The organism is Pseudaquabacterium rugosum (assembly GCF_038066575.1).
Classification (GTDB): Bacteria; Pseudomonadota; Gammaproteobacteria; order Burkholderiales; family Burkholderiaceae_C; genus Pseudaquabacterium; species Pseudaquabacterium rugosum.
Genome location: NZ_JBBUTF010000014.1, coordinates 1 through 56,807, shown reverse-complemented (window position 1 = coordinate 56,807; position 56,807 = coordinate 1). Strand labels below are relative to the sequence as shown.

Annotated in this window: 46 protein-coding genes and 1 pseudogene (1 of these 47 running past the window's edge); 19 read left to right on the top strand and 28 right to left on the bottom strand. The window is 70.0% G+C overall.

Annotation, left to right across the window (positions count from 1 at the left end; all coding sequences use genetic code 11):
- The 4 genes from AACH11_RS15620 to AACH11_RS15605 all read right to left on the bottom strand — a co-directional run.
- Positions 1-248, bottom strand: partial view of a hypothetical protein gene (locus AACH11_RS15620; RefSeq protein WP_341375175.1) — the 5' portion only. It extends 106 nt beyond the left edge of the window; the window shows 248 of its 354 coding nt (coding positions 1-248); the start codon lies at positions 246-248; the stop codon falls past the left edge of the window.
- A 319-nt stretch (positions 249-567) separates the two neighbouring features.
- Positions 568-1,464, bottom strand: coding sequence for a helix-turn-helix domain-containing protein (locus AACH11_RS15615; protein ID WP_341375174.1), 897 nt, complete (start codon positions 1,462-1,464; stop codon positions 568-570).
- A gap of 137 nt (positions 1,465-1,601) precedes the next feature.
- Positions 1,602-2,480, bottom strand: coding sequence for a helix-turn-helix transcriptional regulator (locus AACH11_RS15610; RefSeq protein ID WP_341375173.1), 879 nt, complete (start codon positions 2,478-2,480; stop codon positions 1,602-1,604).
- Between the two features lie 251 nt (positions 2,481-2,731).
- Complete coding sequence (locus AACH11_RS15605) at positions 2,732-3,619, bottom strand: winged helix-turn-helix domain-containing protein (RefSeq protein WP_341375172.1); 888 nt, start codon at positions 3,617-3,619, stop codon at positions 2,732-2,734.
- 272 nt (positions 3,620-3,891) lie between these two features.
- On the opposite strand from AACH11_RS15605, the gene AACH11_RS15600 reads away from it, so the two are divergent.
- The gene (locus AACH11_RS15600; protein ID WP_423228758.1) at positions 3,892-4,974 is read left to right on the top strand and encodes a MerR family transcriptional regulator; all 1,083 of its coding nucleotides are present in this window, start codon (positions 3,892-3,894) and stop codon (positions 4,972-4,974) included.
- On the opposite strand, the gene AACH11_RS15595 is transcribed toward AACH11_RS15600, so the two are convergent.
- From AACH11_RS15595 to AACH11_RS15580, 4 genes are all read right to left on the bottom strand, one after another.
- Entirely contained in the window at positions 4,929-5,810 is an 882-nt protein-coding gene (locus AACH11_RS15595; RefSeq protein ID WP_341375285.1) for a MurR/RpiR family transcriptional regulator, read from the bottom strand. The genes AACH11_RS15600 and AACH11_RS15595 overlap by 46 nt on opposite strands.
- Before the next feature lie 253 nt (positions 5,811-6,063).
- Positions 6,064-7,089: an ABC transporter permease gene (locus AACH11_RS15590; RefSeq protein WP_341375170.1), complete on the bottom strand. Its 1,026-nt coding sequence runs from the start codon at positions 7,087-7,089 to the stop codon at positions 6,064-6,066.
- 66 nt (positions 7,090-7,155) lie between these two features.
- Positions 7,156-8,688: a sugar ABC transporter ATP-binding protein gene (locus AACH11_RS15585; protein ID WP_341375169.1), complete on the bottom strand. Its 1,533-nt coding sequence runs from the start codon at positions 8,686-8,688 to the stop codon at positions 7,156-7,158.
- Between the two features lie 68 nt (positions 8,689-8,756).
- A complete protein-coding gene (locus AACH11_RS15580) occupies positions 8,757-9,686 on the bottom strand; it encodes a sugar ABC transporter substrate-binding protein (RefSeq protein ID WP_341375168.1) in 930 nt (309 codons plus the stop codon).
- Between the two features lie 296 nt (positions 9,687-9,982).
- Between AACH11_RS15580 and AACH11_RS15575 the strand changes: the two genes are divergently transcribed.
- The 6 genes from AACH11_RS15575 to AACH11_RS15550 all read left to right on the top strand — a co-directional run bounded on the left by AACH11_RS15575 (position 9,983) and on the right by AACH11_RS15550 (position 19,375).
- Entirely contained in the window at positions 9,983-11,935 is a 1,953-nt protein-coding gene (locus tag AACH11_RS15575) for a bifunctional 5-dehydro-2-deoxygluconokinase/5-dehydro-2-deoxyphosphogluconate aldolase (RefSeq protein ID WP_341375167.1), read from the top strand.
- Positions 11,936-11,961: 26 nt separating this feature from the next.
- Complete coding sequence (gene iolD / locus AACH11_RS15570) at positions 11,962-13,848, top strand: 3D-(3,5/4)-trihydroxycyclohexane-1,2-dione acylhydrolase (decyclizing) (protein ID WP_341375166.1); 1,887 nt, start codon at positions 11,962-11,964, stop codon at positions 13,846-13,848.
- 110 nt (positions 13,849-13,958) lie between these two features.
- The gene (iolE, locus tag AACH11_RS15565) at positions 13,959-14,885 is read left to right on the top strand and encodes a myo-inosose-2 dehydratase (protein ID WP_341375165.1); all 927 of its coding nucleotides are present in this window, start codon (positions 13,959-13,961) and stop codon (positions 14,883-14,885) included.
- 63 nt (positions 14,886-14,948) lie between these two features.
- Positions 14,949-15,803 carry a 5-deoxy-glucuronate isomerase gene (gene iolB, locus AACH11_RS15560; RefSeq protein WP_341375164.1) on the top strand — a complete coding sequence of 285 codons (855 nt, stop codon included), beginning with the start codon at positions 14,949-14,951 and terminating at the stop codon, positions 15,801-15,803.
- Between the two features lie 306 nt (positions 15,804-16,109).
- Entirely contained in the window at positions 16,110-16,352 is a 243-nt protein-coding gene (locus AACH11_RS15555; protein ID WP_341375163.1) for a hypothetical protein, read from the top strand.
- A gap of 302 nt (positions 16,353-16,654) precedes the next feature.
- Complete coding sequence (locus tag AACH11_RS15550) at positions 16,655-19,375, top strand: heavy metal translocating P-type ATPase (protein ID WP_341375162.1); 2,721 nt, start codon at positions 16,655-16,657, stop codon at positions 19,373-19,375.
- Here the strand turns inward: AACH11_RS15550 and AACH11_RS15545 are convergent.
- Positions 19,284-20,258, bottom strand: coding sequence for a LysR family transcriptional regulator (locus tag AACH11_RS15545; RefSeq protein ID WP_341375161.1), 975 nt, complete (start codon positions 20,256-20,258; stop codon positions 19,284-19,286). The genes AACH11_RS15550 and AACH11_RS15545 overlap by 92 nt on opposite strands.
- 202 nt (positions 20,259-20,460) lie before the next feature.
- Here AACH11_RS15545 and AACH11_RS15540 point away from each other — a divergent pair, with 202 nt between their 5' ends.
- Entirely contained in the window at positions 20,461-21,996 is a 1,536-nt protein-coding gene (locus AACH11_RS15540) for an amidase (protein ID WP_341375160.1), read from the top strand.
- Between the two features lie 118 nt (positions 21,997-22,114).
- Entirely contained in the window at positions 22,115-23,113 is a 999-nt protein-coding gene (locus AACH11_RS15535) for a Bug family tripartite tricarboxylate transporter substrate binding protein (protein WP_341375159.1), read from the top strand.
- A 56-nt stretch (positions 23,114-23,169) separates the two neighbouring features.
- Here the strand turns inward: AACH11_RS15535 and queE are convergent, their stop codons facing one another.
- Positions 23,170-23,817, bottom strand: a complete 648-nt coding sequence (gene queE / locus AACH11_RS15530) for a 7-carboxy-7-deazaguanine synthase (RefSeq protein WP_341375158.1) — start codon at positions 23,815-23,817, stop codon at positions 23,170-23,172.
- Between the two features lie 37 nt (positions 23,818-23,854).
- Positions 23,855-24,991, bottom strand: a complete 1,137-nt coding sequence (locus tag AACH11_RS24895) for a 6-pyruvoyl trahydropterin synthase family protein (protein ID WP_341375157.1) — start codon at positions 24,989-24,991, stop codon at positions 23,855-23,857.
- 169 nt (positions 24,992-25,160) lie between these two features.
- Between AACH11_RS24895 and AACH11_RS15520 the strand changes: the two genes are divergently transcribed.
- Entirely contained in the window at positions 25,161-26,843 is a 1,683-nt protein-coding gene (locus AACH11_RS15520) for a Na/Pi cotransporter family protein (protein WP_341375156.1), read from the top strand.
- Positions 26,844-26,865: 22 nt separating this feature from the next.
- On the opposite strand, the gene AACH11_RS15515 is transcribed toward AACH11_RS15520, so the two are convergent.
- Positions 26,866-27,723 (bottom strand): phosphodiesterase, encoded by an 858-nt coding sequence (locus tag AACH11_RS15515; protein WP_341375155.1) that lies wholly within the window; start codon positions 27,721-27,723, stop codon positions 26,866-26,868.
- A gap of 137 nt (positions 27,724-27,860) precedes the next feature.
- Between AACH11_RS15515 and AACH11_RS15510 the strand changes: the two genes are divergently transcribed.
- The gene (locus tag AACH11_RS15510; RefSeq protein WP_341375154.1) at positions 27,861-28,235 is read left to right on the top strand and encodes a translation initiation factor Sui1; all 375 of its coding nucleotides are present in this window, start codon (positions 27,861-27,863) and stop codon (positions 28,233-28,235) included.
- Positions 28,236-28,362: 127 nt separating this feature from the next.
- Positions 28,363-30,186, top strand: coding sequence for a DEAD/DEAH box helicase (locus AACH11_RS15505; RefSeq protein ID WP_341375153.1), 1,824 nt, complete (start codon positions 28,363-28,365; stop codon positions 30,184-30,186).
- A gap of 54 nt (positions 30,187-30,240) precedes the next feature.
- Here AACH11_RS15505 and AACH11_RS15500 read toward each other — a convergent pair whose 3' ends face one another.
- The 4 genes from AACH11_RS15500 to dnaA all read right to left on the bottom strand — a co-directional run bounded on the left by AACH11_RS15500 (position 30,241) and on the right by dnaA (position 38,528).
- Complete coding sequence (locus AACH11_RS15500) at positions 30,241-31,701, bottom strand: ATP-binding protein (protein WP_341375152.1); 1,461 nt, start codon at positions 31,699-31,701, stop codon at positions 30,241-30,243.
- Between the two features lie 128 nt (positions 31,702-31,829).
- On the bottom strand, positions 31,830-34,355 hold the full coding sequence (gene gyrB / locus AACH11_RS15495; protein WP_341375151.1) for a DNA topoisomerase (ATP-hydrolyzing) subunit B: 2,526 nt from the start codon (positions 34,353-34,355) through the stop codon (positions 31,830-31,832).
- Positions 34,356-34,486: 131 nt separating this feature from the next.
- Positions 34,487-35,674 (bottom strand): DNA polymerase III subunit beta, encoded by a 1,188-nt coding sequence (gene dnaN, locus AACH11_RS15490; RefSeq protein WP_341375150.1) that lies wholly within the window; start codon positions 35,672-35,674, stop codon positions 34,487-34,489.
- A 1,267-nt stretch (positions 35,675-36,941) separates the two neighbouring features.
- On the bottom strand, positions 36,942-38,528 hold the full coding sequence (gene dnaA, locus AACH11_RS15485) for a chromosomal replication initiator protein DnaA (RefSeq protein ID WP_341375149.1): 1,587 nt from the start codon (positions 38,526-38,528) through the stop codon (positions 36,942-36,944).
- 494 nt (positions 38,529-39,022) lie between these two features.
- On the opposite strand from dnaA, the gene rpmH reads away from it, so the two are divergent.
- The 5 genes from rpmH to mnmE all read left to right on the top strand — a co-directional run bounded on the left by rpmH (position 39,023) and on the right by mnmE (position 43,305).
- Entirely contained in the window at positions 39,023-39,160 is a 138-nt protein-coding gene (gene rpmH, locus AACH11_RS15480) for a 50S ribosomal protein L34 (protein WP_341375148.1), read from the top strand.
- Positions 39,161-39,201: 41 nt separating this feature from the next.
- Positions 39,202-39,852: a ribonuclease P protein component gene (locus AACH11_RS15475; RefSeq protein ID WP_341375147.1), complete on the top strand. Its 651-nt coding sequence runs from the start codon at positions 39,202-39,204 to the stop codon at positions 39,850-39,852.
- A gap of 113 nt (positions 39,853-39,965) precedes the next feature.
- A complete protein-coding gene (gene yidD, locus AACH11_RS15470) occupies positions 39,966-40,214 on the top strand; it encodes a membrane protein insertion efficiency factor YidD (protein ID WP_341375284.1) in 249 nt (82 codons plus the stop codon).
- A complete protein-coding gene (gene yidC, locus AACH11_RS15465) occupies positions 40,211-41,887 on the top strand; it encodes a membrane protein insertase YidC (protein WP_341375146.1) in 1,677 nt (558 codons plus the stop codon). Before yidD ends, yidC begins: the two co-directional genes overlap by 4 nt.
- A 5-nt stretch (positions 41,888-41,892) precedes the next feature.
- Positions 41,893-43,305 carry a tRNA uridine-5-carboxymethylaminomethyl(34) synthesis GTPase MnmE gene (gene mnmE, locus AACH11_RS15460; RefSeq protein WP_341375145.1) on the top strand — a complete coding sequence of 471 codons (1,413 nt, stop codon included), beginning with the start codon at positions 41,893-41,895 and terminating at the stop codon, positions 43,303-43,305.
- Positions 43,306-43,433: 128 nt separating this feature from the next.
- On the opposite strand, the gene AACH11_RS15455 is transcribed toward mnmE, so the two are convergent.
- Entirely contained in the window at positions 43,434-43,793 is a 360-nt protein-coding gene (locus tag AACH11_RS15455) for an SWIB/MDM2 domain-containing protein (protein WP_341375144.1), read from the bottom strand.
- A gap of 251 nt (positions 43,794-44,044) precedes the next feature.
- Between AACH11_RS15455 and AACH11_RS15450 the strand changes: the two genes are divergently transcribed.
- The gene (locus AACH11_RS15450; RefSeq protein ID WP_341375143.1) at positions 44,045-44,413 is read left to right on the top strand and encodes a phage holin family protein; all 369 of its coding nucleotides are present in this window, start codon (positions 44,045-44,047) and stop codon (positions 44,411-44,413) included.
- Between the two features lie 36 nt (positions 44,414-44,449).
- Here AACH11_RS15450 and AACH11_RS15445 read toward each other — a convergent pair whose 3' ends face one another.
- Positions 44,450-46,171 carry a M48 family metalloprotease gene (locus AACH11_RS15445; protein WP_341375142.1) on the bottom strand — a complete coding sequence of 574 codons (1,722 nt, stop codon included), beginning with the start codon at positions 46,169-46,171 and terminating at the stop codon, positions 44,450-44,452.
- A gap of 106 nt (positions 46,172-46,277) precedes the next feature.
- On the opposite strand from AACH11_RS15445, the gene moaC reads away from it, so the two are divergent.
- Positions 46,278-46,772, top strand: a complete 495-nt coding sequence (moaC, locus tag AACH11_RS15440) for a cyclic pyranopterin monophosphate synthase MoaC (protein ID WP_341375141.1) — start codon at positions 46,278-46,280, stop codon at positions 46,770-46,772.
- 66 nt (positions 46,773-46,838) lie between these two features.
- Here the strand turns inward: moaC and AACH11_RS15435 are convergent, their stop codons facing one another.
- The 10 genes and pseudogenes from AACH11_RS15435 to sucC form a co-directional block, all read right to left on the bottom strand.
- On the bottom strand, positions 46,839-48,605 hold the full coding sequence (locus AACH11_RS15435) for a PglL family O-oligosaccharyltransferase (RefSeq protein WP_341375140.1): 1,767 nt from the start codon (positions 48,603-48,605) through the stop codon (positions 46,839-46,841).
- A 298-nt stretch (positions 48,606-48,903) separates the two neighbouring features.
- A complete protein-coding gene (locus AACH11_RS15430) occupies positions 48,904-49,365 on the bottom strand; it encodes a pilin (RefSeq protein WP_341375139.1) in 462 nt (153 codons plus the stop codon).
- A 252-nt stretch (positions 49,366-49,617) separates the two neighbouring features.
- A complete protein-coding gene (locus tag AACH11_RS15425; RefSeq protein ID WP_341375138.1) occupies positions 49,618-50,388 on the bottom strand; it encodes an MBL fold metallo-hydrolase in 771 nt (256 codons plus the stop codon).
- Positions 50,389-50,643: 255 nt separating this feature from the next.
- Complete coding sequence (locus AACH11_RS15420) at positions 50,644-51,351, bottom strand: FHA domain-containing protein (protein WP_341375137.1); 708 nt, start codon at positions 51,349-51,351, stop codon at positions 50,644-50,646.
- Positions 51,352-51,433: 82 nt separating this feature from the next.
- A complete protein-coding gene (locus AACH11_RS15415; RefSeq protein WP_341375136.1) occupies positions 51,434-52,219 on the bottom strand; it encodes a Stp1/IreP family PP2C-type Ser/Thr phosphatase in 786 nt (261 codons plus the stop codon).
- A 79-nt stretch (positions 52,220-52,298) separates the two neighbouring features.
- Positions 52,299-53,231 carry a serine/threonine-protein kinase gene (locus AACH11_RS15410; RefSeq protein WP_341375135.1) on the bottom strand — a complete coding sequence of 311 codons (933 nt, stop codon included), beginning with the start codon at positions 53,229-53,231 and terminating at the stop codon, positions 52,299-52,301.
- A 135-nt stretch (positions 53,232-53,366) separates the two neighbouring features.
- Positions 53,367-54,074: a TerC family protein gene (locus tag AACH11_RS15405; RefSeq protein WP_341375134.1), complete on the bottom strand. Its 708-nt coding sequence runs from the start codon at positions 54,072-54,074 to the stop codon at positions 53,367-53,369.
- Between the two features lie 380 nt (positions 54,075-54,454).
- Positions 54,455-55,147: a TerC family protein gene (locus AACH11_RS15400; protein ID WP_341375133.1), complete on the bottom strand. Its 693-nt coding sequence runs from the start codon at positions 55,145-55,147 to the stop codon at positions 54,455-54,457.
- Between the two features lie 151 nt (positions 55,148-55,298).
- A complete protein-coding gene (gene sucD, locus AACH11_RS15395) occupies positions 55,299-56,192 on the bottom strand; it encodes a succinate--CoA ligase subunit alpha (RefSeq protein WP_341375132.1) in 894 nt (297 codons plus the stop codon).
- A 24-nt stretch (positions 56,193-56,216) separates the two neighbouring features.
- A pseudogene (sucC, locus tag AACH11_RS15390) lies at positions 56,217-56,807 on the bottom strand (succinate--CoA ligase subunit beta); the annotation flags it as partial.

The window sequence follows — 56,807 nt, the reverse complement described above, 5'->3', positions numbered from 1 at the left end:
CGGCGGCGAGCCCGCAGCGCAAGCCAGTAGCAGCGGCGCGTCTCGCGCCAGCGGTCCTCGCGGCGGTCGCGCAGGTCATCCAGGGCCTGGCGCAGACGGCCGATCCAGGCCCCCCACAGCGCACGTTGCCAGTCGCACCAACCGCGCAGCGCACGCACCATCGGGCCACGACGCACCAGCCGTGCGTCCTGCGCCGGGCCGGGCAGCGGAAAGGGCGGGAAGCCGGGGGGGCAGGCGGTCTGGAACATGGCAGGACTCCGGCAGGAAGGCGCAGGGCGCGGGCCCCGGCGGCAAGCGGACCATTGACGACAGCCAGCGCCAGCCGGGCCGACCGGAGCCGGTGGCCTGTCCGCCAGCCACCGCTCTGGACACCATCGTGCCGGGGTCGGCCGGGCGGGCCCATCACCCGGAAGCAGCATCCGACGGGGGATGCGGCGCTCGCGAACGCGACCCACCGTCGGGGGGGTGGTGCAGACCGCACAACCGGGCGCACAACCGGGCACGCCACATGGCCGTCCGGACCCGGCCGGTGCCGAAGCCCGGTACGGCGGTCCGCGCGTCCGTCGCTCAGGCCGCAGGCCCGAGCACCCAGAGCAGCTCGGCAGGCCGGGCGCTGGTGCTCCAGCAGCGGTGGCCGACGCCGGCGGCCAGATAGACCGACTGGCCCTGGGCCAGCGGCCAGCGGGCACCGTCATCGAGCGACAGCAGCACCGCCCCGCCCAGCACATGCAGCAGGCACTGGCCGTCGTGGTGTTGCCAGGGGCCGATCGGACCCGGATCCCCGTCCGTCCCCCGTGCCAGCACCACCTGATGGAAAGGGCGCATCACCGCACCACCGAAGCCAGCGGCCAGCTCGCGCCACAGGCCGGCCGCCGCGGGAGCGGGCTGCGCGCCGTCGTCACCGCTGCCGCTGCTGCCGCCGCCGCTGTCCGCCGACGCCAGGGCCACGGGCGGCGCGCGCAGACGCGGCGCATCCTCGAGCCGGCTGCGGACCGCGCGCGGGCCTGCGGGCGCCGTGGCCGTCCGCACATCGGGGGCGGGCGGCGGCCTGGTCGATCGATCCGCCGTGGACCCCACCGCGGAAGATCCCCCCGGTACGGCCACGATGCCCGTCGACGTGCCGGGCAGGGCCTCGCGCCCGCTTGCCGTCGCCACCCCGCCCTGCGGCGCCATCGCGGCCGCGGCGTCCGCCCCCGTCGGCCACAGCAGCGGCAGGCCCGGGCCGAGCGCACAGGCCAGGGCCACCAGCTTCTCATGGCTGGCCGCATGGCGGCCGAGCTCGATCTTGGAGACCGTCGACAGGGGCACGCCGCTGCGCTGCGCCAGCGCCGCCAGCGTCAGGCCGGCCGTCTGACGGGCACGCCGCAGGCGCCGGCCGATGGCTTCGCGCCGCTGGGCCGCGCCCCCGTCGGGATCGAGCTCGTCGACGAAGGGGTCTGCAGGAGATGACAGGCGCGCAGGCATCGCGCGATTGTCATTCATGAGAATTCGTCGTCTCTTGGCAGGACCGGGGGCCGCCCCGTCACCGTGGCGGTCGCGTCAGCCCGCGTCCGTCACGGGCCCGCGAGGACCGACGCGGCGCGAGGACCGCGCGGTCGGGCTCAGTCGTGCAGATCGCCGCGGGGCGCCATCGGCAGCGTGGCACTGCCCATGCCGCCACCGCCGCACAGCAGCGCACCGCCCGACAGGGACCGTTGCGGCAGCGTGCCTCCGGCATGCAAGGGCGGACTGCGCAGCACACCCATGATCGGCGGCAGCTCGCCGACGATGCGCAGCAGATCCTCGATGCGGCTGGCCCCCATCTTGGCGCGCAGCGAGGCGACCTGGGTGCGCAAGGTCGAGACCTTGACACCCCGCTCCACGGCGAGGGCCTCGATCCGGCGCCCGCCCAGCAGGCCATCGAGCACCTGCTGCTCGGCCGCGGTCAGGCCATAGAGCCCGCCGATCATCTGCACCGCCAGCGCCGGATCGGACTGCCGGCGACCGAGCAGCAGAAGCACCGCCGGGACGCTGGGCAGGCCGATCGCCGAGGCCATCAGCGGCCGGCCGTCACGTTCACGCAGCTGCAGCAGCTGGCGACGGCGCCCGGCCTGCGCGGCGGCCAGCGCCTGCAGCCAGGACTCCCGCAGATCATCGTGGCCGGGCAGCAGCCGGCCATCGGCCAGCAGATGCAGTGCGGCCCCCCGGTGCAACTGGCGCCTGGCGGCATCGTTGGCCAGCAACAGCGTGCCGTCGGCCTGACAGACCAGGATCCCGCCGTCGAGCTCGTCGAGCAGCGCCTGCAGCCCGTCGCTGCCGAGCTGAGCGACGATCAGCGAACCGATGGCCCGCCAGTCTTCCCGCGGCCGGATCGCGGCATCGGACCAGCGGATCGGATCGGCCGGCCGCTCATGGCCCAGCGGGCAGAACCCCGCAGCCTCGCGTCCGCCCACGCGGCTGAACGCCACCCCCGACACGGAAGGACGACTGTCCTGCGTCATGTTCTCGCTCCGATCCTTCGATGATCACGGGCGACCACTCCGTCCGGTCCCTGGGTGTCCGAGCTCCCGATCTCGGCCCCGTGGAGCACGGCCCCCGCCGTGCCCCACCCTGCACCCGACGCAGAGCGTCGGTGCGCGAACGGGTGGTGGTTTTGCTTCGACTGTCGACCAGTGCCCCGGAATCGCACCAGTGCATGGGTGCTAACGGGGCGCTAAAAACCGCTAAACGGTGTCGTCAGCCCCCTAAGTTGTCAGAAGAGCGTTGGCGACTCGACGCGCCGCACGCGGAAGGCCACCTCGCTGCGCGCGCCCGAACGCTCTCCACGCCAGGGCCGTCCGTCGAAGAGCAGATCCGTGCGCCCGGCCAGCAGCCCGTGGGCCAGGCCGTCGACCAGCAGCTCACCGGGCGCGGCCGCACGCAGCAGCTGCGGCATCGTCAGCAGCGCGGTCCCCGCCATCAGACCGGCCTCGTCGATGACGAGCTCGTCGACGCTGAGCGCCAGCCGCAGGGCGAAGGCACGCCCCGGCTCACGGGTGTGTCGCCGCTGGCCGACCGCGGCCTGGACCTGCAGCGCGCAATCGAGCGCGGCCTGCAGGCTGTCGAAGCAGCACAGCAGATGCTGCGGTGCGGTCTCGAGGGGCCGGCCACGCCAACGGGCCCAGGCCGGCTCGATGATGTGCTCACGCATGTGCGACCAGCGCTGCAGCGCACAGACCGCATCGCGCTCGACCAGCCGCGGCCAGACCGGGCCGTCACCGCCGAGCACCGCGCACAGGCGCCGCCGCGCAGCCCCGGTCTCGAGCGCATGGCGGACGAACGGCTCGACGTCGTCGTGCAGCGCCGTCAACGGCCAGTTCCAGCGGTAGCCCCGACCGGTGACGGTGGCGATGGCACGCGGGCCGAGCAATTTGCGCAGTGCGGTGATCTGCACCGTCAGGTTGTTGTCCTCGACGACCACACCGGCCCAGACCCGTTCGAGCAGCTGGGGCTTGGAGACGACCGCGCCCTGCTGCTCGATCAGCGCGAGCAGCACGTCGAAGCCGCGGGCGCGCAGATGCAGGGGCTGTCCCTCGCGCAACAGCAGGCGCTCGGCGGGCCGCAGCTCATAGGGCCCGAAGCGATACCTGCTCGTCGACACCGTTGCATCCTCCTGAGACCGCTCCCGTCGCCTTCAAGACAGCGCCGTCACGCGTGGAGCGCCATCTTGCAGTGGAAATGCGCCAGCCGGTCCACCGCGGGGCTGGCATCGGCCAAATGGATGAACCGTGGATCGGGCTCCTTCGGCGCGGCCGGGTGTCCGAGGCGACATCAGACCGAATCGATTTCGACGCGGAAAGCCTGATTTCTGATCTGGATGAAACGGATCAGACGCACACTCACGCGCTCAAAGTCTCGTCAAACAGGTGATCCATGACGTCGAATGTGCAGGCCGGACCGGACATTGACCCGCACACACCCCGTTTTCGCAGCGGCGCCGTGGCCCGGCTGCTGAACATGCCGGTGTCGACGCTGCGCATCTGGGAGCGCCGCTACCGGGTCAGCGCCCCGCCGCAATCGCCCAGTGGCCATCGGCTGTATGCCCCGGCGGATGTCGAGCGCCTGCTGCTGCTGCGCGAGCTGGTCGACCAGGGACATGCCATCGGATCGGTCGCCCATCTGGAGATGCCCGCGCTGCTGGCCCTGTCCGAGACCCGGGCCCGGCTGCAGCCGGCGACGGCCCACGCCGCGCCGCGCCTGCGCACCGCGCTGCTCGGCCTGGGCCTGGGCCGGCGCCTGGCCGGCCGGCCGCTGCTGCGGGTCGTGCACTGGGCCGATCTGGCCAGTGCCCAGACCCAGCTCGAGATCGCCGAAGCCGCCTCGGCCGATCCGCAGGCCGCCGACGCCCCTGCCGTGCCGCAGGCCGCCCTGCTGATCGCCGAGATGCCGACCCTGCAGCCCGACAGCGCCCAGCGCCTGGTGCGCGTGATGAGGAGCATCGGTGCACGGCGCGGCATCGTCCTCTACGCCTTCGGCACCGAGGCCGCGGCCGATGTGCTGCGGGCGGCCGGCTGCCAGCTGCGCCGCACGCCGCTGCCCGATGCCGAACTGGCGGCGCTGATCGACGACAGCTCGCGCCTGCTGGCCGCGCCGATGCCGGTCGAGCCGCCCGCGCCGCTGGCCGAGGTGCCGCCACGGCTGTTCGACGATGAGGCCCTCAGCGCGCTGGCCACGCTGTCATCGACGGTGGCCTGCGAATGCCCGCGCCACCTGTCGGAGCTGGTGCGCCTGCTCGGCCATTTCGAGACCTACAGCAGCGAATGCAGCCACAGCAGCCCGCAGGACGCGGCGCTGCACGCCCATCTGCAGCAGGTCAGCGGCAGCGCCCGCGCGATGCTGGAGGCCGCCCTGCTGCGCGTCGCCGAGGCCGACGGCCTGAGCCTGCCGGCCGGCGTGGCCGTCGCCGCGGCTCAGCGCGGCGGCTTGTCGGCGGCCGCGGTGGTGGTCGGGCGGTAGGGCAGCTCCAGCCGGTAGGCCAGCGCGATGAACAGGCTCTGCGCCAGACCCATGGTCGAGGTCAGCGCGCGGAAGCCGAAGGTCGAGCCCTCGTGCGCCAACAGCGTGACGGCGGCGTCCCGCGCCAGCGGGCTCATCCGGCTGTCGGTGATGGCCAGCACCCGCGCGCCGCGGGCCCGCGCGGCCTCGACCACCTGCACCGTCTCGTCGGCATAAGGCGCGAACGAGATCGCGATCAGCACGTCATCGGGACGCACCGAGCGCATCTGGCCCTCGTGCATGCTGCCGAGCGCGGACACCAGGCCGATGCGCTTGTCGGTGTGCTGCAGCGCGTAGTCCAGATAGGTGGCCACCGGGAAGGAGCGCCGTGAACCGGCGATCCAGATCGCGTCGGCCTGGGCCAGCAGATCGACGGCCTGGCTCAGCAGGACCTTGTCGAGGCCGGCCTGCAGTTCCTGCATGGCGGCGATGCTGCCGGCCAGGAACTCCTGCGCGATGTCGCCGGTCGACAGCGCACCGACACCGTGCTCGATCACCTCGCGGATGCGCGCCTGGTAATTGCGGCCCGGAGCGATCTGGCGCGAGAGGCCCTCGCGGAAGATGCGCTGCAGATCGCTGTAGCCATTGAAGCCGAAGTGCTTGGCGAAGCGCACCACGGCCGAGGGCTGCACGCCACATTGCGCGGCCACGTCCTGGATACCTTCCAGACCGAGGTGATCGCGGTGCGCCTCGACATGGCGGGCGATCAGCTTGAGCTGGCGGCTCAGCCCGTCGTAGGCCTCGGAAACACGCTGCAGCAGCGCATCGACGGCCGAGCCGCCCTCCGTGACGGGCATGTCGTCCGTCGCGGCGGATGCCCGATCCATCGTGGCCACGGCCGGTCCCCCCGCGTCGGCAGCCGGATCCTGCGGGGCTCCGGCATTGCGCCGGCGTCGCGTGGGAGCATTCATCGCGCGTCGATTCCTGGTCTGTCTTGAAAATGGAAATCCCCGGGGCCTGGCCAGGCCACCGGGGATGGACGGCGGACCCGGCCGACCCCGCATCCTGACGTGCAGGCCAACTGCGGGAGTGCCGGGTCCGGTGACGGCCTCAACGGCCCCGCTTGCGCTGACGGTACTGGTCGGCCACCACCGCCGCGACGATGATCGCGCCCTTGACCATCTCCTGGTAATAGGCATCGATGCGGATGAAGGTGAAGCCCGAGGTCATCACGCCCAGGATCAGCACGCCGATGATGGTACCGGTGATGCGGCCCAGGCCACCCGACAGCGAGGTGCCGCCGATGACGACCGCGGCGATCGCGTCCAGCTCGTACATCACGCCCATGCCGGACTGACCGGAGATCGCACGGGCCGCGGTCAGCGTGCCGGCGATGCCCGACAGGCCGCCGGCGATGACGTAGATCCAGATCAGGTGACGGTGGACGTTGATGCCCGAGACGACGGCCGCCTGGCGGTTGGCGCCGATGGCATAGGTGAACTTGCCGAAGCGGGTGTGGCCCAGCAGCACATGGACGATGGCCGCGATGATCAGGAAGAAGAACACCGGCTGCATGCCCGCGCCGAACCAGGCGAAGTCATCGGTCAGCATCGACACCGGCATGCCGTTGGTGAACCACTTGGCGAAGCCACGGGCGGCCACCATCGTGCCCAGCGTGGCGATGAACGGCGGGATGCCGGTGTAGGCGATCAACGCCCCGTTGACCAGGCCGATGACCACGCCGACCAGCAGGCCGGAGAGCACCGGCCAGATCACCGGCAGATCGGTCAGCTGCGGGAAGACCGCCCGCGGAAAGTCGCTGACCTGCGCCAGGCTGGCCGAGACCACCGCCGCGGCCGCCACCACCGAGCCCGAGGACAGGTCGATGCCGCTGGTGATGATCACCAGGTTGACGCCGACGGCGATGATGCCGATGACGGCCATCTGCAGGATGATGATCTGCAGACGGTCGATGTTGAACAGGAAGCTCTGGTCGTTGACCCACCAGCCCAGGCCCTCGAACAGCAGGCAGATGCCGACGAGCACGAGGAAGATGCCCAGCTCGGCCGGCATCTTGCGCCGGGGTGGCTGGAAGGTCATGGACTGGGCGCCCAGGGTCTGGTTCAGCGGGGGCATGTCTGGCTCCGGATCGGGTCTGACGTTGGATATGAGGAGATGAAGCGAGGAGAGGCAGGACCGCGTTCAGCGCGAGGCCAGGTCCATGATGCGGACCTGGTCGGCATCCTTGCGATCGACGATGCCGGTCACACGGCCTTCGTGCATGACGACCACGCGGTCGCTCATGCCCAGCACCTCGGGCATCTCGGAAGAGATCATGATCACGGCCACGCCCTGCGCGGCCAGCTGCACCACCAGGCGGTGGATCTCGGCCTTGGCGCCGACGTCGATGCCGCGGGTCGGCTCGTCGAGGATCAGGATGCGCGGCTGCTTGAGCAGCCAGCGGCCGATCAGCACCTTCTGCTGGTTGCCGCCCGACAGGTTCTGGATCGTCTCCTGCAGGTTCGGCGTCTTCACGCGCAGGCGGCGGCTCATCTCCTCGCATTCGCGTTCGAGCGCGCGCTGCTGGACGAAGCCCCACTTGACGAAGCGGTCGTGCAGCACCGCGGTTTCCATGTTGGCCAGGATGTCGAGGATCAGGAAGCAGCCGGTGTCCTTGCGGTCCTCGGTGAGGAAGGCCATGCCGTGCTTCATTGCCGTGGCCGGCGAGTCGATCGTCAGGTGCTCGCCGCGGATGCGGATCTGGCCCGCGGTGGCCGGCACGACGCCGAACAGCGCCTCGGCCACGTTGCTGCGGCCCGAGCCCACCAGACCGGCCAGGCCGACGATCTCGCCGGCCCGCACGTCGAAGCTGACGCCGGAGAACACGCCCTCGACGGCCAGATCGTGCACCGACAGCACGACGTCGCCGATGGGCACCTCCTCCTTCGGGAACATCTGCGTGATCTCGCGGCCCACCATCATGCGGATGATGTCGTCGCGCGTCACGTCGGACGAGGCGTGGGTGCCGATGTACTTGCCGTCACGGAAGATCGAGACCTCGTCCGCGATCTCGAACAGCTCGTTCATCTTGTGCGTGATGTAGACGATGCCTTTGCCCTGCTTGCGCAGCTGCTTGATGATGCGGAACAGGTGGCCGACCTCGCGCTCGGTCAGCGCCGAGGTGGGCTCGTCCATGATCAGGACCTCGGAATCGAAGCTCACCGCCTTGGCGATCTCGACCATCTGGCGCGCCGCGATCGACAGCGTGCGCACCTCGGCATCGGGGTCGACCTCGATCTGCAGGCGGTCGAACAGCGCCTGCGTGCGGCGGCGCATCTCGCCGTGGTCGACGAGGCCGAAGCGGTTCTTCGGCTCGCGGCGGATCCAGATGTTCTCCGCCACGGTCATGTAGGGCATCAGGTTGAGTTCCTGATGGATCATCGCGATGCCGTTGTCCAGCGCGTCCAGCGGGCCGCGCAGCGTCAGGGCACGGCCCTTGACGCGCAGCTCGCCCTCGTCGGGGATGTAGACCCCGGCGATGATCTTCATCAGCGTGGACTTGCCGGCGCCGTTCTCGCCCATCAGCGCATGGACGGTGCCGGCCTTGAGCCGGAACTGCACGCCGTCGAGGGCCAGCACGCCCGGGAACGACTTGCGCACGCCGCTGATCTCCAGCAGCACCTGGTCCGCCGCGGAGGCGGTCTGCGGCCGTTCGGCCGTCGCGAGATCCGACATGACTTCCTACCTTGAAACACGAGCGCACGGGGCCGTCGGGCCCCGTGCGGCGGGCTGATCGCGAAGGATCAGTTCTTGCCGGTGTACTTCGACAGGTTGGCCGGCGTCACCAGCTCGAAGGGCACGTTGACGAAGCGGTCGACCTTCTGCTTCTTGGCCAGCTTGAGCGCGGCATCGACCGAGCCCGCGCCCTGACCGGCGGCGTTCTGGAACACCGTGACCTTCAGGTCACCGGCCTTCATCGAGGCCAGCGCGTCCGGCGTGGCGTCGATGCCGGCGACGATCGAGGCCGGCGTCCACTTCTTCGAGGCCTTCAGCGCGTTGATCGCGCCCAGCGCCATCTCGTCGTTGTTGGCGATGATGGCGTCGAACTTGGTGCCCGAGCTCAGCCAGTTGGTGGTGATGTCCTGGCCCTGCGTGCGGCTCCACTTGCCTTCACGCTTGTCGGCGATCTTCAGACCCGAGCATTCCTTGGTGGCGACGACTTCCTCGATGTCCTTGGTGCGGGTGCGGGCGGCCTCGTTGCTCAGCTCGCCCATCAGCACCAGCACATTGCCCTTGCCCTTGAGCAGGCGGCAGACTTCCTGGGTCTGCAGCGTGCCCGAGACCTTCTCGTCCGAGGCCACGAAGGCCACGCCCTCGGGCAGCTTGGCGAAGTCCACCGGCTTGCGGTTCACGTAGATCAGCGGGATCTTCGCGTCGGTCACCATCTTGGTGATCTTGGGCGTCGCGTCGGTGTCGACGGGGTTGACGATGATCGCGTCCACCTTCTGGGCGATCATGTTCTGGACCTGGCTGAGCTGGTTGCCGACGTCGTTCTTGGCGTCCTCGATCTGGGCGCTGGCACCCGCCTTCTTGGCCGCATCGGTGATGCCGTTGCGCAGGATGGTCAGAAAGGTGTCGTCGAACACGGCCATCGACACGCCGATCTTCTGCGCATGGGCCAGCGGGCTGGCGAGAGCGGCGGCGGCAGCAGCGGCCAGGAGCAGTTTCTTCATGGTCAGGTCTCCTCAGGCGGACGGGCGCATCCGACTCCATGTGGACGCGCCGTACAGGGGTTGGCATCACGGCCCGCAGGCCGCCTGCCAGCGCTTGTCACCAGCGGCGCCGGGGGAACCCACCCCGGTGCTCGTCGGCGTGGCGCCACTGTAGTTCTCTTCGTGTCAGAATTGAAAACGAATTTCTAAGTGGATTCCCTCAGCGAAGACGTTTTCGGTTTACGTAGACTGCGTTCACGCCTCGTCGTCCCCCCGCACCCGACACCCGTGCCCGCCGTGAGCGGGCACCACACACCATGACCGCATTGCGCTTTCCCACCGGCCGTCGCATCGACCTGGCCTGTCTCGGCCGCGTGGCCGTGGACCTCTACGCCCAGCAGTTCGGCAGCCGTCTGGAAGACGCGCGCAGCCTGCAGATGTACCTCGGCGGCTCGTCCGGCAATCTGGCCTTCGGGGTGGCCCGCCTGGGCCTGAAGAGCGCGATGATCTCGCGCGTCGGCCACGAGCAGATGGGCCAGTTCCTGCGCGAATCGCTGCAGCGCGAGGGCTGCGACGTCAGCCAGCTGCAGACCGATCCGCAGCGCCTGACCGCCCTCGTCCTGCTGGGCCTGAAGGACCGCGACACCTTCCCGCTGCTGTTCATGCGCGAGAACTGCGCGGACATGGCGGTCGACGCCTCGGCCATCTCGGAAGACTTCGTCGCCGGCTGCCGCGCGCTCGCCATCACCGGCACCCACCTGTCGACGCCGACCACCCGCGAGGCCGCGCTGACCGCGCTGACCTACGCCGGCCGCCACGGCGCCGTGCGCGTGCTCGACATCGACTACCGCCCGGTGCTGTGGGGCCTGACCAGCCGCGGCGCCGGCGACAACCGCTACGTGCCCGACGCGGCCGTCACCCGCCAGCTGCAGGAGATGCTGCCGCACTTCGAGCTGCTGGTCGGCACCGAGGAGGAGTTCCTGATCGCCGGCGGCGTGGCCCACGACATCATCGGCAGCCTGCGCGCGGTGCGCGCCGTCACGCCGGCGGTGATGGTCGTCAAGCGCGGCGCCAAGGGCTGCTGCGTGATCGAGGGCGCCGTGCCCGCCGATCTGGACGACGCCCCCAACTTCGCCGGTGAGCGGGTCGAGGTGCTGAACGTGCTGGGCGCCGGTGACGCCTTCCTGTCGGGCCTGATGACCGGCCTGCTGCAGGGCGAGGACTGGGCCGGCGCGACCCGCATCGCCAACGCCTGCGGCGCCATCGTCGTCTCGCGCCACGCGTGCTCGGCCGCGATGCCCACGCCCGACGAGCTGGCGCACTGGTTCAGCGGCAGCCGCAACCCGAAGGTCGATGCCGACGCCGACCTGGCCCATCTGCACCGTGTCAGCCCGAAGCGGGTCGACTGGAACGAGCTGTGCGTGATGGCCTTCGACCACCGCAGCCAGTTCCGCGACCTGGCGCGCGAGGCCGGCGTCAGCGAATCCCGCGTGCCCGTGCTCAAGCAGCTGATCCTGAAGGCGGCCGAGCAGGTCGAGGCCAGCCACGGCCTGCAGGGTCACCTGGGCGTGCTGATCGACGGCGGCGACTACGGCGCCGACGCGCTGGCCGCCGCCACCGGCCGCGGCTGGTGGGTGGGCCGCCCGATCGAGCTGCCGGGCTCGCGCCCGCTGCGCTTCGACGGCACGCGCAGCCCCGGCAGCGCGCTGATCCACTGGCCGACCGAGCAGGTCGTCAAGTGCCTGGTCCACTACCACCCGGACGATGCCGTCGAGCTGCGCCTGGCCCAGGAGCAGACGCTGCTGCAGCTGTGGGAAGCCACCCGCGAGAGCGGCAACGAGCTGCTGCTGGAGATCATCCCGCCGCCGGCCATGACGCCCGCCGGCACCGCCGACGCCGCCGTGCTGCGCAGCGTCAAGCGCCTCTACAACATCGGCCTGAAGCCCGAGTGGTGGAAGCTGGCGCCGATGCAGCCCGCCGGCTGGCAGGCGCTGGCCGAGCTGGTCGCCGAACGTGACCCGCACTGCCGTGGCGCCGTCATCCTGGGCCTGAACCAGCCGCTGCAGTACCTGGTCGACAGCTTCCGCCAGGCCACGCACCCGATCGTCAAGGGCTTCATGGTCGGCCGCACGCTGTGGGCGACGCCGTCGCTGCAGTGGCTGCGCGGCGAGATCGACGACGCCGGCCTGCAGCTGGCCGTGGCCGCCAACTTCGCCACCCTGGTCGAGGCCTGGCAGGGCCGCGGCGTCGCCCAGCGCGCCGCCGCCTGAGTCCACGAGCCTGCACGAGGATCATCATGACCCAAGCCACCGTCCGACTCACCGTCGCCCAGGCGCTGGTGCGCTACCTGGCCGCGCTGCGTGCCGAAGTGGTCCAGCCTGACGGCAAGACCGAGGTGCTGCCCTACTGCGGCGGCGTGTTCGCCATCTTCGGCCACGGCAACGTCGCCGGCCTCGGCGAGGCGCTGGAATCCGTCAAGGACCAGCTGCCCACCTTCCGGGCCCACAACGAGCAGGGCATGGCCAACGCGGCCGTGGCCTTCGGCAAGGCGAACTTCCGCCAGCGCATGATGGCGGCCAGCTCCAGCATCGGCCCCGGCGCCACCAACATGCTGACCAGCGCGGCCATGGCCCACGTGGCCCGCCTGCCGCTGCTGCTGCTGCCGGGCGACGTCTTCGTCAGCCGCCTGCCGGATCCGGTGCTGCAGCAGGTCGAGGGCTTCGAGCAGGGCGACGTCAGCGCCAACGACTGCTTCCGCCCGGTCACCCGCTACTTCGACCGCATCACCACGCCCGAGCAGCTGCTGGTGGCGCTGCCGCGCGCGATCCAGGTGATGACCGACCCGGCCCAGTGCGGCCCGGTCTGCCTGGCGCTGCCGCAGGACGTGCAGACCTTCGCCTGGGACTGGCCGGAGAGCTTCTTCCATCCGCCGCTGATCCGCTTCCGTCGTCCGCCGGCCGAGGCACGCGAGCTCGACGAGGCCGTGCAGCGCCTGAAGACCGCGAAGAAGCCGCTGCTGGTGGCCGGTGGCGGCGTGCTCTACAGCCAGGCCTGGGACGCGCTGCGCGACTTCGCCGAGGCCCACGGCGTGCCGGTGGCCGAGAGCCAGGCCGGCAAGGGCGCCCTGCCCTGGGACCATCCGCTGAACGTCGGCTCGATCGGCGTCACCGGCTCGACCGCCGCCAACGATCTGGCCCGCGACTGCGATCTGGTGCTGGCCGTCGGCACCCGGCTGCAGGACTTCACCACCGGCTCGCACGCCCTCTTCAGCCATGCCGACGTGCTGAGCCTGAACGTGCAGCCCTTCGATGCCGGCAAGAAGCGCGGCCAGCCGCTGGTGGCCGATGCCCGCACCGGCCTGCGCCAGCTGAGCACCGCCTTGCCGTCCTGGCGCGCCGACAGCGCCTGGACCGACCGCGCGCAGGACCTGGCCGCGAGCTGGGTCGAGCGCGTGGACGTGCTGACCCGCCACGTGCCCAAGGACGTGCGCCCCTACGACGCGGAAGTGATCGGCGCCGTGCGCGAGAGCGCCACCGACGCCGGCCTGGACAGCGCCCGCCACGACCTGGTGGTGTGCGCCGCCGGCACGCTGCCGGCCGAGCTGCACAAGCTCTGGCGCAGCGGCCTGCCCGGCAACTACCACATGGATTACGCGTACAGCACCATGGGCTACGAGGTGGCCGGTGGTCTGGGCGCGAAGATGGCCCGCCCCGAGCGCGAGGTGATCGTCATCGTCGGCGACGGCAGCTACATGATGCTGCACGCCGAGCTGGCCACCAGCGTGCTGCTGGGCAGGAAGATCATCATCGTGCTGCTGGACAACCGCGGTTACGGCTGCATCGAGCGCCTGCAGGTCAAGTGCGGTGGCGCGAGCTTCAACAACATGCTCGACGACTGCATCCCGGAGGGCGGCGCCCCGTCGGACATCGACTTCGCGATGAACGCCCGCTCGCTCGGCGCCGAGGCGGTCCACGTCAAGGACGTCGAGGAACTGCGGCGCGAGATGGTGCGCGCCCGCGCCGCCACCAAGAGCCAGATGCTGGTCATCGACACCACCCACCACCGCACCACCGCCGACGGCGGCGCCTGGTGGGAAGTGGCGGTGCCGCAGGTCTCGGCCCGCCCGGGCGTCACCGAGGCCCACGCCGGCTATCTGCAGGCCAAGCGCCGGCAGCGCCAGTGAGCCCCGCGCGCTCCCGCATCCGCCACTGAATTCCACCTGACCGGCCACGCGACGCCGCGCCGGTCGACCCGATCCCTGTATCACCCCCCAATTCCTGGAGTTGGCTCATCATGACCTGGAACGTCCGCATCGGCATCAACCCCCTGTCGTGGATGAACGATGACCTGCCCTCGCTCGGCGGCGAGACCCCGCTGGAGACCGCGCTGCGTGAAGGCAAGCAGATCGGCTACGAGGGCTTCGAGCTCGGCAACAAGTTCCCGAAGGACGGCCCCGGCCTGAAGGCCAAGCTCGACGAGTTCGGTCTGGCCTGCGTCTCGGGCTGGTACTCGGGCTTCCTGGCCGAGGTGCCGGCCGGCCAGACCGACGAGCAATCGGTGGCCGCCGAGATCGAGCGCTGCCGGGCGCACATGAGCAAGCTGCAGTACAACGGCGTCAAGGTCGTGGTCTACGGCGAGTGCGCGGGCACCGTGCAGGGCCAGATGGACACGCCGGTCAACCGCCGCCCGCAGTTCGCCAGCGACGAGGCCTGGCAGCGCTACGCCAAGCGCCTGGACGCCTTCGGTGCCCACCTGATCGCCACCTACGGCATCCAGCTGGCCTACCACCATCACATGGGCGCCTATGTCGAGAGCCCGGCCGACGTCGACAAGCTGATGGCCCTGACCGATCCAGCCAAGGTCTTCCTGCTGTTCGACACCGGCCATGCCTACTTCGGCGGCGCGGCCAACCCGACCGATCTGCTGAAGAAGCATGTCTCGCGCGTGGTCCACGTGCACTGCAAGGACGTGCGCACCCCGGTGATCAACCTGGCCCGCAATGAGCAGTGGAGCTTCCTGCACGGCGTGCTCAACGGCATCTACACCGTGCCCGGCGACGGCTCGATCGACTACACCACCGTGCTGCGCACGCTGCGCGAGGCCGGCTACGAAGGCTGGCTGGTGGTCGAGGCCGAACAGGATCCGGCCGTCGCGCCCAGCTACGAGTACGCCGAGAAGGGCTACAAGACGCTGCGCGCCCTGGTCGACGCGCTGGCCTGAAGCCGGCCACCACCGCCTTCACGACTGACCCAACGTCCATCCTCAGGACCCGACGGAGCCCTCATGCCCAGTCCCCTGCTGGCCAAGGCCGCCCAGGCCGGCCGCACCATCGTCGACGTCACGCCCGAACGCGCGGGCTGGACCCATGTCGGCTTCCAGGCCCTGCGCCTGGCGGCCGGTGAATCGCACGCCGTGGCCACGGCCGAACGTGAGCTGTGCCTGGTGGTGCTCAACGGCACCGTCGACATCAGCGTGGCCGGGCCCGAAGGCGGCGCCCCGCAGTTCTTCCAGCGCGTGGGCGTGCGCACCAGCGTGTTCGAGGGTGCACCGGCCTCGGTCTACGTGCCGCCGCAGCACCAGGTCAGCGTGGTGGCCAGCAAGGACGCCGAGCTGGCCCTGTGCACCGCGCCGTGCGACGACCAGCCGCGCCAGGTGCGCCTGATCCCGCCCGAGGCCACGCGCGCCAGCGTGCGCGGCCAGGGCAGCAACACGCGCTACGTCTGCGACATCCTGCCGCACGACGACCCCACCGCCGCCCACCTGCTGGTGGTCGAGGTGGTGACGCCGGCCGGCCACAGCAGCAGCTACCCGCCGCACAAGCACGACCAGCAGACGCCGCCGACCGAGACGCTGCTGGAAGAGACCTACTACCACCGGCTCAACCCGCCGCAGGGCTTCGCCTTCCAGCGCGTCTACACCGACGACCGCAGCCTGGACGAGGCCTGCGCCGTCGAGAACCACGACGTGGTGATGGTGCCGCGCGGCTACCACCCGGTGACCGTGCCCCACGGCTACGACAGCTACTACCTGAACGTGATGGCCGGCCCGCAGCGGCTGTGGGTGTTCAAGAACGACCCGCAGCACGAGTGGATGCTGCAGCCCGGCGCCCTGCCGGCCGCGGGCCAGCGCGCGCGCTGAGGTGCGCTGAGGCACGGTGATGCGCCGCGGCATCGGGCGCATCGGCGGCTGGGCGAACACCTGCAGACGGACGGATCGCAGGCCCGCTCATGGGATCGCCTGGATCGGCGCTTCTGCCTTCTCACGGGCCTTCAGGTCAGCGGATGACCTGCCGTGTGAAGCCAGCATTAGGTCGCAAGGGGCGCGTCAACGCCCCCTGAAGGCTGGCGTTGATCACCACAGGAAACGGGGACTGCGCAGCCCGCAGCACCACCGCCCCGCTCGATCCGGCCCCGAGCCTTTCCGGGCCGTTCCAGGACTCCCGCCATGAAGAAGATCGCTGCCGTCATCACCACCGCCGTCGTTGCCCTGGCCTCGCACTCGGCCATGGCCCAGGCCGCGGCGCCGACCGCCGCCCCTGCGACCGCTGCGGCCCCGGCTGCCGTGAAGAAGGCCGTGCACAAGCACCACAAGGCCAAGCACGCGGCGCACAAGGTGGCACACAAGGCTGCGGCCAAGGCCGACGCCGCACCGGCCGTCACCCCCGCCGCAGCGCCGGCCACCAAGTGAAGGGCGACGGGTCCGGCCTGGCCGGATCCCGCGCGCGGCACAGCCACGGCGCCCGGCGTTGACCGGCCGTACCGCCACACCAGGGCCCGCCACCGGCGGGCCTTCGCACATCCACGTCGGCCAGGCCGCATCGCCGCCATGGACCCGACGTGGCGCTTGATGCGCATCAAGCTGTCCAGCACCTCGCACAGCGGCATCAGCCCTGCGCAGGCCAAGCCTGGCCCCGGCTGACCACAATCCCGGCATCGCTGCGACCGCAGCCCATCTGCCGGCCCGGCCTTTCCCGCCCGGGTCGTCCCGCGATGTCCGATCCCCACTCCGCCCCTGCCCGCCCGGTACCCCACGCCGTCCCGCCGACCGCCACGGCCCTGCGACCACCCGGATCCGGATCCGCGATTCCGGCCGAGCTGCGCCTGCCGATCGCCGGCATGACCTGCGCCTCCTGCGTGCGGCGGGTCGAGCGTGCGCTCGGCAAGGTGCCCGCGGTGCAGGCCGCCAGCGTCAACCTCGCCACCGAGGAGGCCACGGTGCAGGGCGCAGCCGCCCTGCCCGCCCTGATCGAGGCCGTGCAGCGCGCCGGCTTCGAGGTGCCGCAGACCGAGCAGCAGCTGCAGATCGAGGGCATGACCTGCGCCTCGTGCTCGGGCCGCGTCGAACGGGCCTTGGGCAAGGTGCCCGGCGTGCTCGGGGCCGAGGTCAACCTGGCGACCGAACAGGCACGGGTGCGCACGCTCGGCGGCGTGTCCTGGGCCGCGCTGGCGGCCGCCGTCGAACGGGCCGGTTATCACGCGGCCCCCGTGGCCGGCGCCGATGCGGCAGGCGACGCGGCCGCCGCAGCCGCCGCCCGGCGCCCGCTGCGCGAGGCATTGCCCGTGCTGCTGGCCGCGCTGCTGACGCTGCCGCTGGTCGCACCGATGCTGCTGCAGCCCTTCGGCATCGACGCCATGCTGCCGGGCCTGTGGCAGGCCGTGCTGGCCACGCCGGTGCAGTTCGGGCTGGGCTGGCGCTTCTACCGGGCCGGCTGGAAGGCGCTGCGCGATGGCGCCGGCAACATGGACCTGCTGGTGGCCCTCGGCACCAGCGCGGCCTGGGGCCTGTCGATGGTGCTGCTGTGGCAGGCCGGCCGCCCCGGCGCCGCCGACCTCGCCCATGCCGGCCACGCGATGGCCACGATGCCGCACCTGTACTTCGAGGGCTCGGCCTCGGTCATCACGCTGGTGCTGCTGGGCAAGTGGCTGGAGACGCGCGCCAAGCGCCAGACGGCCGACGCGATCCGCGCCCTGCAGGCCCTGCGGCCGACCACCGCCCGCGTCTGGATCGACGGCCGGGCGATCGAGACGCCGATCGAGCGCGTGGTCGTCGGCGACATCGTGCAGGTGCTGCCGGGCGAGCGGGTGCCGGTCGATGGCGAGATCGTCGACGGCCGCAGCCACCTCGACGAATCGCTGATCACCGGCGAGAGCCTGCCCGTCGCGCGCCAGCCCGGCGAGCGGGTGACCGGCGGCGCCATCAACGGCGAGGGCGTGCTGCGCCTGCGCACCCGCGCCATCGGCGCCGAGACCACGCTGGCGCGCATCATCCGGCTGGTCGAATCGGCCCAGGCGGCCAAGGCGCCGATCCAGCGCACCGTCGACCGCGTCAGCGCGGTCTTCGTGCCGGCCGTGCTGGCGATCGCGGCGCTGACCTTCGGCGGCTGGCTGCTGGCCGGCGCCGGGGCCGAGCGGGCGCTGATCCATGCGGTGGCGGTGCTGGTGATCGCCTGCCCCTGCGCGCTCGGCCTGGCCACGCCAACGGCCATCATGGTGGGCACCGGCACCGCCGCCCGCCACGGCATCCTGATCAAGGACGCCCAGGCGCTGGAACGCGCCCAGGCGGTGACGGTCGTCGCCTTCGACAAGACCGGCACGCTGACCGAAGGCCGGCCGGCGCTGGCCGCACTCGAACCGGCCGCCGAGCCGGCCCTGGCGCCCGCCACGGCGCCGGGCTCGGCCCGCGCCGTCCGTCAGGCCGCAGCCGACGGGGAGGCCGCCGCCGCATCCGCCACGGCCGCCACCACCGCCCTGCTGCGCGACGCCGCCGCGCTGCAGCAGGGCAGCAGCCATCCGCTGGCCCACGCGGTGCTGCAGCGTGCGCAGGCCGACGGTCTGGTGCTGCCACCGGTGAGCGATGCCCATGCCCTGCCCGGCCGCGGCGTGGCCGGCACGGTCAAGGGCCGCGCGCTGCTGCTGGGCAGCGAGCGGCTGCGCGAGGAGCTCGGCGCGGCCGCCCCGCCCGCGCTGCTGGCCCGCGCCCAGGCCCTGCAGGCCGAGGGCCACAGCCTGTCCTGGCTGCTGGAGCAGCGGGCGGCCGGGCCGATCACGCCGATCACGCCGGGGATGCCGGGGATGCCGGGGGCACCGGATGCACCGCCCGTCACCCTCGTGCGCGGCCTGCTGGCCTTCGGCGACACGCTCAAGCCGACCGCCATCGAGGCGGTCGCACGGCTGCAGGCGCTGGGCCTGCGCACGCTGATGCTCAGCGGCGACAACGCCGGCGCTGCCCGCGCGATGGCCGAGCGCCTGGGCATCGACGAGGTGCGCGCCGGCCTGCTGCCGGGCGACAAGTCCGCCGCCATCGCCGCGCTGCGCACCGACGGCCAGGTGGTGGCGATGGTCGGTGACGGGCTCAATGACGCGCCCAGCCTGGCGGCCGCCGATGTCGGGCTCGGCATGTCCACCGGCACCGACGTGGCGATGGAAACCGCCGGCATCACGCTGATGCGCGGCGATCCGGCGCTCGTGGCCGATGCGCTGGACATCAGCCGCCGCACCGTGGCCACGATCCGCCGCGGCCTGTTCTGGGCCTTCGCCTACAACGTGCTGGGCATCCCCCTGGCCGCCGCCGGCCTGCTCAACCCGGTGATCGCCGGTGCGGCGATGGCGTTCTCCAGCGTCAGCGTGGTGGGCAATGCGCTGCTGCTGCGGCGCTGGCGGCCGTCGGCGGCCCGTCCCCGTCCTGCAAGGCCTGCTGCAGACAGGCCATGAAGGTGCGGCAGGCCGCGGGCAGGCTGCGGCCGGCCAGGGTCTGCACCTCGACATGGCGCTCGTTCATCTCGCGGTCGCGCAGCGGGATGGCCACCAGCGTGCCGGCCTGCAGCCGCGCACGCAGCGCCAGCGTGCCGCACAGGGCCACGCCACCGCCCGCCTCGGCGAAGGCCAGCATCGGATCGAGCCGGTTGACCGTCAGCGCCGCATCCCACTCCAGGCCCTGGCGTGCGGCGCTGATCTCGAACAGCTGGCGCAGCGTCGAGCCGGTGGGCGGCAGCACCAGCGGATGGCCGACCAGCTGGGCCAGCGACAGCTGACGGCGGCGCGCCAGCGCGTGGCCCGGCGCCATCACCGCCAGGATGGGCGCGCTCTGCCGCCACTCGACGCGGATGTCGCGCTCGGAGCTGGTGCCCAGCGTGACGCCGATGTCCATGTCGCCGTGGCGCAGCAGCGGCGGGATCTCGGCCTGGCGGCAGACCTCCAGCACCACGCGGATGCCGCGGTAGGCGCGCTGGAACTCGGTGATCAGCCGCGGCAGGAATTCCGAGGCATGGCCCTCGGTGCTGGCCACCCGCACCGTACCGCTGCGCAGGCCGTGCAGCGAGCCGATGTCGGAGACCACGCGCTCGACGTCGCGCCAGGCCCGGCGCGCGTGCGCGGCCAGCAGCTCGCCGGCCGAGTTCAGCCGCATGCCGCGGGCACGGCGCTCGAACAGCAGCGTGTCCATCGCCCGCTCCAGCCGCGCGATGCTGCGGCTGACCACCGACGGCGCCACGCCCAGGCGCTGGGCGGCCGCCGTCACCGAGCCGGTCTGGGCGACCTCCAGGAAATGGCGCATCGCCGCATCCTGCAGCGCATGGGGATCGATCTGGCGGGACATGGGACCTGGGGAAAGTCAGGAGGGCGGGCGCCGCTGTGGCCGGCACACCGGCCACGGCCCCGGGCAGGCCGCGGCCGCGCTCGGTGGGAACCCGCATGTGCGTTGCCGATTCTGCAACGGTCGTTTCGCGCTGTGGTGGTTGATGACGGATCGGGGACGGTCCTAGGATGCATCGCACACCCCGTCTGATCCCTGCCGTCCGATGTCGCTGTCCCGCTCCGAACTGCCCACCCTCAGCGCGCCCGAACTGCGCGATCTGATCGGCCGCAAGGCCGTCTCGCCGCTGGAGCTGTTCGACGCCTGCGTCGAGCGCATCGCGGCCCTCAACCCGCACATCAACGCCATCACCGCCACCCGCTTCGAGCAGGCGCGCGAGGAGGCCCGCGCCGCCGAGCAGGCGGTGATGCGCGGCGGCCCGCTGGGCCTGCTGCACGGCCTGCCGGTGGGCGTGAAGGATCTGGAGCCCACCGCCGGCCTGCTGACCACCTACGGCTCGCCGCGCTTCCGCGGCCATGTGCCGACCGAGGACGTGGCGCTGGTGCGCCGCCTGCGCGAGGCCGGCGGCCTGATCGTGGCCAAGACCAACGTGCCCGAGCTGGGCGCCGGCGCCAACACGCGCAACCCGGTCTGGGGCGCCACCGGCAACCCCTTCGATCCGCGGCTGAACGCGGGCGGCTCGTCCGGCGGCGCGGCCGCGGCGCTGGCCTGCGATCTGCTGCCGGTGTGCACCGGCTCGGACACCGGCGGCTCGCTGCGCATCCCGGCAGCCAAGTGCGGCGTGGTCGGCTTCCGGCCCTCGCCCTATCTGGTGCCCAACACGCGCCGCCTGCTGGGCTGGTCGCCGATCTCGGTGGTCGGGCCGATGGGCCGCGACGTGCGCGAGGCCTGCCTGCAGCTGGCCGCCACCGCCGGCGGCGATCCCGGCGATCCGCTGAGCGCGCCGGTCGATCCGCTGCAGTTCCTGCGCCTGCACCCGGCCGAGCTCAAGCGCCTGCACGTGCGCTACACGGTGGACTTCGGCGGCAGCTGCGACGTCGATCCGATGATCCGCCGCACCTTCCTCGACCGCATCGAGGCGATGCGCGGCTGGTTCGCCTCCTGCGAGCCGGTGGACTTCGCGCTCGGCGACGTGCACCGCTGCTTCGACGTGCTGCGCGCGGAGGCCTTCGTCGCCGGCACCCGCGAGGCCTACGAGCGCGATCCCGACAGCCTGGGCCCGAACCCGCGCGCCAACTTCGAGCTGGGTCAGCGCATGAGCCTGCTGGACTGCGCCTGGGCGCAGACCGAGCAGACGCGCATCCTGAGGCGCTGGCTGCAGCAGACGGCCGGCGCCGATCTGGTGCTGAGCCCGACCACGCCGGTCTCGCCCTTCCCCTGGACGCTGCCGCATGCCACGGAGATCGACGGCCGCGCCCAGTCCAACTACTACCGCTGGCTGGCGCTGACCTACGTCGTCACGCTGACCACGCTGCCCGCCATCAGCCTGCCCTGCGGCCGCGACGCGGCCGGCCTGCCCTTCGGCCTGCAGGTGGTCGGCGGCTTCCATGGCGATGCGGCGCTGCTGTCGGCCGCCCTCGCGCTGGAAGCAGCGATGGCCGGCGACTCGACGCTGCAGCGCCCGCGGCCCGATCTGTCGGCGCTGCGCGGCTGCGAGCCCGATCTGCGCTCCATCGTCACCGCGCCGCCGACGGCCGGCGGTGCGGCGCCGCAAGCGGGTGGCCCGGCCTCGGTCGTCTAGTCCTCGCGCGGCGGGCGCCCAGGCCACGGCCTGCGGCCCGTCGCCCGGCTGCCACGCCACGGCGTGCGGCCCGTCCCGGTGTCCTGATCGTCTGCCCAACTTTCCGAACGAGGTGTACGTGAATCTGACCCGCCAACCCGCCCGCCGTCGTCTGGCCCGCGCCCTGGCCGCGGCCACGCTCGGACTGCTCGCCCTGCCCGGCGCCCACGCCGAAGCGCCGTTTCCCAGCCGGCCGGTGACGCTGGTCGTGCCCTTCTCGGCCGGCGGCGCCACCGACACCGTCGGCCGCATCCTGGCCAAGGCCATGGGCGAGCGCCTGGGCCAGAGCGTGGTGGTCGACAACAAGCCCGGCGCCGGCACCGAGCTGGGGGCGGCGGCCGTCGCCCGCGCCCAGCCCGACGGCCACACGCTCCTCATTTCGTCGAACAGCACCTTCGTCGTCAACCCGGCGCTCAAGCCGCGGCTGCAGTATTCGCCCGAGGCCAGCTTCGATGCGGTGGGCTTCGTCGGCGCCGCGCCGCTGGTGATCCTGGCCCAGCCGGGCTTCGCCGCCAGCAGCGTCAAGGAGCTGGTGGCGATGGCCCGCAGCAAGCCGGGCAAGCTCAGCTACGCGTCCTTCGGCGCCGGCACCACCTCGCACCTGGCCGGCGAGATGTTCAAGGTGATGGCCGGTGCCGACATCGTCCACGTGCCCTACAAGGGCAGCGCCCCGGCGATGGCCGATCTGCTGGGCGGCCAGGTCGAGCTCAGCATCGACACTGTGGTGGCCGCGCTGCCGATGCTCAAGTCGGGCAAGGTCAAGGTGCTGGCCACCACCTCGCCCAGGCGCACCACGCTGCTGCCGCAGGTGCCCACCGTGGCCGAGGCCGGCTACCCCGGCTACGAGATGACGCCGTGGCTGGCCATCGTCGGCCCCAAGGGCCTGAGCCCGGCGGTGCAGCAGAAGCTGTCGAGCACGCTGGCCGCGGTGGTCGCCGATCCGGCCATCAAGGCCCAGCTGGAGCAGGCCGGCATCGACGTGAAGTTCGAACCGCCGGCCGCCTATGCCCAGCACCTGGCCCGGGAGCTGCCGCTGGTGCGCGCCTACGTGCGCAAGGCACAGATCACGATCGACTGAGCGGGACTGAGCGGGCCCGACGGGCGACGGCGGCGGCCCTGCCGCCCGCCCCGCCCTCAGGCGATGCCGACCACCTTGTGCATCTGCACGCCCAGCCGCCACTGCGGATGGTCCAGGCACCAGGCGATGGCCGCGCGGGTGTTCGCCTCGCGCTGCGGGCCGTCCATCGGCTGCAGGAAGCGGTGGGTGAAATCCAGCGCCTCGAAGCGCCCGGGCAGGGCCTCGGGCTGCGGGAAGACCAGCTTGAGCTCGTCACCGCGCGTCAGCACCAGCGGCGCGTCGGACTTGGGGCTGACGCAGATCCAGTCCAGCCCGGCCGGTGCCGGCTGGGTGCCGTTGGTCTCGACGGCGATCTCGAAGCCGGCCGCATGCAGCGCGGCCACCGCCGCGTCATCGAGCTGCAGCAGCGGCTCGCCGCCGGTGCACACCACCAGCGGCCGGCCGGCCGGCGTGCCGTCGGCCGCGCGCGGCCACTGCGCGGCGACCGCCGCGGCCAGCGCCTGCGCATCGGTGAACTTGCCGCCGCCCGGGCCGTCGGTGCCGACGAAATCGGTGTCGCAGAAGCGGCAGACGGCGCTGGCGCGGTCGGCCTCGCGGCCGCTCCACAGGTTGCAGCCGGCAAAGCGGCAGAACACCGCCGCGCGGCCGGCCTGTGCGCCCTCGCCCTGCAGGGTGTAGAAGATTTCCTTGACGCTGTAGCTCATCGCGTGGCTTCCGGCTGCGGTGGGTGATGCCGGCCGCTCACAGCGGCAGCACGGTCTGGTCGGCCCGCGCCAGCGCGATCACGCCACGGCCCGGGCGCTCCTGCAGATCGACGCGCTCCATCTGCGGCAGCTCGGCGCGGCCCTTGGCCAGCACCCAGTGCGCGATGGTGGCGGCGTCGCAGTCGGGCAGATCGTCGATCTCGTGCAGCGGGTGGTGGTCCATCGCCTTGAACAGCGGATCGAACAGGCGCTTGACGTCGCCGAAGTCCACCGTCCAGCCCAGCACCTCGTGCAGCGGCGCGGCCAGGTGCAGGCGCAGCGTGTAGGTGTGGCCGTGCACGGCACGGGCCGGATGGCCGTCGGGCGCGCGCCTCAGACGCACCGCGCTGTCGAGCGTCAGCTGCTTCCAGATGCGGTGATCGGCGCCGTCGAAGCTGGCGCCGCTGGAGGCCGTCTCGTAGACCGTGACCCAGGCCAGCGCCGGGCACTGCGGCTTGAGCTCGGCCCAGATCCAGGCCGAGATCACCTCGCTCGTCGGGTTGTGCAGGCCGGGCAGGCTGTTCAGGCAGGCATGGTCCAGCCGGGCCTTCAGCGGCGCCCACAGCGCGTCCAGCGCCTCCAGCGCGCGCACCTCGGCGCCACCGTGGGCAGCGACGTCGGCCGCCTGCGCACGGTCGGCCTCGGGCACCCGCACATGCAGCACGACGGCGAAGCCGTGGCCGTGCAGACGGCCGCACTTGTGGCCTTCGGGCACGTGGGGCAGCCAGTGCGCGGCATGGAAGCCATCGCGCCGCCAGGCCAGCAGCCGGCCCGCGTCATCGACATCCACACCCGCATCGGGCGCGCTGCGCAGGCTGACCTGGCAGCAACCGGGCACATCGGCCAGCTGATGCGCCCACCAGTGGGCCAGGCGCGCATCGCCGGGCGCGGCCAGCGTCTCCTCCAGCGGGCGGTAGTCGAGCGCGGCGGCCAGGCCGGTCATCCTCTCGCGCAGACGGGCCAGCTCCTGGCCGGGGAAGGCGCCCCAGCCGGTGGGCAGATCGGCACGCACCGCGGCCTGGAAGCCGTGGCCATGCAGCCGGCGCAGGCGGTGGCCGGCCGGCAGCAAGGGCAGATCAAGGGCGCGGGCGGCCTCGAAGCCGGCCGCCGCGGTGGTCAGGGTGCGCGAGGACATGTCCGGATTGTCCCCGAGCGGCCCGGCACCGCCGCCTGCACCCGCCGACAGCTGAGCGGAAGACGGTCCGGATTCACCCGTCAATTCCGGTTGCCAACGCAAGGCCTGAGGCGTTACCGTGGGCTCAGGCCTGCGTCCGGGCGACAAGCGGACGGGCCGGGACGACACCGTGATCCACCTGCTGAACCTGATGGCCGCCATCGCGCTGCTGGTCTGGGGCACCTACCAGGTGCGCACCGGCATGCTGCGGGTGTTCGGCGAGAACCTGCGCCATGTGCTGGCCCGCTCGGTCGGCCACCGACTGACGGCCCTGCTGGCCGGCCTCGGCGTGACCAGCCTGGTGCAGAGCGCCACCGCCACCGGCCTGATCGTCTCCAGCTTCGTCGGCCGCGGCCTGGTGCCCACCGCCGCGGCCCTCACCGTGATGCTGGGTGCCGATGTCGGCAGCGCGCTGATGGCGGTGGTCTTCTCCTTCGACCTGAGCTGGTTGTCGCCGCTGCTGATCGTCGTCGGCGTGGTGCTGTTCATCGGCCAGGGCAATGCCATCGGCGGGCGCATCGGCCGCGTGCTGATCGGGCTCGGGCTGATCACGCTGGCGCTGCAGCTGATCGTCGGCGCCACCCGGCCGCTGACCGCCTCGCCCACCGTGCGCCTGCTGCTGGCCGGCCTGCCGCAGGACCTGCTGCTCGACATCGTCATCGGCGCGGTGCTGACGCTGGCCGCCTATTCCAGCCTGGCCATCGTGCTGCTGACGGCCACGCTGGCGGTCGAGGGCATCGTCAACCCGGCCACCGCCTTCGGCCTGGTGCTGGGCGCCAACATCGGCAGCGGCCTGCTGGCGCTGATCGTCACCAGCCGCGACAGCCCGGCCACGCGCCGCCTGCCGCTGGGCAATCTGCTGTTCAAGGCCGGCGGCGTGGCCGCCATGCTGCCGCTGCCGGCCGCCCTGCCCCAGCTGCTGCCGCACCTGCCGGGCGCGCTGCACGAGCAGGTGGTCGGCTTCCACCTCGCGTTCAACGCGGTGCTGGCCGTCGTCTGCCTGGGCCTGACCGCGCCGATGGCCCGCCTGGTCGAACGCTGGCTACCCGATGCCGCGCCCGACCCGGCCCGCCAGCGCCGCAGCCACCTCGACCCGGTGGCGCTGACCACGCCCAGCCTGGCCATCAGCTGCGCCGCGCGCGAGGCCCTGCACCAGGCCGACGTGGTCGAGCAGATGCTGCGCGGCGTGATGGGCGTGCTGCAGGACAACGACCTGGTGCTGGCCGAGCAGCTCAAGCGCCGCGACGACGAGGTCGACCGCCTCTACAGCGCGATCAAGTTCTACCTGACTCAGATCTCGCGCGAGGCGCTGAGCGAGCGCGAGAGCCGGCGCTGGACCGACATCGTCAGCTTCACCATCAACATGGAGCAGATCGGCGACGGCATCGAACGCGTGCTGATCGACATCGAGGACAAGAAGATCCGCAAGCAGCGCCGCTTCTCCGAGGCCGGCATGGCCGAGATCTGCCACCTGCACGAGCGCCTGCTGAGCAATCTGCGCCTGGGCATGAGCGTCTTCCTCGACGGCCATGTGCGCGATGCCCGGCGGCTGCTGGAAGAGAAGGCCCACTTCCGCGATCTGGAGCACCGCTACGCGGCCAACCACATCGCGCGTTTGCAGGAGCACACGGCCGAGAGCATCGAGACCAGCTCGCTGCACCTGGACCTGCTGAGCGAGTTGAAGCGCATCAACTCCCACATCTGCTCGATCGCCTACCCGATCCTGGAGAGCAAGGGCGCGCTGGCGGCCACCCGCATCAAGCCCAGCCAGCTCGGCGAACTGGCCGAACGCGCCGAGCCGCTGCAACACTGAACACGCGCCGCCGCGGCGCCCTTCAGCGGCCGAACGGATGCGGCCCGTCGAAGCGGCCCACCGGCACCAAGTGCGTGACCAGCTGCCCGGGCCCTGTCCAGCGGTGCAGGTGCAGACCCGGCGGCTCCAGGATCCAGCCGCCGGGCGCCTGCGGGTCCATCTGCAGCGCGATCTGGTGCGCCGGACTGGGCGCGCAGCTGACCGGCACGCGGCCGATGCTGGCGTGGACATTGCGGTGCAGGTGGCCGCAGATCACCCGCTCGACCTGCGGATGAGCGGCCAGCACCTCGGCCAGGCCCTCGCGCCCCTCGCGCAGGCCGATGCGGTCCATCACCGCGATGCCACTGTCGAACGGCGGATGGTGCAGCGCGACGATCACCGACGCGTCGCGGTGACGCGCCAGCGTGCGGTCCAGCCAGGCCAGACGGCGCGGACACAACCGGCCCCAGGGCTGCCCGGCCTCGGCCGTGTCCAGCACCACCAGGCGCAGGCCGGCGGTGCCCACCGGCACCGTGTACTGCAGAAAGCCGTCGGCGGCGGCGCCCTCGCCATCGCCGGCCAGCGCCGCCGCCAGCGCCGGTGCGGCATCGGTCAGCCAGGTGGCACGCAGCAGGCTGCGGTCGTCATGGTTGCCCGCCACCGGCCACAGCGGGATACCGGCCAGCGGCACCAGCAGCTGGCGCAGATGGGCATAGGCGGCCGGCTCGCCGGCATCGGTCAGGTCGCCGGTCAGCACCACCGCATCGGGCGCCTGCGGCCAGCCGGTGACGGTGGCCACGGCGGCGCGCAGGCCGGCGGCGGTGTCGATGCGGCCATCCAGCCGCTCGCCCGCCGGCACGATGTGCAGATCGCTGAGCTGGGCGAGCAGGGTGACGGACATGGGGACGGCTCCGGTTCGGTGCGGGTCCCGGCTCGGGGGCGGCGCGGGCGGATGGTCCGTCAGACCGGCCGCCGCGTGCCCCGGTTCCTGCCGGGCCGGCCATCATCGGCCGCCTTCTCGCGCAGGACAATCCCGACATGAGCCGACCTGCCCCCGCCGCCGCCAGCCGCCTCGTCTACTCGACCGACGCAGGCCGCATCTGCCCCGACTGCCGCCAGCCGGCCACCGCCTGCAGCTGCGGCCGCCCGCAGCGCACGATCCCACCGGCCGGCGGCCCGATCCGCGTCAGCCGCGAGAAGGCCGGGCGCGGCGGCAAGCTGGTCACCGTGGTGCGCGGCCTGCCGCTGGACGACGAGGCCCTGGCCGCCCTCGGCAAGCGCCTGCGCACCGCCTGCGGCACCGGCGGCACGGCCAAGGACGGCCAGCTGGAACTGCAGGGCGACCATGTCGACAAGGTGGTGGCCTGGCTGGTGGCGCAGGGCCATCCGACGGCGAAGCGCGCGGGGGGCTGAGCGGGCGGTCGAACACGGCGCCCCCCCGCGATCGACGGCCCCGCACCCAGGTGACAAATGCCCGCCTGCACGGCAGCATGAGCGACCTCACACGATTCCGCGAGCCCGCCGCCACGCACCGCCGCTGATGGCCACCCTGATCCCCGCGCTCGGCAGCTGCGTCGCCCGCATGACCGCCGGCGAGCGCCGACTGGCCGAGCGGCTGGAAGACAAGCTCGACGACGACTACCTGCTCTGGTACGACGTGCCCGTCGGCCCGACGCACGCCCACCCCGATTTCGTCGTCCTGCACCCGCGGCGCGGCATCCTCATCCTGGAAGTCAAGGACTGGCGCCTGGAGACCATCCACGGCGCCAACCGCCAGACCTGGGACATCCTGCCCCAGGGCGTGCCCAAGACCGTGGCCAATCCGGTCGAACAGGCCCGCCACTACGCGCACCAGGTCGTCGATGCGCTGTCACGCGACCGCCAGCTGACCGGCGCCGACGGCAAGCTGGCCTGCCCCTGGAGCTACGGCGTGGTGCTGACGCGCATCACGCGCGGCCAGTTCGAGCGCGCCGGCCTGGACCAGGCCATCGACGCCCACCGCGTCATCTGCAGTGACGAGATGACCTCCGCGGTCGAGGCCGAGGCCTTCCAGCAACGGCTGTGGGACATGTTCCCGACCGCGATGCGCAGCCCGCTGTCGCTGCCGCGCATCGACCGCGTGCGCTGGATCCTGTTCCCCGAAGTGCGGGTCCCCGACCAGGCCGGCCTGTTCGACACCGCGGCCGACAGCGCACCGGGCGCCGCTGACCTCGCCACCGAGCTGCCCGACATCATGCGGGTCATGGACCTGCAGCAGGAACAGCTGGCGCGCAGCCTGGGCGACGGCCACCGCGTGATCCACGGCGTGGCCGGCTCGGGCAAGACCATGATCCTGGCCTACCGCGCCGAATGGTTGGCCAGGACAGCCAGTGACCGGCGGCCGGTGCTGGTGCTCTGCTACAACCAGCCACTGGCCGTGAAGCTGGAGGCCATGATGCAGGCCAAGGGCCTGAGCGGCCGCGTGCAGGTGCGCAACTTCCACCGCTGGTGCCGCCAGCAGCTGGTGGCCTACGGCCAGCCGCTGCCGCCACAGGGCCCGGAGATGTTCGACGCCATGGTCGACGGCGTGATCCGCGGCGTCGAGCGCGGCCATATCCCCAGCGGCCAGTACCAGGCGGTGCTGATCGACGAAGGCCACGACTTCCAGGCCGGGTGGTTGAAGCTGGCCGCGCAGATGGTCGATCCCGAAACCAACAGCCTGCTGGTGCTCTACGACGACGCGCAGAGCATCTACCAGCGCCGCCGCGCCCGCCAGTTCAGCTTCAGGAGCGTGGGCATCCAGGCCCAGGGCCGCACCACCATCCTGAAGATCAACTACCGCAACACGCGGCAGATCCTGCAGACTGCCAGCCGCGTGGCCGCCGACCTGCTGCGCTCCGAGGACAGCCCCGACGACAGCGTGCCGCTGGTGCAGCCCGTCAGCTGCGGCCGCGAGGGCCAGGCCCCGCTGGTCATCCGCCTGCCGAGCCCGCGCGAGGAGGTGCTGAAGATCGCCGAGCTGCTGGGCGCCGCCCACCAGGAAGGCCACGCCTGGGGCGACATGGCCATCCTGTGCCGCCACCACACCGAGATGGCGCGCTGCGCCGCCGTGCTGCGCCACCGCGGCCTGCCGCACGAGGTGCGCCAGGGCAGCGGCACCTTCCACCCGCTGGACGACACCATCAAGATCCTCACGATGCACGCCAGCAAGGGGCTGGAGTTCCCCGTCGTCGCGCTGTCGGGCGCCGGCCGCATGCCGGCCGAGGGCCAGGATCCGGCGGAAGAGGCCCGGCTGTTCTACGTCGCCGCCACCCGGGCCACGCACCGGCTGATCGTGCCGCTGAGTGGGGACGGGGACTTCACGCAGCGGTTGTTGGCGGGGTGAGTAGCGGGGCTTGAGGCGGCGCGGATCGCGGCGTGATTCAGCGGCCGTGCCTGGTCAGGCCCAGTAGGGAAGGTATTCAGCGAACTTGTTGCCGCTGTGTGCGTCCTTGCGCTTGATGCGGCCAGCGTCGACGGCGTCGCTGATCAGATTGGTGACCGCATTGCGCTGCTTGTCGTGCAGCCTGAAGCGTTCACGCAGCGTGGTGTTGGTGAGGGTCTGACTGGAGAGGTACTGGAGCACCGCATGCTGATAGCAGGCCTCGATCCGCTCGGCGGATCCCATGTCGGTGAACTTTCGGGGCGCACCCAACGTGACACTGAAGGCGTTGTCGTGCGGGATGATCTGCAAGGGCGGAAGCCCGAACAATTCGATGGCCTGCACCACCTTCTGGAAACCCGTGCCGCGCTCTTCACAGATGCGAAACCGCCGGAAGGATGCCGCCAGCTTCTCGTTGCGTGATTCGGGTGTGGCACCGATCAGCCGGTCGGGTCGCTTTCCCGGCAGCAACGAACCGGGATTGGTGATGGTGATCCGATCGGCGAAGATGTCCACCATCGGACCGGCACCGCCAACGCTGAAATCCTGGTGGATGAGCGCATTGGCCACCAGCTCTCGCAGGGCGATCTCAGGATAGATCGACGTCTCGGTGCGCAATGACTGCTGGATCACCTCGGAGTGTGGCAGTACCCGCCGCAGATGGCCGATCAGTCCCTCGAATCCGACGGCGTAGCCGCGCTGTCCCGGCAACTCATCAATGGTCTCGGTCTTGTTGGTGCCGCGATAGCGTATGACACGGATGTGCTTGCGCTCCAAGGACGGGAAGTCGGCCAGCCTCCGTGCTGCGGCGATCGCACCGAAGTTGCTGATGTAGTGACCGCGCCCTTCCGCAGAAGTGATGCCCTCCTGCGCAAGCCAGCGGGCCAGCTCATCCGGTTCATCAGGCAACGGCCGCTGAAGAAGCCGCGCCACCGCGTCCAGATCCAGTAGCTGCTGCACCGCGTCCAGGCTCAGCAGCGGCGAGGCCCTCAGGTCTTCCCAGTGCGGATTGCTGCTGTTCATCAGCAGTGCGCCGACCTCGCGCCGCGAGGCCTTGCGTGTGCTGCCGCCAGAACGCACCCACGTCTCTTCGATGGACTTTCCTCGCCGATGCACCGGCTTGACGGCCTGCTCGGGGATCCGCACCAGCAACAACGGAATACCCTGTGCAGATTCCGTGACGGCATGATCCAGTACGAGCGGCGGATCGACCGCATCTCGACCCAGATTGGCCAACTGGCCCACGATGCCGGCAACTTGCGCCTTGTCGACACCGACCGGAACACCATCATCGTCCAAGCCGAATACCAAGTAGCCACCATTGGGCTGGTTGGCAAACGCGATCAGATGTTCGGTCAAGCGGTCCCGGTGATCCGAGAGTGCGGCCTTCCAGTCCAGCTCGTTCAGTTCATGCGGCACCGGAGTCAAGCTGTCGGCCAAGATCTCCAACGCTTCGGTGACCCAGATCTTGGTTGCCATGTGACAGCAAGCTGTTGATACGGAAAGACTTTTCTTATTTTTCCGGATTCAGATGTGATAAGCCGAATGCGCGACTGATCTGGGCTCCGGGCCGCTACGGATGCTCCGCCGCCCGGCCCGGCTTGACCTCACACGTCGATATTCGCCGCCCTCAACGCATTGCTCTCGATGAAGTCCCGGCGCGGCTCCACCTCGTCGCCCATCAGCATCGTGAACACGCGGTCGGCCTCGATGGCGTCCTCGATCTGCACCTTCAGCAGGCGGCGCACGTTGGGGTCCATCGTGGTCTCCCACAGCTGCTCGGGGTTCATCTCGCCCAGGCCCTTGTAGCGCTGGCGGCCCACGGCGTTCTCGGCCTGGGTCATCAGCCAGGCCATGGCCGCGCGGAAGTCGGCCACCTTCTGCTCCTTGGCCTTCTCGCCCTCGCCGCGGCGGGCCACGGCCTGGTCGGACAGCAGGCCCTTGAAGCGCAGGCCGGCCTCGGCCAGGGCCGCGTAGTCGGCGCCATGGACGAAGTCCTGGGTGATCACGCTGCTCTTGATGTTGCCGTGGTGGCGACGGCTGATGCGCAGCAGGTGCTTGTCGGTGCGGGCGTCGAACTGGCTTTCCACTTCAGCGGCCTGCAGCGCGGCCTTCAGGGCCAGGGCGCTGGCCTCGGCCTCGGCGGCGCTGTCCAGGTTCAGCGTCAGGCCGTTGGCCAGCGCGCGCAGGGCCTCGCCGTCCATCCAGTTGGCCAGGCGCTCGATCACGTGGTTGGCCGAGATGTAGGCGCGGGCCAGCGATTCCAGCTCCTCGCCGCGGATCACGCGGCCCTCGGCCGTGCCGTCGGCCAGCACCTGGGCGCCGTCCAGCGCCACGCGCAGCAGGAAGCCGTCGAGCTCCAAGCCGTCCTTCAGGTACTGCTCGTGCTTGCCCACCTTCACCTTGTAGAGCGGCGGCTGGGCGATGTAGATGTGGCCGCGCTCGACCAGCACCGGCATCTGGCGGTAGAAGAAGGTCAGCAGCAGCGTGCGGATGTGGGCGCCGTCCACGTCCGCGTCGGTCATGATGATGATGCGGTGGTAGCGCAGCTTGTCCGGATTGAACTCCTCCGGGCCGATGCTGGTGCCGAGCGCGGTGATCAGCGTGACGATGGAGTCGCTGCTCAGCAGCTTCTCATAACGCGCTTTCTCGACGTTCAGGATCTTGCCGCGCAGCGGCAGGATCGCCTGGAACTTGCGGTCGCGGCCCTGCTTGGCCGAGCCCCCTGCGGAGTCACCCTCGACGATGTAGATCTCGCACAGGCTGGGGTCCTTCTCCTGGCAGTCGGCCAGCTTGCCCGGCAGGCCCATGCCGTCGAGCACGCCCTTGCGGCGCGTCATCTCGCGCGCCTTGCGCGCCGCCTCGCGGGCACGGGCGGCCTCGACGATCTTGCCGCAGATGATCTTGGCGTCGACCGGGTTCTCCAGCAGCCAGTCGGTCAGCAGCTTGCTGACCACGTCCTCGACCGGGCCACGCACCTCGGACGACACCAGCTTGTCCTTGGTCTGGCTGCTGAACTTCGGCTCGGGCACCTTGACCGAGACCACGCAGGCCAGGCCTTCGCGCATGTCGTCACCGGCGATCTCGACCTTGGCCTTCTTGGCCAGCTCGTTGTCGTCGATGTACTTGTTGATCACGCGCGTCATCGCCGCACGCAGGCCGGTCAGGTGGGTGCCACCGTCGCGCTGCGGGATGTTGTTGGTGAAGCACAGCACCGATTCGCTGAAGGCGTCGTTCCACTGCATCGACACCTCGACACCGATGTTGGTGTTCTGGTCGCTCATGCGGTCGCCGGTGGCGTGGAAGATGTTCGGGTGCAGGACCTTCTTGCCCTGGTTGATGAACTCGACGAAGCCCTTGACGCCGCCGGCATAGGCGAAGTTGTCCTCCTTGCCGTTGCGCTCGTCGACCAGGCGGATCTTCACGCCGTTGTTCAGGAACGAGAGCTCGCGCAGGCGCTTGGCCAGGATCTCGTAGTGGAACTCGTTGTTCTGCTGGAAGATCTCGGTGTCCGGCAGGAAGTGCACCTCGGTGCCGCGCTTCTCGGTCTCGCCGGTGATCTTCATCGGCCGCACCTCGAAGCCCTCGCGCAGCTCGGTGGGCATGTCCTGCGGAATGCCGCGGGCGAACTCGATCTGGTGCACCTTGCCGTCGCGGCGCACCGTCAGGCGCAGCCATCGGGACAGGCCGTTCACGCAGCTCACGCCCACGCCGTGCAGGCCGCCGGAGACCTTGTACGAGTTCTGGTTGAACTTGCCGCCGGCGTGCAGCTCGGTCAGCGCGATCTCGGCGGCCGAGCGCTTGGGCTCGTGCTTGTCGTCCATCTTCACGCCGGTCGGGATGCCGCGGCCGTTGTCGATGACGGAGATCGAGTTGTCCGAGTGGATGGTGACGATGATGTCGTCACAGTGGCCGGCCAGCGCCTCGTCGATCGAGTTGTCGACCACCTCGAAGACCAGGTGATGCAGGCCGGTGCCGTCGGAGGTGTCGCCGATGTACATGCCCGGGCGCTTGCGCACCGCCTCCAGCCCTTCCAGGATCTGGATGCTGTCCGAACCGTAGGCGGCCGAGGCCTCGGCGCCGCTGGGGGTGGCGGGCTGGCTGGCGGGGTCCTGCGGGAGGGAATCGGTCATGTCAGGCTTTCAGGGCGGGGGAACGGAGGCCTTCTGACGGGCCTTTCCAAACGCGGAAGCGGGCCTGGGGCCCGCTGTGGTCGCATGCGACGGGGGAGGGTACCGGCAGACCGCCGGAAGCCCGTGCAGCGTCAGATGCGCATCGGCATCACGACGTACTTGAAGCCGGGTTGCTCGGGCACGGTGATCAGCGCGCTGGAGTTGCCGTCCTGCAGCTCGACCTTGATCATCTCGGCGCCGATGTTCGACAGCGCGTCCATCAGGTAGGTCACGTTGAAGCCGACCTCGATGGTGTCGCCACCGTAGTCGATCTCCAGCTCTTCCTTGGCCTCTTCCTGCTCGGCGTTGCTCGACGCGATGCGCAGGGTGCCGGGCTCGACGTTGACGCGCACGCCCTTGAACTTGTCGCTGGTCAGGATGGCCGCGCGCTGCAGGCTGGCCAGCAGCGGTGCACGGCCCAGCGTGATGCTGTTGCGGTGGTTCTTCGGGATGACGCGGTTGTAGTCCGGGAACTTGCCCTCGACGAGCTTGGTGACGAACTCCATGCCCGAGAAGCTGAACTTCGCCTGGTTGGCCGCGAAGCGCATCTCGATCGGGTTGCCCTCGGCCACCGCCGGGGCGGCCGCCTCCCCGTCCTCGGCCGGCGGAGCGTCCTTGGGGGCCTTGGCGGGCTTGGCATCGTCCTTGAGCAGGCGCTGCAGCTCCAGCACGGTCTTGCGCGGCAGGATCACCTCCTGCTTGGGCATGTCCACGTCGAGCTCGGCCTGGGCCAGCGCCAGGCGGTGGCCGTCGGTGGCCACCAGCGTCAGCGTCTTGCCCTCGGCGACGAACAGGATGCCGTTGAGGTAGTAGCGGATGTCGTGCACCGCCATCGCGAAGTGCACCTGGTTGATCAGGCCCTTGAGCACCTTCTGCGGCACGCTGAAGGCCGGCCCGAAGTCCACCGCCTCGTTGACGAGGGGGAAGTCGTCGGCCGGCAGCGTCTGCAGCGTGAAGCGGCTCTTGCCCCCGGTGACGGTGATCTTGTTCTGCTGCGCATTCAGCGTCACCGGCTGGTCGCCGGGCAGCGTGCGCAGGATGTCGATCAGCTTGCGGGCGCCGACGGTGATGCCGAAGGGCACGGCCGCCGTCTCACCGCCCAGGCGGGCATGGGTGCGGACCTGGATCTCCAGGTCGCTGGTGGTCAGCTCGACCTCGTCAGCGGTCTTGCGCAGCAGCACATTGGCCAGGATCGGCAGGGTGTGGCGCCGCTCCACGATGCCAGCCACGTTCTGCAAGGCCTCCAGCAGTTGCTGCTGCGGCGCTTTGATCACGATCATCGTCTTCCTCTTGAGGCGTCGTTCTGCGGAACTGGCGCCGCGGCGAGCGCCAACCGCGTATTTTGACCCGTCTTGCGGGCGCTTTCTGGCCGGTCTTCACCGGCTTTCTCTCGCGATCGACGTTTGTGCCCGCCGGACAACATGCCGGACATGACGCAAGCCAAGGCCATGACGAGGGGGAACGACGGTTATCGGCCGTCCGCACCGGGTCTTGAGCCGCCCGTGGATGACGCCGGCCGAGCCATCCATAAGCAAATCCGATGTCTGGATACAGCAAGTCGTACGACGACCGATGTCCAGACCTTGCCGTTGCAAGCCGCTGTCTGCGGTCGTCAGCCGCGTGCGACCGACGTGCGCTGCCGGCGTTGCGCATCGGCGGCGATTGTCACCTGTGGACAGCCTCAAAAGCCGTCTTCCACAGACGTCGAGCGTCTGATCCTCTGAAAAAAAGCGCGGGACGCGCCTTCCTCTGTCTTTCTTCTTATTGGTTTTTATCTTTTCTTGGTTGTATTGGTAGAGGGCGCCCGTTTTTGTGGACAAGTCGCCTTTCTTATTGTGCATCAACCACTTGAAGCGGACAGAACCATGTGTCGAGAGCGTCGGCAAGCCCGCTCGCGAACATCAACAACTTGGCGCATCGGCGATCCGCTGTGGACAAGCGCCCGCTTGTCAGCGAGTTGTCCCCAGAGCTGTTGACTTGACAGTCTGTCCTGGCGTGTGACTGCGGTCGTCAAGGCGATGCAGGGCGCGCTGGAGGTTCGTGCCGGCCTGTCGACGTCCGCCCGTGTGACCGGGTGCGGTGACGTCGTCTGCTCTTTTCACAGCGGTCCGTGACGCACCACGATGTCTTCTATCCATTCTTTTTTAGTCTGGTAGAAGTAATAGAGGACGTCCACTTCTGTGGACAACCGCTCTTCATCCTTGTCTGACAAGGACTTGCCTGCGCGACAACCCTGTGGCCGAACGCCTGTGAACAAGTGGCGTGACAGACAACAACTCGGCCGTCCGCCGATCGTCGGTGGACAACTGATGGTTTGCCCTGGAATTGTCCCCAGAGCTGTCCCTTGACCGTGGGGAGCTTTCATGCTGGGGTCTCACATGGTTTGCACTCGTGTGCATCACGGAGCGAACCCCTGCACTGCATCGCGCCCTGGTGTTCGAGGCCGCCGTGTCGCCGGCCCTGGCGTGGCCCACCACGGGCCGGCATGGCTGCGCCAGGCGAAAAAAAACGGCCCCGATGGGGCCGTCTTCGTCAGTCAGGGCCGTTTCAGCCCTTGAGCGTCTGCTCCAGCACGTGCAGCTGCTGGTTCAGCTCGGTGTCCTTCTGCCGGTCACCGGAGATCTTGCGCACCGCGTGCAGCACCGTGGTGTGGTCACGGCCACCGAACAGCTCGCCGATCTCGGGCAGGCTCTTCTGCGTCATTTCCTTGGCCAGGTACATCGCGATCTGACGCGGCTTGGCGATCGAGGCCGGCCGCTTCTTGCTGTACATGTCGGCGACCTTGATCTTGTAGAAGTCGGCCACCGTCTTCTGGATGTTCTCGACCGAGATCTGGCGGTTCTGGATCGACAGCAGATCCTTCAAGGCCTCACGCGCCAGCGTGATGTTGATCTCCTTGTGCGAGAAGCGGCTGTAGGCCAGCACCTTGCGCAGCGCACCTTCCAGTTCACGCACGTTGGCACGCACGTTCTTGGCGATGAAGAAGGCCACGTCCTCGGGCAGCTCGGTGACCTCGGCCATCGCCTTCTTGATCAGGATGGCCACGCGCATCTCGAGCTCGGGCGGCTCGATCGCCACCGTCAGACCCGAATCGAAGCGGCTGGTCAGGCGCTCGTCGATGTCCACCAGCCCCTTGGGGTAGGTGTCGCTGGTCATGATGATGTGGGCGCGCTTGGCCAGCAGCGCCTCGAAGGCGTTGAAGAACTCCTCCTGCGTGCGGTCCTTGCCGGCGAAGAACTGCACGTCGTCGATCAGCAGCAGGTCGAGCGAGTGGTACTTGGCCTTGAGCTCGTCGAAGGTCTTGCGCTGGTAGTTCTTGACGACGTCGCTGATGAACTGCTCGGCATGCAGATACAGCACCCGGGCGTCGGGCTTGTCCTTCAGCAGCTGGTTGCCGACCGCATGGATCAGGTGGGTCTTGCCCAGGCCGACGCCGCCGTAGATGAACAGCGGGTTGTACATGACGCCCGGTGCACCGGCCACGTGCAGCGCGGCGGTGCGGGCCATCTGGTTGGCGCGGCCGGCGACCAGCGTGTCGAAGGTCAGTGCGGTGTTGAGCTTGTGGCTGCTGGCCGATGGCGGCGGGGTCTGCGCAGCGGCCAGCGCCTGCGGGCTCAGGCCGGCGCGCACATGCGCAGCCTGGCGCACGGCATCAGCTGCGGCGAGCGCGGCGTCGTGGTCGAGCGGCAGCTCCATCGTCGCGTCGGTCGGCATCACCGTCGGCGGCTGGGCCGAGCGCGCCGCCGAGGCCGGTCGTCCGGTGGACGACAGACCGGACGGGCTGACCCGGCTGCTGGGCGCGAGCGACGCGGCATCCAGCAGCGCGGCCGCACGCACCGGGCCACTGGCCGGTACCGGTCGCGACGGGGGCATCTCGCGTTGGGCCAGCGCCAGCTCCAGCCGCACGGGCCGTCCGGCCAGATCGGTCAGGATGCCCTCGATGCGCGAGGCGTACTGATTGCGGATCCAGTCGAGCTTGAAGCGGTTGGGCACGCGCACCAGTGCGACCAGGCCGTCAGCGCCATCCTCGGCCAGGTCGGCCGGGGGCAGAGGACGGATCCAGGTGGCGTACTGCTGTTCGGGCAGATCGGCGGCGAGTCGCTCGCAGCCGCGTTGCCAGAGGTCAGGGCTCATTGTGGACAAGTTGTTCTTCGAGCGGCCGCATTGTAGGCCTCTCAGGTCAGTTGTGGGCCAGTTATCCACAGTTTCCCTGGGCGACGGATTGCGCCTTGACAGCGCCACGGTCTTGTCCTCTTGATTGACGAGCTCTTCGCGCTTTGCTGTAATAGCGGGTTTTCCCAGCGCGCATGGGCGAGATGGGTGCGGCCGCCCAAAGCCGGCTTGCAGGATGTGGATCACCGATGGAGTCGGTGCCCACAGGCCGGCAGATCGGCGGCACCGTACACCTCCTGCCCGTGCGGGCGGCGGGTGGGTGGAAGGCTCCGGTACAGGCCGGCAGCTTCCGCACAGCCTGTGCCGTCCGCGGGCGCCGGGTGTGTGGTGGTCGCGGTGGCGGGCCTGGCAGCTTGAAGGTTGTCCGGGTCGCGCCGGTTCCCCATGCGTTCACGCCGTCTACGGCTCTCGGTCCCCGGCACTGCCAGACCCATTTTTCCCCAGGAAGAGCGATCATGAAGCGCACCTACCAGCCCTCGAAGACCCGCCGCGCCCGTACCCACGGTTTCCTCGTGCGCATGAAGACCCGCGGCGGCAAGGCCGTCATCGCCGCGCGCCGCGCCAAGGGCCGCAAGCGTCTGACCCAGGTCTGATTCCGGCACAACCGCCGGGCCCGCCGACCGAGGCCGGGGCCATGTTCGCCGCTTCATTGCGTTCGAACGACTTCGAGCGCGTGCTGGCCCAGTTGCCATGCGCGCGCAGTGCCCATTTCTCGGCGCATCGGCTGGCCGCGGTGCCCACGCCGCCGCACAAGCCGCAGCCCAAGGCTGTGGTCACCGGGTTGTCCACAATGGTGCAACCGGATGTCGGTCAGGCTGTGGATGACTCTCCCACGTCCGGCGATCGGCAGGAGGCCTCAGGGCCTTCCGCCGTTGCCGCGACGACGCTCGGCCCTGTCATCGACGGGGCCGGCGTGCGTCTGCAGGGCCATTGGCTCGGCATGGTCGTGCCCAAGCGGCATGCCCGCAGGGCGGTCACCCGCAACCTGATCCGACGCCAGATGCGGGCGCTGATGCAGGCCCATGCGGCCGAGCTTCCGCCCGGCCTGTGGGTGCTGCGTCTGAAGGCGCCGTTCGATCCCCGACAGTTTCCCAGCGCCTGCTCGCAGGCGCTGCGCACCACCGTGCGCGACGAACTCGGTGTGCTGCTGCGGCGTGCCCGCAGCGGACAGCCCCAGCCGCGTGGGCCACGCCCGCCACGGCCGGGGTCCGGTGCGTCTTCCCGTGCGGACGGGGGGCGTGCATCGGCCCCGACCCCGGCGCCTGCCGGGCCGGACACCCCGTGACGGAGTTCGCCGTGCCGGATCCACGACCGCCCTTCCCCGCCACGCCCGACGTGGGCGGGGCCGTCGTCGTGGCCGCAGGCCAGCCGGTCCGTGCGCGGTCCTGGTCGCGTCGCCTGGCCGCGCTGCCGGTGCGCTTCTACCGCTATTTCCTCAAGCCCTGGCTGGGCGGCGTCTGCCGCTTCGAGCCGAGCTGCTCGGCCTATGCGCTGCAGGCGATCGAGCGCCATGGCGCCCGTACCGGCGTCACGCTGGCCGCCGGGCGCATCCTGCGCTGCCATCCCTGGTGTGATGGTGGTTGTGATCCCGTGCCCGACCGGGTGCCGGGGCTGTTTTCCCGTCTGTTCCCGAAGAACCGCCCATGAACGACATGCGACGCACCATCCTGTGGGTGGTGTTCACCTTCTCGCTGTTCCTGCTGTGGGACGCCTGGATGCGCCACACCGGCCAGCCGTCGATGTTCGGCCCGCCGCCGGCGGCCCGGGTCGCCAGCGCACCGGCCGGCGCCGCATCCGGCGTGCCGGCTGCAGCCGCGGCCGGTGCGACCGCGGCCACACCGGCGGCTTCGGCGGCCGCCGTGCCTCTGGCCAGCGAGAAGCTGACCATCACCACCGACGTGCTGCGCGCCACGCTCGACAGCAAGGGCGGTGACCTGGTCAAGCTGGAGCTGCTCAAGCACCAGGCCGAGGGCAGCACCCAGCCGGTCGTGCTGTTCGACCATTCGGCGGAGCACACCTATGCCGCGCAGACGGGCCTGATCACCACCCAGGCCGGCGTGGCGCTGCCCAACCATCTGACGGTGATGGCGGTGCAGGCTCCGGTGCGCGAGCTCAAGCCGGGCACCGACGCATTGACGGTGCGCTTCGAGTCGCCGGCCATCGGTGGCGTGCAGCTGGTCAAGAGCTACACCTTCCGCCGTGGCGAGTACACGGCCAAGGTCAGCCACGAGGTGCGCAACACCGGCACGGCCGCCGTGCAGCCGCAGCTGTACCTGCAGCTGCTGCGGGACGGCACCATCAAGGGCAACACGAACATGTTCGCCGGCCCGGTGTCGTTCACCGGCCCGGCCATGTACACCGACGCGGCCAAGTTCCACAAGTTCGAGTTCAAGGACATCGAGAAGTCGGCCGTCGACAACAAGCCGCTGGACTTCGTCCGCAAGGCCGACGACGGCTGGGTCTCGATGGTCCAGCACTACTTCGCCTCGGCCTGGCTGGTCAGCGCCCGGCAGGCGCGTGAGTTCCGCGCCCAGAAGGTCGGCCCCAACCTCTACAGCATCGCCATGGTGCTGCCGATGGGCGAGGTCGCCGCCGGTGCCAGCAAGACGCAGGACGCCGTGCTGTTCGCCGGCCCGCAGGAAGAGAAGAAGCTCGAGGCGATGGCCCCGGGTCTGGAGCTCGTCAAGGACTACGGCATGCTGACCATCCTCAGCAAGCCGCTGTTCTGGCTGCTGGACAAGCTGCATGCAGTGATCGGCAACTGGGGCTGGGCGATCGTCGCGCTGGTGGTGGTGCTGAAGATCGCGTTCTACTGGCTGAACGCCAGCGCCTACCGCTCGATGGCCAAGATGAAGGCCGTCAACCCGCGCATCACCGAGCTGCGCGAGCGCTACAAGGACAAGCCGCAGCAGCTCCAGCAGGAGATGATGCGCATCTACCGCGAGGAGAAGATCAACCCGCTGGGTGGCTGCCTGCCGATCTTCGTCCAGATGCCGTTCTTCATCGCCCTGTACTGGGTGCTGCTGTCCAGCGTCGAGATGCGTGGCGCGCCGTGGCTGGGTTGGGTGCATGACCTCTCGGTCAAGGATCCGCTGTTCATCCTGCCGCTGCTGATGACGGGCTCGACCCTGCTGCAGACCTGGCTGAACCCGACCCCGCCGGATCCGGTCCAGGCCAAGATGATGTGGATCATGCCCCTGGTCTTCAGCGTCATGTTCTTCTTCTTCCCGGCCGGCCTGGTGCTGTACTGGCTGACGAACAACCTGCTGGGCATCGCACAGCAGTGGTTCATCAACAAGCAGCTGGGCGTGCTCAAGTAAGCACGATGGGCGACGCGCACGATCCGGTCGTCGCGATCGCCACCGCACCGGGACGCGGCGCGGTCGGCATCGTGCGTGTCTCGGGCCGGGGGTTGGCGGCGCTGCTGCCGGCCCTCGTCGATGCCCCTTTGAAACCGCGGCATGCGCACTACGGTGCCTTCCGCGCGGCCGATGGCTCGGCCATCGACCACGGCCTGGCGCTGTGGTTTCCAGGGCCTGCCAGCTACACCGGCGAGGACGTGCTGGAGCTGCAGGCCCACGGCGGCCCGGTCGTGCTGCAGCTGCTGCTGGCGCGTTGCCTGGAGGCCGCCGCCCAGCTTGACGAGCGCACGGGCCTTCCGCGGCTGCCGCGGCTGCGGCTGGCCGAGCCCGGCGAATTCACGCTGCGCGCCTACCTCAACGACAAGCTCGATCTGGCCCAGGCCGAGGCCGTGGCGGACCTGATCGACGCCAGCACCGAAGCGGCGGCGCGTTCGGCCAGCCGCTCGTTGTCGGGGGCCTTCTCGCAGGATGTCCATGCCCTGCGCGAGCGCATCGTGCGCCTGCGCATGCTGGTCGAGGCCACGCTGGACTTCCCCGAGGAAGAGATCGACTTCCTGCAGCGTGCCGATGCGCACGGCCAGCTGCGCGCCCTGAGTGAGGGGCTGCAGGCGGTACTGGACCGAGCGCGCCAGGGTGCGCTGCTGCGTGAGGGCATGCAGGTGGTGCTCGCCGGCCAGCCCAACGTCGGCAAGAGCAGCCTGCTCAACGCGCTGGCAGGGGCCGAACTGGCCATCGTCACGCCGGTGGCTGGCACCACGCGTGACCGCATCGCACAGACCATCCAGATCCAGGGCGTGCCCGTCCACGTGACCGACACGGCCGGCCTGCGTGATGAAGCGCAGGCCAGCGACGAGGTCGAACGCATCGGCATCACGCGCAGCTGGGAGGCCATCCAGGCCGCGGATGTGGTCGTCTTCCTGCACGATCTCTCGCGGCGCGGCCAGGCCGACTACGAGGCTGCCGAGGCATCGATCGCCGACAGCCTGCGGCGTCACGGACTGCAGGCGCAGTTGCTGCACGTGCACAACAAGCGGGATCTGGCGCCGGAGGCGCCTGCCCTCGAAGGCGGCATCACCCTGTGCGCCCGTCAGGGTGAAGGCCTGCAGGCCCTGCGTGACGTGCTGCTGGAGCGCGCAGGCTGGCAGTCCTTGCCGGATGGCCTGTTCATCGCCCGCACCCGCCATGTCGAGGCGCTGCGCCGTTGCACCGCACATCTGGCGTTGGCTGACGGACATCTGGCGCAACAGGCCCAGCTGCTCGATCTGCTGGCCGAGGAACTGCGCCTGGCCCATGAGGCGCTGGGCGAGATCACGGGCGCGTTTTCCGCCGACGACCTGCTGGGCGAGATCTTCTCGCGCTTTTGCATCGGCAAGTGAGGTGCTGCCGGCAGGCGGTCCAGCGCCTGACGCGGACCGTGCGGGCATGAAAAAGGCCGGCGCGAGGCCGGCCTGTCAGCACTTGGCCTGCCGCGCATCCGCCAACGGCGGACGCACGCGCAGGACGATCAGCTCAGGTGCGCGTTGACCAGCTTGGTCAGCTCGAACATGGTGACCTGGTCGGCCTTGACGACGGCCTTCAGCTTGGCATCGGCGTTGATCTGCGTGCGCTTGGCGGCGTCCTGCAGATCGTGCTTCTTGATGTACTCCCAAACCTTCTTCGTCACCTCGGTGCGCGGCAGCGGCTGCTTGCCGATGATCTCGGCGAGCTGCGCGCTGGGCGTCAGCGGCTTCAGGAAGGCTGCATTCGGGGTGCGCTTCTTTGCCTCGGCCGTCTTTGCCGGGGCCGCTTTCTGGTCTGCGGCGACTTCATTCGCCGGAGCTGCCGCCTTCTTCGCGGCCGGGGCGGCCTTCTTCGCAGTTGCCATTTGGAAACTCTCCATCACGTGATTGGTTTGCGTGCTGCACCTGGCGCCGGGGTATGACTCCCCGTTTCTCGTGCATCGGCTGCAACGTGCGCAATGGTAATCCCATGCCCAGGGGCTGAGAAGCGGTCCGCCCTGGGAAATCCGTGTGCGCGCCCCTGGGAAACCCTGTTTCTGTCGCCTGTGCACCGCAGGTGCTTGACCGGCATCCAGCCGCGGCTCGGCCGGGCTCGGCCAGCGCTATGCTCACGGCCATGAAATTGATCCTGCGCTGGTTGTTGCTGGCCGCTGCCCTGCTGCTGGTGGCGCATCTGTATCCCGGGGTCCGGGTCGCGAGTTTCAGCGCCGCGCTGTGGGCCGCCGTCGTGCTGGGTCTGCTCAACACGCTGCTGCGGCCGGTGCTCGTGCTGCTGACTTTGCCCGTGACGGTCCTCACGCTCGGGCTGTTCCTGCTGGTGGTCAACGCCGGCATGTTCTGGTTCGCGGCGGAGTTGCTCAAGGGCCTGTCGGTGGCCAGCTTCGGTGCCGCGATGATCGGCTCGCTGATCTACAGCCTGTGCGGCATGGTGATCGACGTGGCCATCGAGCGCCTGTTCAGCCGGCGCGACGCAGAGTCCGTCTGAGGTCTGGCGGCGCGCACGCCGCAAGCCACCGGCCGATCAGGGACGACCGCCTTCGGCCTCGCGCCGGAGGCTCCTCAGTTCAGCCGTCAGTTCACGCAGCCGTGCGTCGATCACCGTGGCCTCGATGAACTCGCGCCGTGAGGCATCTCCTCGGGCTTGGCGTTGTGCAGCGCTGAGGCGATCGACCGCGCCACGCAGATCACCGAGCGCGGCCCGGTTCTCGGCCTGGGCCCGCAGCGCGCGCAGGGGCTGACCGAGCCGCTGCGCCAGCTGGGCCTGCCAGTGCCAGGCCGTGGCGTCGCCACCGTGCTGGCTGGTCCACAGCTGCAGCTCGTCCAGGCTGGCCCGCCATGCCGCTTCCCGGGCATCGGGCAAGGCCTCGGCCTGCTGCGCCCGCAGCAGCATCGCTGCGCGTTGGCGGGGTTGCCGCAAGCCGGCCAGCACGGTTCCCGCGGCCTCGGGCTGGCCGGCGGCCACCTCCAGTTCGGCCTGCTGCAGGATCAGCAGGTCGGACATCAGATCGGCTCCGGCCGGATCGGCGGCGGAGGTCGCGGCCAGCCCTTGGCGTGCCTGGGCCAGCAGTGACCGGGCGCGGTCGAACTGCCGCAGCCGCATCCCGGCCGTGGCGCCGGCCGACAGCGTGGCCAGCGCATCACCGGTCGCCAACGCACCGTCACGCGGGGTCGTCAGGGCCAGCGCGAGCTGGCGCTCCAGTGCTGCAGGGCTGCTGTCCATCAGCACCCGGGCGCGGGCCCGCATCAGTGCGTGCACCGCGGGAGGGACGCTGATCGCGCTGGCCGCGCTGGCCGAGCTGACCACGGCCGCAGGCGGTTCACCGCGGTCCGGCCTGCCCGTCGACCTGAGGCTTTCTTCGGCACCCTGCAGCCCTTCGGCCTGCAGCCGCTGGCGCGCCTCGCCGATGCGCTCGGTGGTCAGCGGATGGCTGCGCAGATAAGGGTAGGCGCCGTTGTCGTTGAGCCGGTTGGCCTGGTCCAGGCGGTCGAACATGCGGCTCATCGCGTCGGGCGCATAGCCGGCCTCGCGCAGCAGCTGGTCGCCCTGGCGGTCGGCCTCGCGCTCCATGTCGCGCGAGAAGTTCAGGTCGGCCTGCAGCGTGGCGGCCTGGCTGCCGACGATGGCCGCATTGGCGGCCTCGAGGTTGCCGCTGCTGCGGCTGGCCGCCAGGATGGCCAGCAGCATCGCCGCCATGCTGACGGTCTGGTTGCGGCTGCTGGCGCTCAGCCGGCGGGCGATGTGGTGCTGGGTGACGTGGGCCAGCTCATGCGCGAGCACCGAGGCCAGCTCATCGGCGCCCGGCGTCATCGCGATCAGGCCCAGGTGCACGCCGACATGGCCGCCCGGCAGCGCGAAGGCGTTGACCGAGCGGTCCCGCACGAGAAAGGTCTCCCAGGCGAACAGCGTGTCGGTGTCGGTGCCGATGTCGCCGCGCCGCCGTGCCGCCTCGACCAGCGGCTGCCACAGCCCCGCCACGTACTGGCCGAGCACCGGATCATCGAGGTAGTCCGGATCCTGGCGCACCTCGCGCATCACCTGCTCGCCCAGCCGGCGTTCGGCGCCCGGGCCCAGATCCTCGACCGCGGCGTCGCCCAGCGCCGGCAGCCGCGGCGCCACGGCGGTTCGAGCGGTGCCGGTGCCCTGCGCCAGGCTGCCGGGTGAGCCGGTCAGGCCGGTGAGCATGGCCATCAGGCTGGCGGTCAGGCGCAGCAGGCGCGAAGGCGGACGCGGGGACAGGCGCATGGGGCAGGAACGGACGGATCGTGACCGGTGCCGGTGCGGCCGGTTCGCGGCCTATCATGCCAGCCCCTTGTCTCCCGGCTGTTGCCGCTGACGGCGCAGCGATGCCATGACCTCCGCAGCGACCCCCCTGACCCATTTCGATGCCCAGGGCCAGGCCCACATGGTCGATGTGTCGGCCAAGACGCCGACCCATCGCGTGGCCGTGGCCCGTGGCCGCATCTGCATGTTGCCGGCCACGTTCGCGCTGGTGCGCGATGGTCAGGCCCGCAAGGGGGATGTGCTGGGCGTGGCGCGCATCGCCGCCATCCAGGCCGCCAAGCGCACGTCCGAGCTGGTGCCGCTGTGCCATCCGCTGCCGCTGACGCGGGTGGCCGTCGAGTTCCGCCTCGACGCGGCGGCCAGCGCCGTCGAGCTGCAGGTGACGGCCGAGACGGTCGGCGTCACCGGCGTCGAGATGGAGGCGCTGACCGCCGTCCAGATCGGCCTGCTGACCGTCTACGACATGTGCAAGGCCGCCGACAAGGGCATGGTGATGGACGACATCCGCCTGCTGGAGAAGCAGGGCGGCAAGAGCGGCCACTGGCGCGCCGACGGGGTCTGAGCACGCGGGTGGCGCCCCAGCGGCGCCCCGGCGCGGCCCGGCCGCCCACGGCCCTGCCGCGCGCTTTCAGGGCCGTGCCGGCACCGAGGACGCCAGCACCGCCCGTGTGGCGGCCTGGGTCAGCGGGATGAAGCTGCGCCAGTCGGGGGTCTGCGTCGGAGGCACGCAGATCGCCGCATCGCCAGGGGCCATCTCGCGGCCACAGACCCGCTCCTGCTTGTCCGGCTCCAGGCGGCGGAATTCACCCAGGCGCTGCATCAGCAGCCGGGCATGTTCCGGGTGGCCCTGGGCGGCCAGCTCGCGGGCCCAGGTCTGCATCAGCTGGCCGTCGAGCAGATAGTGCACTGCGGACTGCAAGCCCAGCGCACGCGACAGCGGCTGCATAGGATTGGTCGCAGCTGCGTAGTCGGCATGATGGGCGAACCACAAACTACCTTGGCCGTCAGCAATGCGCTGAGCCAAGCTACGGCGTTCATCCTTTGCCACCGAGTAGATCGATGAGATTGCTTGGAAGTCTATGAGTGCCCATAGGCTTCCGCAGACCATCAGGACACCGGCCAACCGGGTTCGCGGACTGGTGGTGCTCCACGTCAGACGCACTGTCGCTTTCGGCCCGAGCACAAGCGGATCGACCGGTAAGTCAGAGCGTAGGTCTGCCAACGAATCCCCTCGCGGATCGGCCTGCCCCAGCGCTACCCCTGCTGCCAGTGCAGCCGGTAGCAGGAAGTATCCGTACCACAGCGGATATTCGACCATCGAGTGCCACATCAGCATCAGCAGTAGCATGGCTGCCGAGCGGCCGATCAGACCACGTTCACCGCTTAGCCGTGCACTGCGGGTCCAACCTGCCAGCACAGTCATCGTTGTCAGCACTAGCACTGCCGAGCCCAGCGGGATGCCGAGTTCTGCCAGTAGCTGTAGTGGCAGGTTGTGTGCATGGTCGAAGAAGGCAGTCGGGCGGTTCGGGTAGCCTGTCAGAGTCCAGGCTAGGTTGTATTCGCCCCATCCCACGCCGGACCACGGATTTGCCGTGATCAGGGTCAGTGTGTTGCGCCAGACGTTCAGCCGCGAGTTCGGGCTGCCCTGGGCGGCCGCGCCCAGCTCGTCGGCCATGCGTGCGGCCGCGCCTTCGGCCTCGTGGCCGCCCCCCAGATGGGCCCAGCCCCAGGCCAGACCGAAGAACGCCAGGTAGAGCAGCGGTAGCGCCATCAGTAGGTGGCGTACCGGCCGGCTTAGCTTGCGGTCCAATGCTGCCCACAGCGGGCACAGAAGCAGTCCGAGCGCGCCAGTGCGTGATGCTGATAGCTCTATTGCCCATACCATGGCCATGGCGAACACCCATAGCTGCGCACGAGGCATACCAGCCAGCTCATGGCGAACGACCAGCGCAACCAACCCTAGTAGGAGCACACTGCATAAATGGTTGGGTTGGCGCAGATTTCCTACCGCGATCCCCTCGAGCGAGCTGGCGGCCAGTAGCTGGCCGTCAGCCAGCTGTGGTGCATGCACCTGCAGCAGCCCGACGACGGCACTGAGTACGCCGCCAATTAACAGACCTGTGCATAGTGCCAGCCAAGCATCGCGTAGTCGCGGTAGCTGCTGTCGTGCCAGTCCGGCCCCGGCTGCGGCCATTGCGATAGACGTTAACACCAGGGCCGCGTTGCTAAACCCGATGGAAAAGGGCAAGGCCCCGAACACTGGCATCGCGAGTGCGGCCAGCAGTACCAGCCCCAGTGCGGCCACGGTCGGACCACTGGCACGTAGATCAGCCCGCGGTGCCGCCATTGCCAGCCACAGGCCCCATAGGCCTACGGCGAGGATCTGGTTGACCATGGTGGCTGATGGCGTCCAGCTGACGGCTGAGAGGAAGGGAACACTGCCGGCTAGCCAAGCGGCAACGGTCGCGGCAGATGGGCTGGACTGGCCTGCGGGCGCATCCGGACGGGATGGCTTGAGGTAAGACGGCATCAGGGGCTAGGGCACGGCGGTGCCGCGTGGTAGCTAAGGGCTGGTTGGCGGATTCTGAGCCATCGCGTCAGGACTCCCGCGGTCGAGCCTGAAAAACGACAAAGGGGCCCGAGGGCCCCTTCTTGTCGATCACTCGCTGGCAGCTACCAGTCGAGAGTCAGCGTTAGCTTGCACGACGGCATTCAGCAGGTACAAACTTGTTTTTGGCTACGACAGAAACCTGACAAACCCACTTGACGATGCCCGACTCCAGCGTTGGCGTCAGCGCCATCGTCACTGAGCCTGCCTTTTCAGTCGTAATGATCGTCAGTGCACCGGATGCATCAGTGCAAGCAATCGACTGGGTGTTGAGCGAAGCAGCGGTTGTGGTCGAGCCGACGGCGTCCACACCCAGGCAGCGGCCGGACGTTGCGCCGGAGGCAGCTGTCGTCAGGTTCTCCGCAACAGTGTGCTTCATCGGCTCAGCCAGACCCAGCGACTCCGAGACGCGGCTACGAACCGTGTAGTCCTGATACGCCGGCAGCGCGACCGCGGCCAGGATGCCGACGATCGCGACGACGATCATCAGTTCGATCAGGGTGAAACCGCGGCGGACCTGGCGGTTGAGCGTGTGCAACTTCTTCATGGGGAACTCCCTGGGCAGCGTGGACGGTGGCGCGTGATGCGTCCACCCCATTCGCATGGCCCGTGCCAGGCTGACATCTGAAAGAAGCGGCAAAACAGGCGTGAGTTCCTGCACGATTCGCCGCCCCGGAGCGGCGTCCACCGCTGCGGGTATACCCGGAAATGTCAGGCCCTGACATTTCCTGTCAGCCGTCCGCCCGGGTGACTGACAAACTTTGTCAGCCGCGGGGCGGTCGGCGGCCCCGCGACGGCGTCAGTCCAGCGTGATGCGGTCGCCGGCCCGCAGGGCGCGGATCGGATGGGGCAGGCCCAGCGCCTGGATCTCGCGCATCACCACATCCTGCTCGCCCGGCTTGACGTGGGTGATGCAGACCTGCGTCGTCGCGGGCACATGGCCGAGCTCCTCGGCCAGCGCCTGCGGGTGCAGATGGCCGCTGACGCGGGCCACCGCCCGTTCGTCGTCGCGGAAGGCGGTCTCGATGACCAGCGTGGCCAGCGGCAGGCGCTCCAGGCGGGCCCACAGCGCGGCATTGGGCCCGGTGTCGCCCGTGAACACCCAGGCGCCACGGGCGCCGTTGACCGCATAGGCCACGGCGGGCACGGTGTGGGCGGCCGGCAGCACCTCGACCTGGCGCGTGCCGATGTCCAGCACCTGCCCGACGGCCACGGGATGCAGGCTCAGGACCGGTGTGCGCGCATGCGGCAGCGTGGTGAAGTCCGGCCAGATGCAGTTGTTGAAGACGTGGTCGCGCAAGGCCTGCAAGGTCTGCGGCAGGCCATGGACACGGATCGGCGGCCGGCCACGGCGGCGGCGCATCACGCTGTCGGCCAGCAGCGGCACACCCAGCACATGGTCGAGGTGGCTGTGCGTCAACAGCACATCGTCGATGCGGGCGAGCTCGTCGATCGTGAGGTCACCCACGCCGGTGCCGGCGTCGATCAGCGCCACCTCGTCGAGCAGGAAAGCGGTGGTGCGGTCACCGGCGGCGATCGAGCCGGAACAACCGAGCACTCGGATGGTCATGAGGGCGCGTGCGACCGCGCGGTCGCGGCCGGTCTCTGGGCTGGCGTGCAGTGTCCGGGAGGCTCCCGGAGCGTCAGACGAGCCGCACGCGCTGTGCGTACGCCCGTCCGGCGATGGTGCAGGGGGCCGATCCGGCTGGCAAGGGTGGCCAGCGGTCGAAAGTCGCAGCCCTCGTGCGGACCGGGCGGGGAGTCGATCGCCGGCGTGCCGTCGATCACGGACGCCGAGGCCCGTGGCGACGGCGGTGGCGGCGGCTCAGCTCTGGACGAACTGCATCTGCGTGCCGGCCAGCTCGATCAGGTCGCCGTTGTTCAACGGCGCGGTGTCCGAGGTCAGCGCGATGCCGTTGATGCTCGGCCGCTGGGCGCCCTCGACATGGGCCAGCACGTAGTGGCCGCTGGGCTTCTTGGTGATCGAGGCGACCTGCACGCCCGGCTTGCCGACCGTGGTGACGACCTTGGTCAGCGTGACCGCCCGGCCGGCGGCGGCGCCGCTGAGCACCTTGATCGATGCCGTCGTCGGGGTCGCTGCAGCGCTGGCGCCGCCATAGCCGGGCGTCGTCCCGGAGGCCGCCGGTGCCGGCGCGCCGTACGCGGCGGGCTGCGCCGCGCCGGTCGCCGCGCCAGGGGTGCCCGGGCGCACGATCATCGTGCGGGCGAAGTCTTCGCCCTCACGTTCGTCCGCCACGTACTTGATCTTGTACTTGCCGATCTCGACGGTGTCACCGTGCACCAGCAGCTGCTTCTTGATCGCCTTGCCGTTGATGTAGGTGCCGTTGGTCGAGTTCAGATCCTCGATGAAGACATCGTGGCCGACCATCTGCAGCACGGCATGCTCGCCGCTGACCGCCAGGTTGTCGATGACGATGTCGTTGTAAGGGCGCCGGCCGAGCGTGGTCTTGTCCTTCGTGATCTGGACTTCCTTGATCACCACGCTGTCGAGTGACACCACCAACTTGCCCATGCTTGACCTTCTTGTCTGAATGCCCTGTCCGCCGTGCCGTCCGGGCGACCGTCGGCCTCACTGTCCGGGCGGACCGCCCGCATCAACGCCCGAAGCGCCACCAGGGTTTGCCGGACGCTGCCGGCACACCGCCGACGCGGATCAGGATCACGGCGATGTTATCCCGTCCGCCAGCATCATTGGCAGCGTCGATGAGCGCACGCCCGGCTTCGGGCAAGGTCGTGTGGGATTGCAAGATGCGCGCCATCGTGCCGTCGTCGAGCATGTCCGACAGGCCATCGGAGCACATCAGGTAGGTGTCGCCGGGCTGTGTGTCGTGCAGATGGGTTTCGAGCAGCACGGTGTCCTCGACGCCGACCGCCCGCGTGACCAGGTTCTTGTTGGCCGAGAACGCGGCCTGCTCGGGCGTGATCAGACCGGCGTCGATCTGCTCCTGCAGCAGCGAGTGGTCGCGCGTGATCTGCACCAGCTGTCCGCCGCGCCAGCGGTAGGCCCGTGAATCGCCGACATGGCCGACGCGCAACTGCTGTTCACGGAACGCGGCGACCACCAGCGTGGTGCCCATGCCCGCGTACTGCGGGTTCGCGTTGGCGGCGTTGAAGATCGCGCGGTTGGCGTTGTCGACGCAGATCTCCATCGCCCGGCGGATGTCGGCGTCGCCGGCCTTGGCGCCGGCTTCGGCCAGCCAGCGGCCGAGTTCGTTGCGGATGAACGACGTGGCCATGCTGCTGGCCACTTCGCCCGCGTTGTAGCCCCCCATGCCGTCGGCCAGCACGGCCAGACCGTGGGTCTCGTCGAGGGCGACCGAGTCCTCGTTGTTCGTGCGCGCACGGCCGGTGTCGACGGCGTGGAAGAATTCGAAGCTCATGCGCGGATGGGGCGGTGTGCGTGGGCCGGTTCGGGACGGCCCGCAGGCCGTCGTCGCAAGCGGCGTGATTGTGCCTTGTTCACCCGGTCAGCACCGGGTTGGCAGGATGGCGGTTGCCGGTCGCGCGCTCGATGGCCGAGGCCAGCCCGGCCGCAGCCAGCGCCCAGTCGGCCAGCGGCGAGGGACGGCGCGCGGGATCGGCCGCGAGCAGGGCGGTGACGTGAGCACAGATCGATTCGGGCAGATCCGGACGCAGGGCCTGCAGCGGATGCGCAGGCTGATGGGTGGTGGCGAGCAGCAGCTCCGTCAGTGAACTGGCCTGGTGCGGCCGGCGGGCGCTCAGCAGTTCGTAGGTCAGCACCCCCAGCGACCAGGCGTCGCAGGCGGGTGTCGGCGGTGCGCCGGCCAGCAGTTCGGGGGCCATGTAGGCCGGCGTGCCCAGCAGCAGGCCGGAACAGGTCAGCGAGGTGCCGGCCATGTGGGCGACGCCGAAGTCGGCCACCTTGACGGCGTCATGCACGAGATCGACCAGCACGTTGGCCGGCTTCAGATCGCGGTGGATGACGCCTTGCTCATGGGCATGGGACAGCGCATGGGCGACACGGGCCGACAGGCGCAGCACCAGGGCGTCGGGCAGCAGCCGCGCGCGGTGCGTGTAGCGGGTGAGGTCGTGGCCCTGGACGGCCTCGGTGATCAGCCATGCCTGGTCATCGAGCATGCCGCCGTCCAGCACGCGCAACACGTCCGGGTGGGCGATCTGGCGCGCGATCTCGCCTTCGCGCTGCATGCGTGCCAGCCAGCCGGCACGCGCATCGAGGCTGGGGGTGCCGGGCAGTCGCACCAGCTTGGCCATCACCGGGCCGCCCAGGCGCAGGTCGTGTGCCTCGTGCACGCGGCCCTGAGCCCCTTCGGCACGCAGCGGACCGAGCCGGTAGCGACCGGCCAGCAGTGTCGTCCCGTCACCGTCCGGTGCATCGGGACGGCCTGAGCGCCATCTGTCCCACCAAGCCAAGGTTGCCCTCTCCCGATCCTCTGGTCCGTGTCGCCGATCCGGCGCGCGAACACGTTAGCACAGGGGATCGGCGGGCAGACGCGTGCCGCGGCCCGGGCAGAGGCCGGCGCCCCTTGGACAAGGGGCGCCGTTGCGTCAGGCGGCGGGGGCCGCGCTCGCGCGGCGTTTCATCACCAGACCGATGGTCAGCACCAGCAGCGCACCGGCCACACCGGCGATCTTGTTCATCATCGGGGTGACTTCGCCGATGTGCGGGACCACGGCCGGGTCGGTCACGGCCATGGTGCCGGCGATCCAGCCCAGCAGCATGCCGCCGATGGTGATGACGATCGGGAAGCGGTCCATCAGCTTGATCACGAACTGGCTGCCCCAGACGATGATCGGGATGCTGACCAGCAGGCCGAAGACGACCAGCGGCATCTTGTGGTCGCCACCGGCGGACTCGGCCGCACCGGCGATCGCGATCACGTTGTCGATGCTCATCACCAGGTCGGCAATGATGACGGTGCGGATGGCGCCCCACAGGCGGTCCGAGCCGTCGATGTTGCCGTGCTCGTCCTCATCGCCCGGCGCCAGCAGCTTGATGCCGATCCACACCAGCAGGATCGCGCCCACCAGCTTGAGGAACGGAACCTTCAGCAGCGTCAGCGCGAAGAAGATCAGGATCACGCGCAGCACGATGGCGCCGACGGTGCCCCAGATGATGCCCTGGGTGCGCTGGGCCGGCGGCAGCTTGCGGCAGGCCAGCGCGATGACGACGGCGTTGTCGCCGCCCAGCAGGATGTCGATCATGATGATCTGACCGACGGCGACCCACAGTGCGGGGTCCATGAGAAAGTCCATGCGTGTTGCTCCGGAAGAGGAGGTTGTCGAATGCCCGGTGGGCACACGCACGCATGAGGTCGTCGGGGCGGTGGCGCAGGGGCGACACCGGTCCTTCGAGCCGCATCCGTGCGGATGCGTCGTCTCGAAGGTCTTGCTCGCCCGCCGCATCCAGGATGCGACGGACCGACGGCACCGGGGGGCGACCGGAACGCCCCCGTATTGACGATGCTGCCGCGATCCGCTCGACGGTCACGGGGTCTTGGCCGCCGTGCCCTGTGTCGGATCGAGAGCTACTCCCCTTCCTCAGCCCCGGATTGGAACAGAAGTCCCGTCCGGGTGCACGTCAGGCCGTGGCCTGACGCGTTCGTGCACGCCCGAGGCGTGCACGCATGCCGGCTTCAGGCCTCGGCGGCGGCCTTGGCGTCGTGGCGACGCTTCAGGAACAGGCCGGCACCGACGACCAGCGCCGCGCCCACCGCACCGGCGATCTGCACGATGTGGTGCGGGATGTCGCCCGTCCGGGCCAGCACGCCCGGGTCGCTGAAGATCATCTCGCCGGCCAGCCAACCCAGCAGGCCCGCGCCCAGCGTGATGATGATCGGAAAGCGCTCCATGACCTTGAGCAGCATGGTGCTGCCGAAGATGATCAGCGGGATGCTGATGGCCAGGCCGGCGATCAGCAGTACGTTGTCGCCCTTGGCGGCCGCGGCCACGGCCAGGACGTTGTCCAGGCTCATCACGAGGTCGGCCACCAGGATGGTGCGGATGGCGCTGAACAGGCCGCCGGTCTCGCCGCCGATGTCGCCGTCATCGTCCCCGCCGTTGAGCAGGCCGACACCGATCCAGCCCAGCGCCAGGCCGCCGATGAGCTTGAGGAACGGCAGCGTCAGCAGACGGGCGGCGACGATGGTCAGCACGATCCGCATCACGATGGCGGCGCCGCTGCCGAAGAAGATCGCCTTCTTCTGCTGATGCGGGGGCAAAGCCCGTGCCGCAAGGGCGATCACGACCGCGTTGTCACCCGACAGCAGGATGTTGGCGATGATGATCGAACCCAGTGCGCCCCAGAAGGCGGCTGAGGTCAGGTCCATGGGAGTCTCCAGACGATGGAATGTGAAAGGGCGGCCCGGCCCGTGAAGGCCGAGCCGCCCTTGAGGCGGCGGAAGTCTAGGAAAGACGCTGGCTGGCGTCGTGCGTGGAACTACGCACGGCCGCCTGGGCGTCCGTCCGACCGGACCGGGCTCAGATCAGCGACTTGAGGATGCGGCCCATCTCGGACGGATTGCGCGTGACCTTGAAGCCGCACTCTTCCATGACGGCCAGCTTGGCGTCGGCGGTGTCGGCGCCGCCGGAGATCAGCGCGCCGGCGTGGCCCATGCGCTTTCCGGGAGGCGCGGTGACGCCGGCGATGAAGCCCACGATCGGCTTCTTCATGTTCAGCTTGCACCAGCGCGCGGCCTCGGCCTCGTCCGGGCCGCCGATCTCGCCGATCATGATCACGGCGTCGGTGTCCGGATCGTCGTTGAAGGCGCGCATCACGTCGATGTGCTTCAGGCCGTTGATCGGGTCACCGCCGATGCCGACGGCGCTGGACTGGCCGATGCCGAGTTCCGACAGCTGGGCCACGGCTTCGTACGTCAGCGTGCCCGAGCGCGAGACGACGCCGATGCGCCCCTTCTTGTGGATGTGGCCCGGCATGATGCCGATCTTGATTTCTTCCGGCGTGATCAGGCCGGGGCAGTTCGGGCCCAGCAGCAGCGTTTCCTTGCCGCCGGCCGCCACCTTCGCCTTCATCTTGTTGCGCACGTCCAGCATGTCGCGCACGGGGATGCCTTCGGTGATGCAGATCGCCAGATCCAGGTCGGCCTCGACGGCTTCCCAGATCGCGGCGGCGGCGCCGGCCGGCGGCACGTAGATCACGCTGACGGTCGCGCCCTGGGCCGAGGCGGCTTCCTTGACGCTGGCGTAGATGGGAATGCCTTCGAAGCTCTCGCCGGCCTTCTTCGGGTTCACGCCCGCGACGAAGGCGTTCTTGCCGTTCGCGTAGGCCTGGCAGCCCTTGGTGTGGAACTGGCCGGTCTTGCCGGTGATGCCCTGCGTGATGACGCGGGTGTCCTTGTTGATGAGGATCGACATGTACTTTTCTCCTGGGCTTCGGCCTTAGGCCACGGCGGCGACGATCTTGGTGGCGGCTTCGGCCATCGTGTCGGCGGCGATGATGGGCAGGCCGGACTCGGCCAGCATCTTCTTGCCCAGATCCTCGTTCGTGCCCTTCATGCGCACGACCAGCGGCACGCTCAGGTTCACCGCCTTGCAGGCGGTGATCACGCCTTCGGCGATGGTGTCGCACTTCATGATGCCGCCGAAGATGTTGACCAGGATGCCCTTGACGTCCGGGTTCTTCAGCATGATCTTGAAGGCCTCGGTCACCTTCTCGGCCGTGGCGCCGCCGCCGACGTCCAGGAAGTTGGCCGGCTCGCCGCCGAACAGCTTGATGGTGTCCATCGTGGCCATGGCCAGACCGGCGCCGTTGACCAGGCAGCCGATGTTGCCGTCCAGGCTGATGTAGGCCAGATCGAACTTCGAGGCCTCGACTTCGGCCGGATCCTCTTCGTCCAGATCGCGGTAGGCCACGATCTCGGGGTGGCGGAACAGCGCGTTGGCGTCGAAGTTGAACTTCGCGTCGAGGGCGATCAGGTTGCCCTGGCTGTCACGGTTGAGCGGGTTGATCTCGACCAGCGAGGCATCCGT

Excerpts from the sequence above, each read along its gene's own strand:
- AACH11_RS15595 (WP_341375285.1), bottom strand. The coding sequence starts at position 5,810 with ATGCCCGTCACGGAGGGCGGCTCGGCCGTCGATGCGCTGCTGCAGCGT.
- AACH11_RS15540 (WP_341375160.1), top strand. The coding sequence starts at position 20,461 with ATGTCGCTGTCCCGCTCCGAACTGCCCACCCTCAGCGCGCCCGAACTG.
- sucD (WP_341375132.1), bottom strand. The coding sequence starts at position 56,192 with ATGTCGATCCTCATCAACAAGGACACCCGCGTCATCACGCAGGGCATC.
- AACH11_RS15455 (WP_341375144.1), bottom strand. The coding sequence starts at position 43,793 with ATGGCAACTGCGAAGAAGGCCGCCCCGGCCGCGAAGAAGGCGGCAGCT.
- yidC (WP_341375146.1), top strand. The coding sequence starts at position 40,211 with ATGAACGACATGCGACGCACCATCCTGTGGGTGGTGTTCACCTTCTCG.
- mnmE (WP_341375145.1), top strand. The coding sequence starts at position 41,893 with ATGGGCGACGCGCACGATCCGGTCGTCGCGATCGCCACCGCACCGGGA.
- AACH11_RS15500 (WP_341375152.1), bottom strand. The coding sequence starts at position 31,701 with ATGGCAACCAAGATCTGGGTCACCGAAGCGTTGGAGATCTTGGCCGAC.
- AACH11_RS15405 (WP_341375134.1), bottom strand. The coding sequence starts at position 54,074 with ATGGACTTTCTCATGGACCCCGCACTGTGGGTCGCCGTCGGTCAGATC.
- AACH11_RS15515 (WP_341375155.1), bottom strand. The coding sequence starts at position 27,723 with ATGTCCGTCACCCTGCTCGCCCAGCTCAGCGATCTGCACATCGTGCCG.
- AACH11_RS15590 (WP_341375170.1), bottom strand. The coding sequence starts at position 7,089 with ATGCCCCCGCTGAACCAGACCCTGGGCGCCCAGTCCATGACCTTCCAG.
- AACH11_RS15445 (WP_341375142.1), bottom strand. The coding sequence starts at position 46,171 with ATGCGCCTGTCCCCGCGTCCGCCTTCGCGCCTGCTGCGCCTGACCGCC.
- iolD (WP_341375166.1), top strand. The coding sequence starts at position 11,962 with ATGACCCAAGCCACCGTCCGACTCACCGTCGCCCAGGCGCTGGTGCGC.
- AACH11_RS15575 (WP_341375167.1), top strand. The coding sequence starts at position 9,983 with ATGACCGCATTGCGCTTTCCCACCGGCCGTCGCATCGACCTGGCCTGT.
- AACH11_RS15545 (WP_341375161.1), bottom strand. The coding sequence starts at position 20,258 with ATGTCCCGCCAGATCGATCCCCATGCGCTGCAGGATGCGGCGATGCGC.
- AACH11_RS15435 (WP_341375140.1), bottom strand. The coding sequence starts at position 48,605 with ATGGTCAACCAGATCCTCGCCGTAGGCCTATGGGGCCTGTGGCTGGCA.
- AACH11_RS15510 (WP_341375154.1), top strand. The coding sequence starts at position 27,861 with ATGAGCCGACCTGCCCCCGCCGCCGCCAGCCGCCTCGTCTACTCGACC.
- AACH11_RS15580 (WP_341375168.1), bottom strand. The coding sequence starts at position 9,686 with ATGAAGAAACTGCTCCTGGCCGCTGCTGCCGCCGCCGCTCTCGCCAGC.
- moaC (WP_341375141.1), top strand. The coding sequence starts at position 46,278 with ATGACCTCCGCAGCGACCCCCCTGACCCATTTCGATGCCCAGGGCCAG.
- AACH11_RS15600 (WP_423228758.1), top strand. The coding sequence starts at position 3,892 with ATGACGTCGAATGTGCAGGCCGGACCGGACATTGACCCGCACACACCC.
- rpmH (WP_341375148.1), top strand. The coding sequence starts at position 39,023 with ATGAAGCGCACCTACCAGCCCTCGAAGACCCGCCGCGCCCGTACCCAC.
- AACH11_RS15450 (WP_341375143.1), top strand. The coding sequence starts at position 44,045 with ATGAAATTGATCCTGCGCTGGTTGTTGCTGGCCGCTGCCCTGCTGCTG.
- AACH11_RS15425 (WP_341375138.1), bottom strand. The coding sequence starts at position 50,388 with ATGACCATCCGAGTGCTCGGTTGTTCCGGCTCGATCGCCGCCGGTGAC.
- AACH11_RS15475 (WP_341375147.1), top strand. The coding sequence starts at position 39,202 with ATGTTCGCCGCTTCATTGCGTTCGAACGACTTCGAGCGCGTGCTGGCC.
- AACH11_RS15615 (WP_341375174.1), bottom strand. The coding sequence starts at position 1,464 with ATGCCTGCGCGCCTGTCATCTCCTGCAGACCCCTTCGTCGACGAGCTC.
- AACH11_RS15555 (WP_341375163.1), top strand. The coding sequence starts at position 16,110 with ATGAAGAAGATCGCTGCCGTCATCACCACCGCCGTCGTTGCCCTGGCC.
- dnaA (WP_341375149.1), bottom strand. The coding sequence starts at position 38,528 with ATGAGCCCTGACCTCTGGCAACGCGGCTGCGAGCGACTCGCCGCCGAT.
- iolB (WP_341375164.1), top strand. The coding sequence starts at position 14,949 with ATGCCCAGTCCCCTGCTGGCCAAGGCCGCCCAGGCCGGCCGCACCATC.
- AACH11_RS15400 (WP_341375133.1), bottom strand. The coding sequence starts at position 55,147 with ATGGACCTGACCTCAGCCGCCTTCTGGGGCGCACTGGGTTCGATCATC.
- AACH11_RS15430 (WP_341375139.1), bottom strand. The coding sequence starts at position 49,365 with ATGAAGAAGTTGCACACGCTCAACCGCCAGGTCCGCCGCGGTTTCACC.
- AACH11_RS15420 (WP_341375137.1), bottom strand. The coding sequence starts at position 51,351 with ATGGGCAAGTTGGTGGTGTCACTCGACAGCGTGGTGATCAAGGAAGTC.
- dnaN (WP_341375150.1), bottom strand. The coding sequence starts at position 35,674 with ATGATCGTGATCAAAGCGCCGCAGCAGCAACTGCTGGAGGCCTTGCAG.
- AACH11_RS15505 (WP_341375153.1), top strand. The coding sequence starts at position 28,363 with ATGGCCACCCTGATCCCCGCGCTCGGCAGCTGCGTCGCCCGCATGACC.
- AACH11_RS15585 (WP_341375169.1), bottom strand. The coding sequence starts at position 8,688 with ATGTCGGATCTCGCGACGGCCGAACGGCCGCAGACCGCCTCCGCGGCG.
- iolE (WP_341375165.1), top strand. The coding sequence starts at position 13,959 with ATGACCTGGAACGTCCGCATCGGCATCAACCCCCTGTCGTGGATGAAC.
- AACH11_RS15415 (WP_341375136.1), bottom strand. The coding sequence starts at position 52,219 with ATGAGCTTCGAATTCTTCCACGCCGTCGACACCGGCCGTGCGCGCACG.
- AACH11_RS24895 (WP_341375157.1), bottom strand. The coding sequence starts at position 24,991 with ATGTCCTCGCGCACCCTGACCACCGCGGCGGCCGGCTTCGAGGCCGCC.
- gyrB (WP_341375151.1), bottom strand. The coding sequence starts at position 34,355 with ATGACCGATTCCCTCCCGCAGGACCCCGCCAGCCAGCCCGCCACCCCC.
- queE (WP_341375158.1), bottom strand. The coding sequence starts at position 23,817 with ATGAGCTACAGCGTCAAGGAAATCTTCTACACCCTGCAGGGCGAGGGC.
- AACH11_RS15610 (WP_341375173.1), bottom strand. The coding sequence starts at position 2,480 with ATGACGCAGGACAGTCGTCCTTCCGTGTCGGGGGTGGCGTTCAGCCGC.
- AACH11_RS15550 (WP_341375162.1), top strand. The coding sequence starts at position 16,655 with ATGTCCGATCCCCACTCCGCCCCTGCCCGCCCGGTACCCCACGCCGTC.